Raw genomic sequence first — 57671 nt, 5'->3', positions numbered from 1 at the left:
GGCAATCACCTTGGGGTCGAGCAGGTAGTTGATGAACGCCAGGGCCTGTTCGGGGTTGTTGGCGTCCTTGGGGATGGCCAGCAGGTCGAACCACAGGTTGCTGCCTTCCTTGGGAATGCTGTAGGCGACTTTCACGCCGTTTTTCGCCTCCACGGCGCGGTTGGCGGCCTGGAACACGTCGCCGGAGTAGCCGAAGGCCACGCAGACATCGCCATTGGCCAGGTCGGAAACGTACTTGGAGGAGTGGAAGTAGGTGATATAGGGGCGCAGTTCGAGCAGGCGGGCTTCCGCCTTGGCGTAGTCGGCCGGTTTTTCGCTGCGCGGGTCCATGCCCAGGTAGTTGAGCACGGCCGGGAACAGTTCATCGGGCGAGTCCATGAATGCCACGCCGCACTGCTTGAGCTTTTTCAGGTTCTCGGGCTCGAACAGCACCGCCCATGAATCGACATGGTCGACGCCCAGGGCCGCCTTGACCTTGTCGATGTTGTAGCCGATGCCGTTGGTACCCCACAGGTAGGGTACGGCGTACTGGTTGCCCGGGTCGTTCTGTTCAAGCTGCTTGAGCAGCTTGGGGTCCAGGTGCTGCCAGTTGGGCAGCTTGCTGCGGTCCAGCGGCAGGAAGGCACCGGCCTGGGCCTGGCGTGCGAGAAAGTGGTTGGATGGCACCACCACGTCATAGCCGGTGCGCCCGGCCAGCAGCTTGCCTTCCAGGGTTTCGTTGGAGTCGAACACGTCATAGACCACCTTGATCCCGCTGCTGGCCTGGAAGTCGGCCACGGTGGTGTCGCCGATGTAGTCGGTCCAGTTGTACACGCTGACCGAGGGGGTGGCCTGGGTGGTGGTGGCGAACAGCAGGGTGAATGCGGCGGGGATCAGGGCTTGCAGATGACGCATGGGGACACCTCGTTGGTATTGTTCTTGGCGTTCGGTGTATGGCGGCCGCTCCCACAGGTGACTCATTACCTTGTAGGAGCAGCCTTGTGCTGCGAAGAGGCCGGTAGGGCAAAAGATCTACTGTGACGGTACTGGCCCCTTCGCAGCACAAGGCTGCTCCTACAGGTCCAGTGCATGCCGTGGAAGGTGATTACACGCTCAGCATCAGGAACTCACGCTCCCACGAACTGATCACGCGCTTGTAGTTCTCGTGCTCGGCACGCTTGACCGCCACGTACCCCTGGACGAACTGCTTGCCCAGGTATTGCTGCACGGTCTCGCAGTCTTCCATGTGCTGCAGGGCGTCCTCGATGGTGATCGGCAGGCGCAGGTTGCGCCGCTCGTAGGCACGGCCCTGCACAGGGGCGCTGGGCTCGATGCGCTCGACCATGCCCAGGTAGCCGCACAGCAGGCTGGCGGCGATGGCCAGGTACGGGTTGGCATCGGCGCCCGGCAGGCGGTTTTCCACGCGCATCGCCTCGGGGCTGGAGGTGGGCACGCGCAGGCCGGCGGTGCGGTTTTCTTCACCCCACTCGACGTTCACCGGTGCCGAGGTGTCCGGCAGGAAGCGGCGGAACGAGTTGACGTTGGGCGCAAACATCGGCAGCAGCTTGGGGATGTACTTCTGCAAACCGCCGATGTGGTACAGGAACAGCTGGCTCATGCTGCCGTCTTCATTGGCGAAGATCGGCTTGCCGGTGGCGATGTCGACCACACTCTGGTGCAGGTGCATGGCACTGCCGGGCTCGTCGGTGATCGGCTTGGCCATGAAGGTGGCGGCCACGTTGTGCTTGAGCGCGGCTTCACGCATGGTGCGCTTGAACACGGTGATCTGGTCGGCCAGGTCCAGGGCGTCGCCGTGGCGGAAGTTGATCTCCATCTGCGCCGGGCCGTCTTCATGGATCAGCGTGTCCAGGTCCAGGCCCTGGATCTCGCACCAGTCGTAGACGTCTTCGAACAGCGGGTCGAACTCGTTGGCGGCATCGATCGAGAACGACTGGCGGCCACTTTCGGCACGGCCGGAACGCCCCAGCGGCACTTGCAGTGGCAGGTCCGGGTCTTCGCAGCGCTGGGTCAGGTAGAACTCCATCTCCGGTGCCACGATCGGCTGCCAGCCTTTGTCGGCATACAGCTTGAGCACTTTCTTCAGCACGTTGCGCGGCGACAGCTCGATGGGGTTGCCTTGCTTGTCGAAGGTGTCGTGGATCACGATCGCGGTCGGCTCGATCGCCCACGGGATCTGGTACACGGCGCTCGGGTCTGGGCGGCAGACCATGTCGATGTCGGCGGCATCGAGCAGGTTGTAGTAGATGTCATCGTCAACGTAGTCGCCGGTGACCGTCTGCAGCAGCACGCTCTCGGGCAGGCGCATGCCACGCTCATGGAGAAACTTGGCGGTGGGCGCGATCTTGCCGCGGGCGATGCCGGTCAGGTCGCTGATCACGCATTCGACTTCGGTGATCCGGTGTTCTTTCAGCCAGGTGGACAGCTGATCGAAGGGGGCGTTCATACAGACCTCTTGGTTGGGTTTTAGTGTGGGAGCAGGCGTGCCAGCGTAAACCGTTCTACGGTTTCGAAGGCGTCCCGCTTCCCAGGTGACGCGCTGGAGACTATCTTGGTCGCAGCCCGCATGGCTGATCTATCCACTTTCTCCGGCAATGAATGCACCAAAAGAGTGCAACTAGGACCGAGCGTGACAACCGCCAATGCCCTGCAAGTCCAGGCTTTCCACACCACCGACGTGACCGAACAAGTACGTGCCACCCCTGGCTGGCAGCAGCAGTACCGGCAGATGTCGCCCGGGCATTTCAGCGGAGAGCTGCGTTGCCTGGGGCTGGACGGGGTGGAGGTATACGAGGAGCGGCTGAACACCCGGGTGGAGCAGTTTTTCCGCGCACCCAGCGGTTCGCTGGCGTTCTGCTTCGACTGCAGCGAGAACAGCCTGTACCTGCTGAACGAACAGAGCCGCAACATCTGGATCACCCCGGAGAACTACCAGGAAGTGGCGGTCGTGTTCGACCAGGCCTTCCTGGCCCGCCATGGGCTGGACCCGCAGCGCCTGGAAGGGTTGTTCATGGTGCCGCTGGGCAGCGGCCAGAACGCGCTGTTCGGCAGCTGGCTGAGCGCGACGCTGACCCGCCTGGGCCAGGCGGATTGCCCGCTGCAGGGGCAGGCCCTGGCGGAGCAGCTGCTGGAGGACTGCCTGTTCATCCTCGACAACGCCTGCCAGCGCCTGCAGGGCGTGGCATTGGGCCGGCGTGACGAGGAACGGGCGATCATGCGCCGGGTGAGCGAGTGGGCGGCCGACTGCCCGGAGGAGACGCTTAACCTGGTGGAGCTGGCGGATGTTGCCGGGGTTTCCTTGCGTCAGTTGCAGCAAGCCTTCAAGGCGTATACCGGGATGCCGCCGGCGCACTGGTTGCGCCTGCGCCGGCTCAACGGTGCGCGGCGCGATCTGCTGCACGGCGGTGAAGTGACCGTGGCCGAGGTGGCGATGCGTTGGTCGTTCTGGCATTTGGGAAGGTTTTCAGAGAGTTACCGGCAGTTGTTCAAAGAGTTTCCCAGCGAGACCTTGAAGCGGGGCAGGGGCTGAATCTGGTGGTATAGCTGCTGCCACAGGATCACCTCAGTGCCAGGCGTTGTGAGGTCCCTGTGGGAGCGGGTTCACCCGCGAAGAGGCCGGCCCAGGCAATACACAACCCAGCATTCCACAGCGAAAATTGCTATCGTGCCGCCCTGATTCCACCCGAGGTGCCGATGTTCTACCTGCCTTTGCCCAGCGACCAGGCCGACCGCCTCGCCAGCGAGCCCACCACCGACTTCTTCACCACCGCCAGCGTCCTTGACGCCGCCGCAGTGCTGTTCGTGCAGAACCTGCCGCGCCAGCCCGCCACCGCCTCGGCGGATGCGCAGGAACGCCGCTTTGCCGAAATAGTGCGCATTGCCAACGAGGTCGAAAGCGCCGCGCCGGGGCGCTTCCAGGGCCAGGTAGCGCAGCACTTCGATCGCGAAGCCTTCGCCATGGGCCTGGGCATGCTGGGCGAAAACGGTATCGCACTGCTGTCGACCGAGGTGGAGTACCAGGCCGACGAGTTGCTGGACGCCGAGGGCCAGTGGAACTTCCAGTTCGCCGACAGCTACCGCCAGCGGGCAACCCCGCTGCACCCGGTGTACCTGCCGTCACTGGCCAGCGACCTGATGCTCAGCGACCAACAGAACCGCCTGCTGCGCGAATTCCTCAGTGGTATCGATGAGTCGGTGGCGGTACAGGGCTTTGCCGGCACCGGCAAGACCTTCCTGATTCACCAGTTCGCCCGCCTGCTCGAGCCGCAGCGCACGCTGTTGCTGGCCTTGACCGAAGGCCAGTTGCGCGCGCTGCAGGCGCGGGTCAAGGATGCCGCCGCCTACACCGCACTGACCTTCGGCCAGCTGGCCGACGAGCTGCTCAACCGCGACCTCACCAGCAATGGCTGGCGCCTGCGCGACCCGTATCGCACCAAGCTTTCGTGGCGCCCGCAGGATGCGCAGGTGGTACGTTGGCTGGCCATCCCCGACATCGGCCCGCTCGCCGCGCGCGATGTGGTTGCCTTGTGCATCCGCGCGGTACGCACGTTCTGCCACAGCGCCGACACCCAGCTGCAGTTGCACCACCTGCCCTGGGCCGGGCCGGGGACCACGCCACTGGACCAGGAAGTGTTGCTGGAAAAGGCACGGCTGTACTGGCAGGAGCTGATTCGCCCGTCGGCACGGGAAATTCAGTTGCCGGTGCGCGACTACCACCGGGTCAAACTGCTGTCGCTGACTGGTCATGTGATCGACAGCCGCTACACCCATGTCATCGTCGACGAGGCCCACGAGCTGTCGGCACCGATGCTTGCCGTGCTCGACCGCAGCCCGCAGTCGATCATTGCCCTGGGTGACGAACTGCAGAACCTCAACGGCCTCAGCGCGCACCATGGCGGCTTTATCCGCCAGCGTTACATCGACCACTCGCTGCGGGCCGGCCCGGCGATGGACAACGTGCTCAACCCGCTGATCCAGGCCCACCCGGCGGCGATCCAGGCAGCCTTCAGCGGCAGCGCCGAGCATTACACGCGGGTCAGCTTCTTCGATGCGGTGACGGTGCCGGAACAGCCCACGGCGTTGATCGTCGACGATGAATGGGGCCTGTTTGGCTGGTTCCAGCGCCTGACCCACCAGGGCGTGCCGTTCGTGCTGCTGAAAAGCGCGCGCAAGGACTTCGAGCTGTTCGTCGAAGACTGCATCGAGCTGTACCGCCATGGCACCCGGCCGCGTCACCCGATGCTGTTCCGCTATGCCAGCTGGCAGGCGCTGGAGCAGGACAAGGGTGATGACAAGGCGTTCGTCGCCGTGGCCAACATGCTGCGCAAGGGTTACACGCCAGAGCACTTTGCCAGGGCCAAGAGCCGTTACCGATGGGACAAGGCGCCCAAGCTGTTCCTGGGGCGGGTGCGGGATGTGAAGAACATGGAGTTCGCCCGGGTGATGGTGTCGCCGGAGCTGATGGTAGCGCCGCAGGTGGCGGGGAACCGCAATGAACGGGCGCGGATGCTGGCGGGGTTGTATACCGCCTGTTCGCGGGCGCGGCATGAACTGATCGTGCCGGGGGGGATGCTGGACTGGGTCAAGGACCAGGTTCGGGATTGATATTGTTGGGGCTGCTTTGCAGCCCATCGCGACACAAGGCCGCTCCTACAGGGGACCGCGATACAGGCCGGCCCCACAGGATCGCGCCGTGATCGCCTGTAGGAGCGGCCTTGTGTCGCGATGGGCCGCAAAGCGGCCCCAGTTACGCTGAATCAGTTACGGTCCAGCCACACAGTCTGGGCATTGGTGAACTCACGCACACCAAAGTGCGACAGCTCACGCCCGAAGCCGCTCTTCTTCACCCCGCCAAACGCCACGCGGGGGTCGGAAGCGCAATAGCCGTTGATGAACACGCCGCCGGTATCCAGCGCCGCGGTCATGCGCTCGGCCAGCGCGTAGTCGGCGGTGTAGATGGTCGAGGCCAGGCCGAACTCGCTGTCGTTGGCCAGCTCCACCGCATGCTCCGCATCACGTGCGCTGATGATCGCCGCTACCGGCCCGAACAGCTCCTGCTTGAACGCAGTCATCTGCGGGGTGACGTTGGCGAACACGGTCGGCGCGTAGAAGTTGGCAACGCCATCGACCTTGTGGCCGCCCAGCAGCAGGGTGGCGCCTTCGGCGATGGTCGCCTGGACCTGGCCATCCAGCTCGTCGCGCAGGTCGTAACGGGCCATCGGGCCGATGTAGGTACCTTCTTCCAGCGGGTTGCCGACCTTCAGCTCGCGAGTGGCCTCGACGAACTTGCGGGTGAATTCGTCAACGATGCTTTCCTCGACGATCAGGCGCTTGGCCGCAGCGCAGACCTGGCCGGTGTTCTGGTAACGGCCGATCACTGCTGCTTTCACGGCGGCATCCAGGTCGGCGTCGGCCAGCACGATGAACGGGTCGGAACCGCCCAGCTCCAGCACGCACTTCTTCAGCGCCGCGCCGGCTTGCGCACCAATCGCCATGCCGGCACGCACGCTGCCGGTCAGGGTCACGGCGGCGATGCGCGGGTCGTTGATGGCGCGGGTGACGCCGTCCGGGGTCACGTTCAGCACTTCGAACACGCCTTCCGGCAGGCCGGCATCCTTGAACAGCTCGCCCAGCAGGTAGGCGCTGCCCATCACGTTCGGCGCGTGCTTGAGTACGTAGGTGTTGCCGGCCAGGATTGCCGGCACGGCGCCGCGCAGTACCTGCCAGACCGGGAAGTTCCATGGCATCACGGCCAGGATCGGGCCCAGCGGGCGGTATTCGATGCGGGCTTTCTCGACCTGGGTCGGCTCGGCGGCGAGCATGGCCGGGCCATGTTCGGCGTACCAGCGGCACAGGCCGACGCACTTGCTGACTTCACCACGGGCCTGGACGACAGGCTTGCCGATTTCGCGGCTGATCATTTGCGCGAAGGCTTCGGCCTTGGTTTCGAGGGTGCTGGCCAGGGCAAGCAGGTACTCGCTGCGCTGACCCAGCGACACCTGGCGCCACTGGCGGTAGCCAACCTTGGCGCGTTGCAGCGCCGCTTCCAGTGCGGCGTCGGTGTCGAATGGGTAGGCGCCGATCTGCTCGCCGCTGTACGGGTCGAGGGAGATGGCGTGGGTCAGGCTGCTGATCGCGCTCATGGCGGGACACTCTCGTTGTTGTTGAACCGTGACGCCAGACTAGTGGGCTATGGCTTTAATGAAAACTGAATAATAATGAGCGAAACATTCACGTTTGGAGAAAGGCTGTGGACCTGGTGCAACTGGAGATCTTCAAGGCCGTGGCAGAGCAGGGCAGCATCAGTGCCGCCGCGCAGCATATCCATCGGGTGCCGTCGAACCTGACCACGCGTATCAAGCAACTGGAGGAGGACCTGGGCGTGGAGCTGTTCATCCGCGAGAAGAGCCGCCTGCGCCTGTCCCCCGCAGGCTGGAACTTCCTCGAATACACCCGGCGCATCCTCGACCTGGTGCACGAGGCGCGGCTGACCGTGGCCGGTGAAGACCCGCAAGGCACCTTCGCCCTGGGGTCGCTGGAAAGCACGGCCGCGGTGCGCATCCCGGCCTTGCTGGCGGCCTACAACCAGCGCTACCCCAAGGTCGACCTGGACCTGTCCACCGGGCCTTCCGGGACCATGCTCGAAGGCGTGTTGTCTGGCCGCCTGGTGGCGGCGTTCGTCGACGGGCCGGTGCTGCACCCGACGCTGGAAGGCATGCCGGTGTTCGAGGAAGAAATGATGGTCATCGCGCCGCTCAACCACGCCCCGGTAACCCGCGCCCAGGACGTCAACGGCGAAAGCATCTACGCCTTCCGCGCCAACTGTTCGTACCGCCACCACTTCGAGAACTGGTTCGTGCAGGACCAGGCGGTGCCGGGCAAGATCCACGAAATGGAGTCGTACCACGGCATGCTGGCCTGCGTCAGCGCCGGCGCCGGCCTGGCCATGATGCCGCGCAGCATGCTCGACAACATGCCCGGTTGCAGCACCGTCAGTGCCTGGCCGATGTCGGAGGATTTCCGTTACCTGAAAACCTGGCTGGTGTGGCGACGGGGCACGGTATCGCGCAGTTTGAGCATGTTCGTGAAACTGCTTGAGGAAGGGCGCGCAACCTGATGTTCCAGCACAATATTCACACCATTGATGCGAATTTCATCCAGACGACCATGCATCAGCACGAACGCCGTTACGCCCGAAGGATCAGATAATAGGTAAGCCATCCTCGAAAGGAGGGTCGTACCATGCGTAACCATCACTATGCCCTCGGCGCGGCACTGCTGATCACCCTGGCGCTGCCATGGACCCTGGCGGCCGCCGCAGACCTCAATGCCCCCATCGACATGCAGGCCGTGCAACTGCAACAGCAGGAGCAGAACGGCGTCCGCTACCTGCAAGGCGGCATCGGCCAGGACGAAGCCAACGCCCTGCGCAAGACCCCGGGCTATGACCTGCATGTGGAACTCTCCACCGGCCCGGAAGGCAAGTTCCAGAGCGGTGCCACCGTCGACATCCAGAATGCACAGGGCCAGCCCGTGCTCAGCCTTACGGATGCCGGGCCGCTGCTGTATGTGCAGTTGCCTCCCGGCAAATACAAAGTGACTGGCAACGCCCAGGGTGAGACGGTGCAGCAATTGGTGACCGTGAATGGCAAGACCCCCGCGACCGTGAACCTGAACTGGCGTTGATGGAAAAGCGGGCAGGAGTACGGATGTGCTCCTGCCTGAAAGGAGCGCATCGCCATGAGCCTGGACCTTCAGCTGGAGATGTTGGACGAGCGGGGCTATGTGTTGCTCCCCGGTGTGCTCGAACCCTTGCGTATCGCCTTGTTGCGCTGCGCCATCGATGACCTGCAGCCCATCCACTGGGATTACCAGGGGCTGCTGGAACACTACAAGTGCGTGTTCAACCGCAACCCGTTGTGGTTGCCCTTTCTCGACCTGCCGCCGCTGATCGCCCTGGCCGAAGCGGCACTGGGCGCCGACTGCCATGTGATCGGCCAGACCGCCTGGCGCAGCCACCCGGGCTACCCCGGCGTGGCCCTGCACCTGGACCATCTGCCCATGCAGTTGCCCGACTGGCTCAGCGAGCGCGGCGATTTCACCCAGCCCCCGCAGATCCTGACTGCGCAGCTGTACCTCAGCGATATCGACCATCACATCGGGCCGACCTGGATTGTGCCCGGCAGCCACCGCGCGGCGCGGCCACCACAGGCTGGCGAGCAACACTGGCAGGGCCGTGAGGCCCAGCCGGTGCTGTGCAAGGCAGGGGACGCGCTGGTGTTTCGCAGCGATGTCTGGCACAGCGGCGGGGCCAACTGCACCCAGTCACGCGAGCGCGACATGCTGCAAGTGCACTATGGCCGGCGCATGGTCGCGCAGAAGTTTTCGCCGTACCTGAACTGGCGTTTCAACCCGCAGGTGCTGGAGGAAGCCACCCCCAGGCAAAGGCGCCTGCTGGGCGAACACGAAGAGGCGGAATACGACTGACCGCTGCTGTTCGGCATGGCAGATGCTGGCGCAGGGTATTAGCCAATGGTGGCAATTCACTTTCAACTTTGTGTTTATCTGGTCGATAATCAGAAAAGTATTACTTCGTGTGACCGGTCTGGATGCATCCGGTCGCCAGATAAGATCGAGGGGCCCAAGCCCCCGCTTGCCGTATAGACCATCAGGAGAAGTCATTGATGAAAACCCGTCTAGCAGCTTCGCTGGCTGCTGCAGTGCTGGCCTTTGCCGGGGCGAATCTGGCCCAGGCAGCGCAGGTGAGCGGTGCCGTTGGCGCCACTGGCCAAGGTGACATGACCTACCGTATCGGCCTGTCGTTCGACTGGGACAAGAAATGGCTGGAAAGCAGCACCGGTCATCTGACCGGGTACTGGGATGCGGCCTACACCTATTGGGAAGGCGGTGAGGCCAGTGGCGCGCACTCGCTTTCGTTCAGCCCGGTGTTCACCTACGAGTTCAGCGGTTTCACCTATACCCCGTACATTGAGGCCGGCATTGGCCTGGCGGCGTTTTCCAAGACCGACGTGGGCGACCAGCGTCTGGGCTCGTCGGTCAACTTCGAAGACCGCATCGGCTTCGGCCTGAAACTGCCGGGGGAGCAGAAGGTGGGGATCCGCGCGATGCATTACTCCAACGCGGGGCTCAAGCAGCCTAACGACGGCATCGAGTCGTACTCGCTGTTCTACAGCAAAGGGTTCTGAGGCCGGGGGCCGCTTTGCGGCCCATCGCGACACAAGGCCGCTCCTACAGGAGATCGCGGTTTCCTTGTAGGAGCGGCCTTGTGTCGCGATGGGCTGCAAAGCAGCCCCAGGAACGGTCAGAAGGTATACGAAACCCCAGCTTGCACCGTCCGCGGCGCTCCTGGGTAGGCGTAGAAGTTGAATGCTCCCTCGTCGTATTCCTTGTTGAACAGGTTCTTCAGGTCCAGGTTGAGGCGAATGTTTTCGTTGACCTTGTAAAAGGCCAGCAGGTCGACAACGGTGTACTGGTCCATGTTGTAAGTCACTGCCTCGGTTTGGCCATTGCGGTCATCGACGTACTTCACCCCAACCCCCAGACCAAGGCCTTTAGCCAATCCGTCCTGAAATTCGTAGGTGTTGAGCAGGCTGAAGCTGTTCCTTGGAATGTTCGCCAGCCGGGTGCCAGAGGGCAGGCGGTTGTCCTTGGTCACTTCAGCGTCAACGTAGGCATAACCACCGATCACACGCCACTCCGGTGTCAGGTTTCCGGCAACGTTGATATCCAGGCCACGGCTACGTACTTCGCCAGCGGCAAGGTTGTAGTTGGGGTCCGCCGGGTCGCGTGTCAGCACATTTTCCTTGACGATGTGGTAGATCGCCGCGTCAACGCTCAGTTGACGGTCCGGCGCTTCCCATTTCACACCCAGCTCATACGACTTGCCTTTCTCCGGGTCGAAGCCCGAACCTTGCAGGCTGGCGCCGCTGTTGGGCTTAAATGAACGGGCGGTATTGGCATAGACGGCAACCGTATCGGTCAGGTCGTAGATCAGGCCGAAGCGTGGGGTGACGCCGTTTTCGCCCTTGCTGAAGTCGCGGTTTGCGGGCCGCTTGTCGTCGTAGTCATGCTCGAAACGCTCGAAGCGAACACCTGCAAGTGCCTTCAAGCGCTCAGTCAGAGCCACCTGGTCCTGGATGAAATACGCCCAGGTCTCGAGCTTCTCGCTGTCCCAGGTGGTTGGTACCGCTGCCAGCTCCGGCCTCGGCTGGCCTAGTACCGGGTTGTAGATATCGATCGTGTAGGGCGCGGTGGAACGTCGAATGATCGAACTGTAGTGATAGTTCTCGTACTCGACGCCGGTCAGCAGGGTGTGGCTGAACGCGCCTGTATCGAAATGCCCGGTGAGGTTCAGCTGCCAGTCGCGGTCGGTCCACTCCAGCTTGCGGTAATTGAAGTTGCGCTGCAGGGTGCGGCCATCTGCGGGGGCACTGGTGGCCTCTACAGCATTGCCTTTGAGTGAACCGTCAAGGTATTGGAAGCCTCCACCCAGCGTCCAGTTGTCGTTGAGCAGGTGCTCGAAACGCAACTGGGCCATGTTGTTGTCGTTGTGCAGTAGGTTGTCGCTGCCTTTTTCCCAGATGTAGGTATCGCGCGAGGCGCTGCCAGTCTGGGTGGCGTAGCGGGTCAGGCCACGGTCCAGCGGGTGGTTGTTGCGCATGAAATCGCCCTCGAAGACGATCTTCGTGCTGTCGTTGACCTGCCAGCTGACCACAGGCGCCACGTCATAGCGCTCGCTTTCCACATCGTCACGGAAGCTTTCGCCGCCTTCGCCCAGCAGGTTCAGGCGGTAGGCCAGCGAGCCGTCCTGGTTCAGCGACCCGGTGGCGTCCAGGGTCGCACGGTGCATGCCCTGGTCATCGAACTGGCTGCCCAGGGTAACTTTCGACTCTGGCAGCGGCTGCTTGCTGACCACGTTGAAGGTGCCGCCGGGGTCGCCACGGCCGTACAGGCTGCTGGCCGGGCCACGGATCACTTCCAGGCGCTCGACGGTGTTGGCGTCGGGGGCGTTGGGGTAGCCGCGGTTGATCGGGAAACCGTTGCGGTAGAACTCCCCGGTGGTGAAGCCACGCACGGTGAAGGTGGTCAGGCCCTGGCCGCCGAAGTTGTTGGCGCGGCCGACACCGCCGGCGTAGTCCAGGCCATCCTGCAGGCGCGTGGCGCCGGTATCTTCCAGTACATCCTTGGGCACCACGCTGACCGATTGCGGGGTTTCGTGCAGGGCGGTGTCGGTGCGGGTGGCGCTGGCCGAGCGGGTAGCCTTGTAGCCCTCGACCGGGCCATCGGCACGTTCGCTGTCGGCGCTGCTGGTGATGTTCAGGGCCTGGAGTTCGATCTGGGCGGGTTCGCCGAGCGGTTCAGGCTCGGCAAAGGCCAGCGGGGAGACAGCATGAAGCACACAAAGCGAAACGAACGTGCGACGCATCGACGGTACGATCCTGGAGTAGGGCGCTGAGGGTAGGGTGGGCAAGCGCCGAGAAACTACTACGAATCATTATCAAATGCATTCTTTTTGTGTGGCACTGGTGTACCAGATACCAAGGGTGGAATCTGTGTTGGCTTCTTCGCGGGTAAACCCGCTCCCACAGGGGGTTCACCAAGCCTGAGGTCAGTGGAATTCCTGTGGGAGCGGGTTCACCCGCGAAGAGGCCGGTGCAGGTATACCAGCACTCACCGAACCGCCTTGATCGCCAGCACATTGCACAGCGGATGCTCCAGCACATGCGCCGTGGTCCCGCCCAGGAACGTCTGCATGGCGTCATGCCGGTGGCTGCCCATCACGATCACATCCGCCCGGCTGTGCCCGACGAACTGGGCAATCACCTTGATCGCGGCCCCTTCCAGGAAGTGCCTGCGCTCCAGCGGGATCTGGTGGTGGTCGCCCAGCCGGTTGAACGCCGCCCGCTGCGCGGTGCGCACGCTGACATCGAAGCCAGGCATGGTCACCGTGCCGGCGCCGAAGTCGGCAATGTGGGTCTTGGCCGCGTCGCACACATGCAGCAGGTGCAGTTCGGCATTGCACTGCAGGGCCAGGGCATGGGCGCAATGGATCACCTGCTCATCCAGGTGCTCGCCGGCGCCATGGCTGTTCAGGTCCACCGCGGCGGCAATCTGCCGGGGCAGCGGCAGGCGGATATCGCTGACCAGGTGCACGGCGACCGGGCTGTCCTTGAGCAACTGCCAGTCCAGTGGCGTTACCAGCAGGCGCTTGAGCACCGGTTCGTGCTGCACGTCCTTGATCAACAGGTCGCAACCCAGCCGTTCCACCCGCTCCAGCACGCTGCCCAGCGGGTCGCGGGTCAGCAGCAGTTCGGTAGACACATCCAGGCCGGCGTTGGCCAGTTGTTCGGCTTCGTCCGCCAGCCATTGGCGGTTGTCGCTGAGCAGCCGTTCACGCTCGCGGCTATCGCTCATCAAACCGAAGGTGTCGACATCGTCGACGAACACGTTGATATCCAGCAACACACCGCTGGATTCCGCCAGCGCCGCAGCGCGTTGCAGCGCCGGCGTGTGGCGCATCTGCGGGCCGAGCATGACGAACAGACGCTTGAACTGGCTCATCTCACACCTCCACGTGTGGCAGCCCCCCGGTGTCTGGTCTTATTCAGTCTAGACCGCGCAGGGCCGCATGAGCAGCCGACGGAGGCTGGCGCGGCACGGTGTGTCGGGTATGATGCGGGCCCCATCATTTTCACGAGGCCCGCCCCATGTCCCTGAGTGCTGAACAGATCGGTGAATTCCGCGCCTTCGCCGAGCAGCTGGCCGATGCTGCTGCCGTGGCGATCAAGCCATACTTTCGCGCCAGCCTGGACGTCGAGGACAAGGGTGGGCGCCTGTACGACCCGGTGACCGTGGCCGACAAGGCAGCCGAGGACGCCATGCGCGAGCTGATCCAGGCCCGCTATCCCGACCACGGCATCCTCGGTGAAGAGGCCGGCGTGGCAGTCGGCAGCAGCCCGCTGACCTGGGTGCTCGACCCGATCGACGGTACGCGCGCCTTCATCACCGGCCTGCCGCTGTGGGGCACGCTGATTGCCCTGAACGACGGCACGCGCCCGGTTGTAGGGGTGATGAACCAGCCGTTCACCGGCGAACGCTTTGTCGGCACACCGGAAGGCGCCTGGCGCAGCGGTACGCCGTTGCAGACCCGCGCCTGTGCCGACCTGGCCTCGGCCACGCTGATGTGCACCACGCCGGACATGTTCGATACCGCCGCGCGCAAGGCTGCATTCGAAGCCGTTGCCGGCAAGGCGCGCCTGATGCGCTACGGTGGCGATTGCTATGCCTACTGCATGCTGGCTTCCGGGTTTGTCGATGTGATCGTCGAGGCGAGCCTGCAGCCGTATGACGTGCAGGCGCTGATGCCGATCATCGAAGGGGCGGGCGGGGTGATCACGGCGTGGGATGGCAGCAGCGCGCAGAATGGCGGGTGCGTGGTGGCCTGTGGTGACCCGGCGCTGCATGCACAGGTGGTGGAGATGTTGCGTCACGCCATGTGATTCATGTGTTGCTTGTGCCGGCCTCTTCGCGGGTAAACCCGCTCCCACAGGTACTGCGCAGTTTTCAAGATATGTGGTGATCTTGTGGGAGCGGGTTTACCCGCGAAGAGGCCGGCACAGGTATGCAAAACCCCCGATCACCGCACTTTTTCCAATTTCCGGGCTCTATGCTTGGCCAGGCCACACTGATCCCCGGTGCGGCCGCCGAATATCGACCCGGTGCCGATGGTTGCAAGCAAGCCAAAATTCTTCCTCCGCCTGCTATTGGCAGGCACCCTCACGTGCCTGTGCGCCTGCACCCAGCAGCAGGGTCGCGACATGGTCAACCAGCTCGGCAACGGCAAGCCCAGCGAACTGTTCCAGACCAGCGTCGACCGCCTGGCCACGCTGTCCATGCGCGACAACCTGCAGAGCTTGTACCTGCTGATGAACAAGCTTTATCTGCGCAACCCCAACCAGTGGAAGCTGTCCGGCTACGTGGACGCGGCCACTGCCGAGCGGCAGATCCGTATCGCCATCGAACAACGCCAGCCCTTGCCGCAACTGGGCAACCGTCGCGACCTGGCAGCCTTGAGCTTTGCCCTGAGCCCCGAGTTTCGCGGTGACCGGGTGGGCGCCTTCATCTACGCCATCGGCAGCATGCTGATCACCGCGCACGGCGGGCGTACCGAGTTCTACATGACCGATACCATCGACCCGCTGTTCGTCAACAACGCGGCGCGCAATATCGAGAAGGCCACCTGGATGCTGAGCCAGCGGCAGGATGCCAATGGCGTGCTGCTGTTGTTCTCCAACGAAATCTCGGAAGAGGGCAGCAACCTGAGTTTTGCCGTTGAGTTCGGCAAGATCGTGGCACGGCTGGATTTGCTGGCGGAGTTGCTGGATGAGCGGTACAGGCGGATTGGCTTGAATTATGCGCAAAGCCTGTTGTTGATGAACTTCCTGCCGGTGCAGTGAAGTGGGCGGTTCCGGGGTGCCTGTACCGGCCTCTTCGCGGGCATGCCCGCTCCCACAGGGATATCACCAACCTGAAGGGCGATGAAGTACCTGTGGGAGCGGGCGTGCCCGCGAAGGGGCCAGCACAGGCAACCGACATTCAGCGGGTACGCAACGACTCCAGCAACGGCTGAAACTCCGCCAGCAACCAGTCCCGCAAGCGGCAGCAACTGGAGTCATGGTCCTTGTCTTCGTTGAACGCCAGGAAGTGGAAGGTATCCTTGAGCACCAGTTCCTCTTCCACCGGCCTTGCCAGCAGCCCTTGGGCCACCAGCGGCTCTACCAGGTGGTGCCAGCCCAGCGCCACGCCCTGGCCACCCAGGGCCAGCTGCACCAGCAGGTTGTAATCGTTGGCATTGAAGAAGTGCGGGCCGGTGTTGGCGCGGCTTTTCAGGTCGATGTCATGGAACGCCAACCAGACGTTCCAGTCCACGTGCTCGGCCACCTGCGAGCGGCCATAAGGGCTGAGGTTCAACAACGTGCCATCGCGTAGCCCCTGCAGGGTACGCACCTCCGGGTGCTGCGCCAGGTACAGCGGTGTGCACACCGGGTAGATCACGTCGTGGTTGAGCTGGTGCGAGCTGTAGCCCGCCTGCACCTTGCCCAGTTTGGTGATGTAGATGTCCGGGCGAACCCCGGGCTCCATGGCCAGGAAGTTCTGCGTGGTCACCAGGTTGATGTCGATGTCCGGGTTCTCATCGAAGAACCTCGGCATCCGCGGCCCCATCCACAAGGCGGCGAAGGCCGGCGAACAGCACAGGGTGACCACCTGCTTGCTGTTGGTGTTGCTGCGAATGCGCTCGGCAGCCTGGGAAATGTTGACGAACGACAACTGCACCGCATCGAAGAAGATCGAACCGGCCACCGTCAGCTCCACCGCACGGCCCACGCGGGTGAACAACTCGGCGCCCAGGTAGGTTTCCAGTTCGCGGATTTGCCGGCTGACCGCTGCCTGGGTCACGCACAGCGCCTCGGCGGCGCGTGTGAAGTTCTGGTACTTGGCGGCGGCGACGAAGACTTTGACCGCACGCAGCGAGGGCATCTTGATCAGCGTCTGATCGGGTTCGGAGTGTCTGACCATGTCGGTGGGGTGCAGTCCTTTGTAGGAGCAGCCTTGTGCTGCGAAAGGGCCCCTGCAGGCACCCATGGCTCAAGTGTATGAGCCGGTCTCTTCGCTGCACAAGGCTGCGCCTGCATTCAAGCGCACTGCGCCAGGCTGTGGCTCGGGGCTCAGGCCCTGATTGATAACTTCAGGTAATGGTTTGCGTGAAACAAATGTCGTTGGACCCGCTCTGGCTCAAGGCCTAACGTTGAACCCACGGCGCGACATTCGAGACATCGATAGTCGGACAACTTTGAAGCAGGACATTCTGCGTGCCGGTTTTGACTCACGTTCGAATTTGAACGGACTGCCAAGCGTACTCGCACTGATCTCTACCCGCCTTATTGAAAGTGCGATGTTGAAAGATTGGTTAATAAGCATAATAAAGAGGGTCGTATGAGCCATGCCGATGAGATTCTTTCGGTAAAAAACATCTTCAAAGTGTTCGGTCCCAACCCGAACATGGCCATGGAGATGCTCCGCAAGGGGGCCGACAAGAACGAAATCTTCAGCAAGACCGGCCACGTCGTCGGCGTGTTCGATGCAAGCTTTTCCGTCAAGCGTGGCGAAATCTTCGTCATCATGGGCCTGTCCGGTTCGGGCAAGTCGACCATGGTGCGGCTGTTCAACCGCCTGATCGAGCCCACCTCCGGCAGCATTCACCTCAACGGCAAGGAAATCACCGGGCTCTCCGACAAAGCCCTGCTGGATGTGCGCCGCAAGGAAATGGGCATGGTGTTCCAGTCCTTTGCGCTGATGCCGCACATGAGCGTGCTGGAAAACACCGCGTTCGGCCTGGAGATTGCCGGCGTAGCGGAGGCCGAACGCCACAGCCGCGCCCGTGAAGCATTGAGCCAGGTTGGCCTGGCCGGCCATGAAAACAGCTACCCGCACCAGTTGTCTGGCGGCATGCAGCAGCGTGTAGGCCTGGCCCGGGCCCTGGCCAACGACCCGGCGATCCTGCTGATGGACGAGGCGTTCTCCGCGCTCGACCCGCTGATCCGCAGCGAAATGCAGGGCGAGCTGATCCGCCTGCAGGCCGAGCAGCAGCGCACCATCATCTTCATTTCCCACGACATCGAGGAAGCCATCCGCATCGGCCATCGCATCGCGATCATGGAAGGTGGCCGCGTGGTGCAGATCGGCACCCCGCAGGAGCTGATCAACCAGCCGGCCAACGACTACGTGCGCACCTTCTTCAAGAGCTTCGACAGCTCGCGGGTGCTCAAGGCCGGTGATGTGGCCAAGTTCGACCCGGCGGTGGTGTGCAAGGTCAACGGCAAGGCACCGAGCTTCCAGGCCGGCGTGCCGTTCGGCTACCTGGTCGATGACCGCGGGCAGTTGCTGGGCGTGGTCGACACCGACGCCAACGGCGCTACCGCCAGTGAGCGTTACAGCCTGCACGAGCAGTGCCCGGTATACACCGACACGCCACTGCACGAAGTGCTCGGAGTGGCGGCCGACCTGCCGTACCCGGTACCGGTGCTCGACCGCCAGGGCGCCTTCAAGGGCACGCTGTCGAAGAACGAGCTGTTGCAGACCCTGAGCCGCCACTAATACCCAGAGGTACACCCTCATGTCCGAATTCAGCATTCTCGACCCGTTCCAGGCGGCCACCATCCCCTTGGGCGACTGGGTCACCGCCACCCTGAACTTCCTGGTGCACAACTTCCGCGAGGTGTTCCGCGCCATCCGCTGGCCGATCGACCAGGTGCTCAATGGCATCGAGTTCACCCTGCAGAGCATCCCACCCACCATCGGCATCATCCTCTCCTCGCTGCTGGGCTGGCAGCTGGCCGGCAAGCGCATGGCCGTGCTGTGCTTCGTCACCCTGACCTTGCTAGGGCTGATCGGCGTATGGGCCGAATCCATGACCACCCTGGCGCTGGTGCTGACCTCGGTGTTCTTCTGCGCGGTCATCGGCATACCGCTGGGCATCCTGTGTGCCCGCAGCGACCGCCTGGAGCGCATCATCCGCCCGCTGCTCGACGCCATGCAGACCCTGCCGGCCTTCGTCTACCTGGTACCGGTGGTGATGCTGTTCGGTATCGGCAACGTGCCCGGCGTGCTGGTAACCATCGTGTTCGCCCTGCCGCCACTGGTGCGCCTGACCAACCTGGGCATTCGCCAGGTGCCGGAAGACAAGATCGAGGCCGCCCGTGCCTTCGGTTGCACCCCACGGCAGATGCTGACCCGCGTGCAGCTGCCGCTGGCCACCTCGACCATCATGGCCGGCCTCAACCAGACCCTGATGCTGTCGCTGTCGATGGTGGTGATCGCCTCGATGATTTCCGTCGGCGGCCTGGGCCAGATGGTCCTGCGCGGTATCGGCCGCCTCGACATGGGCCTGGCCACGGTCGGTGGCGTAGGGCTGGTGCTGCTGGCGATCTTCCTTGACCGCCTGACCCAGGCCATGGGCGCCCGCACCAGCGCCGACCCGAGCCTGCGCTGGTACCACACCGGCCCGGTAGGCGTGGTCATGCGCCTGTGTGGCGTGGCGCAACCGCAAGGGCGGCGCAAGACCGCCTGAGCACTGCAAGGCTTTTGAGACGTTCGATCTGCCGCACTTGAAGATAAAAATCAGAAGAAGGTAAGCGACGATGCACGAATCCAAGTTCTCCCGCAGCATCCTCAAATGCGCCACTGCGCTGACCCTGGTGGCAGCCGCGCTGGGCGCGCACGCCTCGGCCGAAAAACCGGGGGAGGGCGTGAAGGTTACGCCGATCTTCCCCTCCATCGCCGAAGAGCGCTTCCGTGGCGAAGTGGCCATGGAAGGCCTGCGCGAGCTGGGCTACAAGGTCCAGGAGCCTAAGGAGACCGAGTACGGCGTGATGATGGTGGCCCTGGCCAACGGCGATGCCGACTTCACCGTGCACCTGTGGGACAAACTGCACAACCAGTTTTACCAGCAGGCCGGTGGTGACGATGTGATGGTCAAGACCGGCGACATTCTGCCGGGCGTGGCCCAAGGCTACCTGATCGACAAGAAAACCGCTGACCAGTACAACATCAAGTACATCACCGACCTCAAAAAGCCAGAGATCGCCAAGCTGTTCGACACCGACGGTGACGGCAAGGCCGACATGACCGGTTGCAACCCGGGCTGGGGTTGCGAGCTGGTGATTGCCCACCACATGAAAGCCTACGACCTGGACAAGAGCATCACCGTCAACCAGGGCTCGTACTTCGCGCTGATGGCCGACACCATCACCCGTTACAAGGAAGGCAAGCCGATCTTCTACTTCACCTGGGTGCCACAGTGGATCGCCAGCGTGCTGGTCGAGGGCAAGGACGTGGTCTGGCTGGAAGTGCCGAAGACCGACCTGCCGGATGGCAAGAATGATGTCGACACGATGTACCACGGCAAAAACCTCGGCTTTGCCATCGACAAGGTGGTGGCCGTGCTGAACAAGGACTTTGCCGAAGAGAACCCGGCAGCGCTGAAGTTCCTGTCGCTGGTGCAGATCAGCACCGACGACGAGAGCAACCAGAACCTGAAGATGCAGCAGGGCGAGAAGAAGCCTGCCGACATCACCCGCCATGCCAAGGAATGGGTAGCGGCGCACCGCCAGCAGTTCGACCAGTGGCTGCAGGCATCGCGTGACGCTGCGGCCCAGGCTGGCAAGTAATCTGATCCATTAGCATTGGCTCCTTCGCGGGTGAACCCGCTCCCACAGGTACTGCACAGGCTCTGAATACTGTGCGATACCTGTAGGAGCGGGTTCACCCGCGAAGGGGGCAACGCGATTTCCGCTGTTGAGTTAATAGCCATGAGCCACTTCGAAAGCATCCTCAAGAACACCAACCTGGCCCACCTGGACCCGGCCATCCGCACTTCGCTGTCGATGCCATGCCAGCGTGTCGCCTTCGTCCTGCGCGAGCACTTCTCGATGATGGCCTTCACCGCCGCCATGGACAGTCTGGTCACCGCCAACCTGATGAGTGCCACGCCGTTGTTCCAGGTTCAGGTAGTGGGTGAGGGTCCCCAGGTGATGAGTGACCTTGGCATCGCCCTGCCGGTCAATACCCAGCTGGCCGACCTGGAGGTGCAAGGCCTGGACTGCCTGCTGGTGTGCGGCGGCTTCCGTGTGCGCCTGGAAACCGCACCGCTGCTGCGCGCCAGGCTGCGTCAGGCCGACCAGCACGGCTGCCAGCTGGGCGGTTTGTGGAACGGTGCCTACTTCCTGGCCGAAGCCGGTTTGCTCAACGACCATGATTGCGCCTTCCACCCCGATGGCCGGGCGATGATGAGCGAGCTGTTCCCCAAGGTGCGCATCAGCCGCCAGGCCCATGTGCTGGATCGCCGGCGCATGAGCTGCGCGGGTGCTAGTAGCGCGCTGGACATGATGCTGGCGCTGCTTGAACAGTGCGGTGGCGTAGCGTTGCGCCGCGCCGTGGAGCAGATGCTGGCATGCGACCGGGCGCGGGTACTGAGTGATGCACCTGCCAGCTCGCCGGAAATCGACCCCAGCCTGCCCAACGGCGTGCGCCTGGCCCTGGAGCTGATGCACGCCAATATCGAAGACCCGATCGGCATCGACGAGATCGCCGAGCATGCCGGCTTGTCCAGGCGGCATCTGGAGCGCCTGTTCCGCCGGCATGTGCAGGCCACGCCGCCGCGTTACTATCTGGAGCTGCGGTTGACCCATGCACGGCAGTTGCTGCAGCACACCAGCAAGTCATTGACCGAAGTGGCGGTGGCCAGCGGGTTTGTCAGCTTCCCGCATTTCTACCGGCGCTTCCGTGAGCTGTTCGCCATTGCCCCGCGGCAGTACCGGGCAAGGAGCCAAGGGTGGGCAGGGCGGCAGGATGTGGCTGTGCACTGAACTTTCGGTTGCCTGTGCCGGCCTCTTCGCGGTTATTGCACAGGTGTTGCGGCAGTGGTGATCTCTGTGGGAGCGGGTTCACCCGCGAAGAGGCCGGCACAGAAAAACACCGTTCGATAACCGAACATCTTCCGTCAGTATCGTTGAGAGGCTGTACGCAATTAATACTGCTGTCTATGAACGCTTACGAGCTTCGGTCATTTTTCGGAGGTCGCTGTTGCTCTGGATGATGTGTGAGCTTTGGCTGAATGGATTGTAGAGTTCAGCTTGCATGTTAGTGGTGTCACCAAAGACCCTCTGGTCGTTCAAGCCAGACAGAGCATTTGAAGGCGCGGGGGCATAATGGATCACCGAAACTTCATGTCTGACGGCGAGTTGTTTTAGCATGTTTTGTGCGAGTTCGGTTTTATTGATTGCCTGTCGATCCACCAGGAAATTCACAAGCGTTAAAGGTAGTTGTTTTTTTGTCGTGCTGACTAATTCATTGACATCTTTAATGAACTCGGTAAGCTTGGGGCGCGCTTTGCGGTCTAGCATCATGACATTCAGCGTGACAGGGTTGCCTTCTCCAGCGTCAGTGACATACCAGTTGTATGATTTGTATTGGCCAACGGCTTTGGTTCCACCTGACTGATACAGCTTTTTTAATGCCGTACGACCTGTTGGGTCGGTATTGTTTATGGGGTCGCCAAGTACGTATGCGTAACTGTTCAAGCCGCCTGACTGGAATGGGCTGAGTTTGTCAGGGCTGACGAAGCGGCAAAAATCAGGGCAGTAAGCTCGGTAGCCGTTACCCAGAAAATAGAAGCCGGTAAGTTGGTCTTGATGTTCGCCATTGAAACCAATTCTCGAACTTGAGGTTGTTGATCTAAAACCATAGCACATATAGGAGTTCTGATGTGACACGGGATATCCTCAGCATGACAGATGCAATAAGCATGATTATAAAGTGCTTTCCTGATGTCGCTACTGTCAGAAATGTCAGGTAGCCTGACTTACCAGGGCGGCAGGATGTGGCTGTGCATTTACCTTTCGGTTGCCTGTGCTGGCCTCTTCGCGGGTAAACCCGCTCCCACAGGTATTGCACAGGTCTTGCGGCAGTGGTGATCTCTGTGGGAGCGGGTTCACCCGCGAAGAGGCCAGCACAGGAAAACACCGTTCGATAACCGAACATCTCTCCCGTCATGAACGTCCGCTATCCGCCCACCCATTCCCAAGGTCGCATTGCCCAACCCCCGCCTTTTTGCTTAAGTGTGCCCATCCACCGGTTGTCGCCTGCCCCCGCGACCCGCAACCGGCTCGATAGAATGACCGTGACGACCGCAACCACAGCCCCACCGGGCCGTAGGAAGCGGCGACCAGAACAATAACGATCCGAGTGCCTTGCCTATGGAAAGCCGCCTGCTGAGCGAGCGCAGTAGCGTGTTTCATCACGCCGACCCTTATGCTGTGTCCGATTATGTCAACCAGCACGTAGGCCAGCATTGCATCGGTCTGTCCCGCACCACTCATCCGCAAGCCAGCCTCAGCCACCGCAAGTTCGCCGAACTCGACCTGTGCCGCATCAGCTACGGCGGCAGCGTGCGCGTTACCTCGCCGGCACTGGAGACCATCTACCACCTGCAGGTGCTGCTCAACGGCAACTGCCTGTGGCGCGGGCACAAGCGCGAGCATCACCTGGTGCCGGGCGAGCTGCTGCTGATCAATCCCGACGACCCGGTTGACCTGACCTACTCGGAAGACTGCGAAAAATTCATCCTCAAGGTGCCGACCCGGCTACTGGACTCGATCTGCGACGAACAGCGCTGGCACCGCCCCGATGGCGGGGTGCGGTTCTTGCGCAACCATTACCGGCTGAACGAACTGGACGGGTTCGTCAACCTGTTGGCCATGGTCTGCCAGGAGGCAGAGGTGAGCGATTCGCTGCCCAGGGTGCAGGGCCACTACAGCCAGATCGTCGCCAGCAAGCTGCTGACCTTGATGAGCACCAATATCCGCCGCGAAAGCCTGGGTTCGCCGGGTGCAAGCCTTGAACGGATCATCGACCACATCGACCGCAACCTGAAGCTTGAACTGACAGCTGAAGCACTGGCGGAGCAGGCGTGCATGAGCCTGCGCTCGTTGTATGCATTGTTCGACCGGCATCTGCAGACCACGCCCAAGCAGTATGTGCGCCAGCGCAAGCTGGAGCAGGTACATGCCTGCCTGGGTGATGCCAGTTGCGCGGTACGCAGCGTGACCGAACTGGCCATGGATTATGGCTTCATGCACCTAGGGCGGTTTTCCGAGGTGTATCGGCAGCAGTTTGGCGAGTTGCCCTCGGAAACCTTGCGTAATCGGCGCTGAGCCGCACCGGCCTCTTCGCGGGTAAACCCGCTCCCACAGTGCCCCGCAGAAACACCAGCCTGCACAAAACGGATAGCACCGCGCACAAACCGGATATTCCCGCCCAATACCAATCCCTAACCTGACCAGGTCTAAACAATAACAAGGGAGACCCTGGCCATGTCCCTGGGATTCGACTACCTCAATGCCTTGCTCGAGGACGACCGTGAAAAGGGCATCTACCGCTGCAAGCGCGAGATGTTCACCGACCCACGCCTGTTCGACCTGGAGATGAAACACATCTTCGAGGGCAACTGGATCTACCTGGCCCACGAAAGCCAGATCCCCGAGAAAAACGACTTCCTCACCCTGACCATGGGGCGCCAGCCGATTTTCATCGCGCGCAACAAGGACGGTGAGCTCAATGCCTTCCTCAACGCCTGCAGCCACCGCGGCGCCATGCTGTGCCGGCACAAGCGTGGCAACCGTTCCAGCTACACCTGCCCGTTCCACGGTTGGACCTTCAACAACAGCGGCAAGCTGCTCAAGGTCAAGGATCCAAGCAACGCCGGCTACCCCGACAGCTTCAACTGCGACGGCTCCCACGACCTGACCAAGGTGGCGCGCTTCGAGTCGTACCGGGGCTTCCTGTTCGGCAGCCTGAATGCCGACGTCAAGCCGCTGGTCGAGCACCTGGGCGAATCGGCCAAGATCATCGACATGATCGTCGACCAGTCGCCGGAAGGCCTGGAAGTGCTGCGCGGTGCCAGCTCGTACATCTACGAAGGCAACTGGAAGCTCACTGCCGAGAACGGCGCCGACGGCTACCACGTCAGTTCCGTGCACTGGAACTACGCCGCCACCCAGAACCAGCGCAAGCAGCGCGAGGCGGGTGAAGAGATCAAGACCATGAGCGCCGGCGCCTGGGCCAAGCAGGGCGGTGGCTTCTACTCCTTCGACCACGGCCACCTGCTGTTGTGGACCCGCTGGGCCAACCCCGAGGACCGCCCGGCCTACGAGCGCCGTGACCAGCTGGCCGCCGACTTCGGCCAGGCCCGTGCCGACTGGATGATCGAGAACTCGCGCAACCTGTGCCTGTACCCGAACGTGTACCTGATGGACCAGTTCAGCTCGCAGATCCGCATCGCCCGGCCGATTTCGGTGAACAAGACCGAAATCACCATCTACTGCATCGCACCGAAAGGCGAGAGCGCCGATGCCCGCGCCAAGCGCATTCGCCAGTACGAAGACTTCTTCAACGTCAGCGGCATGGCCACCCCGGATGACCTGGAGGAGTTCCGCTCGTGCCAGACCGGCTACGGCGGCGGCACCGGCTGGAACGACATGTCCCGCGGCGCTGCGCACTGGGTGGAAGGCGCCGACGAGGCGGCCAGGGAGATCGAACTCAAGCCGCTGCTGTCGGGCGTACGCACCGAGGACGAAGGCCTGTTCGTGCTGCAGCACAAGTATTGGCAGGACACCATGATCCAGGCCCTGAAGGACGAACAGCAACTGATCCCCGTGGAGGCCGTGCAATGAGCCTTTATGAAACCGTGCGCGACTTCCTCTACCGCGAAGCGCGCTACCTGGACGATGCCCAGTGGGACCAGTGGCTGGAGCTGTACGCCAGCGATGCCAGCTTCTGGATGCCGAGCTGGGACGATGACGACACCCTTACCGAAGACCCACAAAGCGAAATCTCGCTGATCTGGTACGGCAACCGTGGCGGCCTGGAAGACCGGGTGTTCCGCATCAAGACCGAGCGCTCCAGTGCGACCGTGCCCGACACCCGCACCTCGCACAACATCAGCAACATCGAGATCGTCGAGCAGGGCGAGGGCAGCTGCCAGGTGCGCTTCAACTGGCACACCCTGAGCTTCCGCTACAAGACCACCGACAGTTACTTCGGCACCAGCTTCTACACCCTCGACCTGCGCGGCGAGCAGCCGCTGATCAAGGCCAAGAAAGTGGTGCTGAAGAACGACTACGTGCGCCAGGTCATCGACATCTACCACATCTGATCCAGGGTTTTGCGAGCGCTGCCCGGTGCGTCCTCCGACGTGCCGTGGCCCGGCTCGCCCGCGAGGTGCAACATGAGCTACCAGATCGCACTGAATTTCGAAGACGGGGTGACCCGCTTCATCGAGGCCACCGGCCATGAAACCGTGGCCGATGCCGCCTATCGCCAGGGCATCAACATCCCGCTGGACTGCCGCGACGGCGCCTGCGGTACCTGCAAGTGCAAGGCCGAGTCCGGGCGCTACGACCTGGGCGACAACTTCATCGAAGACGCCCTGAGCGAAGACGAAGTCGCCGAAGGCTACGTACTGACCTGCCAGATGCGCGCCGAAAGCGACTGCGTCATCCGCATCCCGGCCTCGTCGCAGCTGTGCAAGACCGAGCAGGCCAGTTTCGAGGCTGCCATCAGCGATGTCCGCCAGCTGTCGGCCAGCACCATTGCCCTGTCGATCAAGGGCGAGGCCCTCAGCCGCCTGGCCTTCCTGCCGGGGCAGTATGTCAACCTCAAGGTGCCGGGCAGCGAGCAGAGCCGTGCCTATTCGTTCAGCTCGCTGCAGAAGGACGGCGAGGTCAGCTTCCTGATCCGCAACGTGCCGGGCGGGCTGATGAGCAGCTTCCTGACCAACCTGGCCAAGGCCGGCGACAGCATGACCCTGGCCGGGCCGCTGGGCAGCTTCTACCTGCGGCCGATCCAGCGCCCGCTGTTGCTGCTGGCCGGTGGCACCGGCCTGGCGCCGTTCACCGCGATGCTGGAGAAGATCGCCGAGCAAGGCAGCGAGCACCCGCTGCACCTGATCTACGGCGTGACCAACGACTTCGACCTGGTCGAGCTCGACCGCCTGCAGGCGCTGGCGGCGCGCATCCCCAACTTCACCTTCAGCGCCTGCGTGGCCAACCCGGACAGCCAGTACCCGCAGAAGGGCTACGTGACCCAGCACATCGAACCGCGCCACCTGAACGATGGTGATGTGGATGTGTACCTGTGCGGCCCGCCACCGATGGTCGAGGCGGTCAGCCAGTACGTGCGCGAGCAGGGCATTACCCCGGCGAACTTCTACTACGAGAAGTTCGCGGCGGCGGCCTGAGGTTTTGCCAGGGCCGCCTGTCTCGTGCCGATGAGGGCGGCCTCCATTCAATTGACTGTCAGATTGCTGGGGCCGCGGTGCGGCCCTTTCGCGACACAAGGCCGCTCCTACAGGGGACCGCGGTGCTTGTAGGAGCGGCCTTGCGTCGCGATGGAGGGCGCAGCCCTCCCGGCAATGCTGGACTGAGTAGGAGATCGAGATGAACAACCGATTCCAAGGCAAGGTCGCCCTGGTCACTGGTGCCGCCCAGGGCATCGGCCGTGGCGTGTGCTGGCGGCTCAAGGCCGAAGGCGCGCAAGTGGTCGCGGTAGACCGCTCCGAACTGGTTCACGAACTGGCCGGCGAGGGCATGCTCACCCTCACTGCCGACCTGGAACAACACGCCGACTGCGCCCGGGTCATGGCCAGCGCGGTTGAAGCATTCGGCCGCCTCGACATCCTGGTCAACAACGTCGGCGGCACCATCTGGGCCAAGCCCTTCGAACACTACGAAGTGGACCAGATCGAAGCCGAAGTACGCCGTTCGTTGTTCCCCACCCTGTGGTGCTGCCATGCCGTACTGCCGTACATGCTCGAACGCGGCAGCGGCGCCATCGTCAACGTCTCGTCCATTGCCACCCGTGGCGTCAACCGCGTGCCCTATGGCGCGGCCAAGGGCGGCGTCAACGCGCTGACTGCGTGCCTGGCCTTCGAAACTGCCGGCCGGGGCATCCGGGTCAACGCCACCGCTCCCGGCGGCACCGAAGCGCCACCCCGGCGCGTGCCGCGCAACAGTGCCGAGCAGACCGAACAGGAAAGGCACTGGTACCAGCAGATCGTCGACCAGACCCTCGACAGCAGCCTGATGCACCGCTACGGCAGCATCGACGAGCAGGTCGGCGCGATCCTGTTCCTCGCTTCCGACGAAGCCTCGTACATCACCGGCGTGACCTTGCCGGTAGGGGGCGGCGACCTCGGCTGAGCGACACCCACAAGGCAAAGAGCTTTCTTTCACAACAAAAACAAGAGCGACAGATGCCATGCGAACCCTTGACGTACACCCGATCATCGATAACGCGCGCTTTACCCCGTTCCACTGGATGGTCATGGCCTGGTGCGGCCTGCTGCTGATCTTCGACGGCTATGACCTGTTCATCTACGGCGTGGTACTGCCGGTCATCATGAAAGAGTGGGGCCTGACCCCGTTGCAGGCCGGTGCACTGGGTAGCTATGCGCTGTTCGGCATGATGTTCGGCGCCCTGGCGTTCGGCAGCCTGGCCGATCGTATCGGGCGCAAGAAGGGCATCGCCATCTGTTTCGCCTTGTTCTCCGGGGCGACCATCCTCAACGGGTTTGCCAGCAGCCCGAGCGAGTTCGGCATCTACCGCTTCATTGCCGGCCTGGGCTGTGGCGGCCTGATGCCCAACGCCGTGGCACTGATGAACGAGTACGCGCCCAAGCGCCTGCGCAGCACGCTGGTGGCGATCATGTTCAGTGGCTACTCGCTGGGCGGCATGCTCTCGGCGGGTGTCGGCATCTTCATGCTGCCGCGTTTCGGCTGGGAATCGATGTTCTTCGCCGCAGCGGTGCCACTGCTGCTGTTGCCGGTGATCCTCTACCACCTCCCGGAATCGATCGGTTTCCTGGTGCGCCAGGGCCGTACCGGCGAGGCCCGCAAGCTGCTCAAGCGGCTGGACCCGGATTGCGACCTGCAACCTGACGATGTACTGGTCGCCCCTGTGGGAGCGGGCTTGTCCCGCGAAAGGGCCGGCAAGTTCACCGCTGTAGTCGAACTGTTCCGCAACGGCCTGGCCATTCGCACCCTGGCGCTGTGGCTGGCGTTCTTCTGCTGCCTGCTGATGGTCTACGCGCTCAGTTCCTGGTTGCCGAAGCTGATGGCCAACGCCGGCTACAGCCTGGGCTCGAGCCTGTCGTTCCTGCTGGCGCTGAACTTCGGGGGCATGGCCGGGGCGATCCTCGGCGGCTGGCTGGGCGACCGCTACAACCTGGTCAAGGTCAAGGTGGCGTTCTTCATTGCCGCCGCGCTGTCGATCAGCCTGCTGGGCGTCAACAGCCCGATGCCAGTGCTGTACCTGCTGATCTTCATTGCCGGCGCCACCACCATCGGCACGCAGATCCTGCTGTATGCCGGCGCCGCCCAGCTGTACGGGCTATCGGTGCGTTCCACCGGGCTGGGCTGGGCCTCGGGCATCGGCCGTAACGGCGCCATCGTCGGCCCGCTGCTGGGTGGTGCGCTGATGGGCATCAACCTGCCCCTGCAACTCAATTTCATCGCCTTCGCCATCCCCGGCGCAATTGCCGCGCTGGCCATGGCCGTGCACCTGGCCAGCGGCCGTCGGCATGCCCAGGCCATTGCGGCGCAGGCGTAACTCCAGAACAACAACATGAGGTAACCCACCATGACCGTGAAAATTTCCCACACTGCCGAGGTACAGCAGTTCTTCGAAGAGGCCGCAGGCTTTGGCAACGATGCCGGCAGCCCACGCCTGAAGCGCATCGTGCAGCGCCTGCTGCAAGACACCGCGCGGCTGATCGAAGACCTGGAAATCAGCGAGGACGAGTTCTGGCATGCCGTCGACTACCTCAACCGCCTGGGCGGCCGCGGTGAGGCGGGGCTGCTGGTGGCGGGGCTGGGCATCGAGCACTTCCTCGACTTGTTGCAGGATGCCAAGGACCAGCAGGCAGGCCTGGTCGGCGGCACCCCACGCACCATCGAAGGCCCGCTGTACGTGGCCGGTGCGCCCATCGCCGAAGGTGAAGTGCGCATGGACGACGGCAGCGAGGAGGGCGTTGCCACGCTGATGTACCTGGAGGGCCAGGTGCTCGACCCGCAAGGCCGGCCGCTGCCGGGGGCCACGGTCGACCTGTGGCATGCCAATACCCGTGGCACTTATTCGTTCTTCGACCAGAGCCAGTCCGAGTACAACCTGCGTCGGCGCATCGTCACCGATGCCCAAGGGCGCTACCGCGCGCGCTCCATCGTGCCGTCAGGCTATGGCTGCGACCCGCAGGGGCCGACCCAGGAGTGCCTGGACCTGCTGGGCCGCCATGGCCAGCGCCCGGCGCATGTGCACTTCTTCATCTCGGCGCCTGGGCACCGGCACCTGACCACGCAGATCAACCTGGCCGGGGACAAGTACCTGTGGGATGACTTTGCCTATGCCACGCGCGATGGGCTGGTGGGCGAGGTGGTGTTCGTCGAGGGCGAGGCGGGGCGGCATGCCGAGTTGAAATTCGACTTCCAGTTGCAGCAGGCCCGGGGCGGTGCCGATGAGCAGCGCAGTGGGCGGCCGCGGGCGTTGCAGGAGGCCTGATCCACCCAGTTGGCTTCTTCGCGGGTGAACCCGCTCCCACAGGTACGGCGCAAATGCTGGAACCTGTGTAGTCCCTGTGGGAGCGGGTTTACCCGCGAAGAAGGCAACACAAGAACAAGAGCCGGTCACCTAGCCCGGCCAGATGCCTTGCGAGAGGTGCCATGAAAACCCTGATCAAGGACAGTTCACTGTCCGCCATCGTCGCCGGCTGCATCGCCACGATGATCTCCTACGCAGGCCCCTTGGTGATCATCTTCCACGCCGCAGAAGCCGCCGGCCTGTCCCATCGGCAACTGTCCTCCTGGGTCTGGGCAGTGTCCATGGGCAGCGCCGTGCTTGGCGCGCTGCTCAGCCTGCGCTATCGGGTGCCGGTGGTGATCGCCTGGTCGATCCCCGGCTCGGCGCTGCTGGTCACCGCCTTGCCGCAACTGGGCCTGGAACAGGCCGTAGGCGCCTACCTGGTGGCCAACCTGGTTTTGCTGCTGATCGGCATCAGCGGGGCCTTCGACCGCATCATCGCGCGCCTGCCAGGCTCCATCGCCGCCGGCATGCAGGCCGGCATCCTGTTCAGCTTCGGCATCGAGGTGTTCCGCGCCTTGCCGGTGCAACCGCTGCTGGTACTGGCAATGTTCGTCACCTACGTGCTGATGCGCCGGCTGCAGCCGCGCTACGCCGTGGCGGCGGTGCTGTGCGTGGGCACGGTGGTGACTGTGGCCAGCGGGGCGTTTCGCAGCGAGGCGCTGGTGCTGGAGCTGGCGTCGCCGCAGTGGGTCACCCCGCAGTTCAGCCTGGCAGCGGTATTCAGCCTGGCACTGCCACTGGTGCTGGTGGCCCTGACCGGGCAGTTCATGCCGGGCATGGCGGTGCTGCGCAACGCCGGCTACCCCACGCCGGCCAGCCCGATCATCAGTGCCAGCGCCCTGGCCGGTGCCGCGCTGGCGCCGTTCGGTTGCCACGGGCTGAACCTGGCGGCGGTCACCGCCAGCCTGTGCACTGGCCATGAAGCCCATGAAAACCCACGGCGACGCTATGTCGCGGCGGTGGCTGGCAGTGCGCTGTACCTGCTGCTGGGGATCGCCGGGGCCACGCTGATGTCGCTGTTCGCAGCATTCCCCGCCGCCCTGATCGCCGCCCTGGCCGGGCTGGCCCTGTATGGCGCCATCAGCGAAGCCCTGGCCCGCAGCCTGGCGGAACCAACAGAACGCGATGCCGGGCTGTTCACTTTTCTGGTCACCGCTTCGGGGGTGGCCTTCCTGGGCCTGTCGGCAGCGTTCTGGGGCCTGCTGTTCGGCCTGCTGAGCCATGGTTTGCTCAGGCTGCGCCAGCCACGCGCCAGGGAGGTGCTGCGCCGTACCCCATGAACCGCCGTGCTTCCAACGCTTTACCCATAAAAACAAGATCAAGAGAGCTTCGGAATGAACCACACCCCTTGCGTCGCCCTGGGCCTGACTTTGCTCAGCCAACCGTTGCTGGCCGCCGAAGGCGGCTTCTTCGAAGATTCGAAGGCCACCCTGAGTGCCCGTAACTACTACTTCAGCCGCGACTTCTCCGACATCGTCGGGGCCAACCGGCAATCCAAGGCCGAGGAGTGGGCCCAGGGCTTCATCCTCGACTTCAAGTCGGGCTACACACCGGGCACGGTCGGCTTTGGCATTGATGCCCTGGGCCTGCTGGGCATCAAGCTCGACAGCAGCCCCGACCGCACCAACACCGGCTTGCTGCCGGTGCACGGCGATGGCCGCGCCGCCGACGAATACAGCCGCCTGGCGCCCACCTTCAAGGCCCGGTTGTCCAGGACCGAATTGCGCGTCGGCGAACTGCAACCCAACCTGCCGGTGCTGACCTTCAGCGACATCCGCCTGTTGCCTCCCACCTACCAGGGCGCAAGCCTGAGTTCGGCGGAAATCGACGGCCTGACCGTGCAGGCCGGGCACCTGAAAAGCACCCACCTGCGCAACGAAGGCGGCGACGGCAAGATGAACGCCATGCTCGGCCATGTGCCGATGCGCCAGGCAGAAAGCGATGCCTTCAACTACCTGGGCGGGGACTATGCGTTCAATGCCAACCAGAGCAGCGTCAGCCTGTGGTACGGGCAGCTGGAGGACATCTATGAACAGGGCTTTGTCGGCCTCAAGCACAGCAAGCCCGTAGGCAACTGGGTGCTCAGCGCCAACCTGGGGTATTTCACTGCGCGCGAGGATGGCGATGCGTTGCTCGGCAACATCGACAACCAGGCGTTTTTCTCGATGTTCACGGCCCGGCATGGCGGGCACAGCTTCCATGCCGGCTACCAGGGCATTTATGGCGACAGCCCGTTCCCACGGGTATTCGCCAACATCTCGCCGCTGGGTAACGAAGTGCCGACCTATGAGTTCGCCTACACCGACGAACGCTCGTACCAGGTGCGCTACGACTACAACTTCGCGGCCATGGGCGTGCCGGGGCTGACGGCGACCGTGCGCTATATCACCGGTAACAATGTCGACACTGGGCTGGGTTATGAAGGGCGCGACCGCGAGCGCGACCTGGACATCGGTTACGCCGTGCAGGGCGGGGTGCTGAAGGGGCTGGGGATCCGGGTGCGCAATGCCATGGCCCGGTCCAACTACCGCAGCGACATCGACGAGAACCGCTTGACGCTGGTGTACACCTGGCAGTTGTTCTGACGCATCCAGGGTGCCTGCGGGACCTTTGTAGGAGCGGGCGCGCCCGCTCCCACACGGTACGCGGACCGCTTGCGCACTGAGTTATCTATGCGACAGCGCAGCCCAAAGGGCTGGGCCATCTCCCACAATGAAAGCCCATAACCAAGGGAATTGCGCATCAGGGCAGGATGAAGGTAGCTTCTGGAAACCACCTTTTCAGGAATGCCACCCTTGGACTCCATCACCCAGGCCGTACTCGGCGCAGCCCTGCAAGGTACCGTACTCGGCCGCATCCAGGGCCGCCGCTCGCTGCTGTATGGCGCGGCGCTGGGCACGCTTCCTGACCTGGACGTGATCATCCGCTACGCCGACCCGGTGTCGCAGATGACCTACCACCGCGGCTTTTCTCATTCCCTGTTCGTGCTCACCGGGCTGGCCTTGCTGCTGGCCTGGCTGGTCAACAAGTGCTGGCCAGGCAAAGGCTATACCTTGCCCAGGCTGTTCCTGGCGTTCTGGCTGGTGCTGGTCACCCACCCGTTGCTCGACGCCTTCACGGTCTACGGCACGCAGTTGTTCTGGCCCTTGCAGGCCACCCCGGAAAGCTGGGCCGCGGTGTTCATCATCGACCCGGTCTACACCGTGCCGCTGCTGGCCGCGGTGACCTACGCAATCATCAAAGGGCTGACCAACAAGGCTACGCAGCTACTCACCTTGGCCCTGGTATTCAGCGCAGCCTACCTGGGTTTCGGCCTGGCCGGACGCATGGCGGCCGAGCAGCGTTTCCAGGCTGCCCTCGATCGCCAGGGTATCGCCGTCAACGAGGTACGTGCCGTGCCGATAGCTTTCAACAGCCTGGTCTGGCGGGTGCTGGCCAAGACCCCGGATGGCGATTACTACGAAGGCATCAGCAGCGGGTTCGACCAGCAAGCGCCAGAAATGCAGCGTTTGCCGCGTAATCTGCAACTGGCGCAAGCGCTGGCCGGGCACCCGTTGCACCAGCGTTTGCGCTGGTTCACCGATGACTGGCTGCGCTACGACCAGGTCGGCGATGCGCTGGTGGTCAGCGACCTGCGCATGGGCATCCCGGGGAACTACACGTTCCGCTTCAACATGGCCCACCGAGACAGCCAGGGGCACTGGATTGCCGATGTGCCGTCGATGTGGAAGGGCGCTGGACCAGGGGCGGCGTTCAACGGCGACGACCTGGTGCTGATCTGGCGACGGATCGTCGAGCAGCAGCCACCTTTGCCGCTGGCTGCCTGGACCGACCGTTACCTGGGGCCTGGCGCAGTCGAGCCCGGGCGCTGAGGCATGCGATCAGCCGGGCTGGACCTGGTCAAGTGGACGGCGATGCTGACCATGGTCGCCGACCACCTGCGTTTCCTGTGGCCTGCTGCTGATGGCCTGTTCGTACTGGGCCGGTTGGCGTTTCCGCTGTTCTGCCTGGCCATTGCAGTGAATGTGGGGCGTGCCAGGGGCGGGGCGCTGTATACCCGCGGCAACCTGCGTTATATGGGGTTGATGCTGGTGTTCGCGGTGCTGTCGGAGCCTGTATACCGTTGGCTGGACAGTGGTTCGCCAACGTTCAGCGTGATGCCGACCCTGGTGTTGGGCTTGCTGGTTGCCTGGGGCGTGCATCATCCATCGAGGTCGGCGCGCGTGCTAGGCGTTGCCGGTCTGTTTGCAGGGTGGTTGTTCAGCGAACAGCTGATGTACGGGCTGCCGGGGGTGATGCTGCCGGGCGCCTGGTTGATGGCCCGCCGCAAGGGAGGGGCGGCCTGGGTGTTGCCTTGCCTGTTGGCCATGGGTGGGAACCTGACCAACAGTTGGTTGCGGGAACATCTGTTGGCGCCCATTACCGTGCTGACGCTGATTGCTGCAGCCTTGGCCATTCCGGTCGGGTTGCTGTTGCTGCGTCATGATGATTGGCGGGTGCCAGCCGTCGGGCGTTGGGGCTACCTGTTCTATCCGGTGCATTTATTGGCGATCAAGGTTTTCGCTTGATCGCTCTCGACGGTCCTGCTTGCATTTCACAAATCCATACCCATCTAAACCGGCCGCACCAGACTCAGGAACCCCCATGGAACCCAACCGCTTCGGCGACATCGCCGCCTTCGTCAGCGCCGCGAAGGCCGGCAGTTTTACCGCCGCCGCCGCCACCTTGGGCCTGACGCGTTCGGCGGTGGGCAAGAGCATCGCTCGCCTGGAGGCGCGCATGGCCGTGCGCCTGCTCAACCGCACCACGCGCAAGCTGAGCCTGACCGACGAGGGCCTGGTGGCCTACGAGCGCTGGCGGCAGATTCTGGATGACCTGGACGAGGTGGAAAGCACCATGGCCCAGCGCCGTGGCAAGCCCACCGGCACCCTGCGCCTGACAGCACCCCTGTCGTTCGGCCAGCGCCATGTGCTGCCGATTCTCGACCGCTACCTGAAGCAGTGGCCCGAGCTGCGCGCGGATATCCGCTTCACCGACCGTTTCGTCGACCTGGTCGAGGAGGGTATCGACGTTGCGGTGCGTATCGGTGCACCGAAGGAAGACTCGCAACTGTTGACGCGCACGGTGGCCTGGCAGCAGTTCGTCACCTGCGCCTCGCCCGCATACCTGAATGCACGCGGCGTACCGCAGGTGCCCGGCGACCTCTACGGCCACGACAAGATCGCCTTCCTGGCTGGTGAAAAGGCCATGCCGTGGCGCTTCCATACCGAAGCGGGGCTGCACTTGTGCGAAGACCCCGGGCGGCTGAACATCGACAGCTCCGAGGCGATGCTCGACGGCGCGCGGGCGGGTTTCGGGCTGATTCACCTGCCCACCTACATTACCGGCGACGACCTGCGCGCCGGCACCCTGGTGGAGGTGCTGCAAGCCTATCGGCCGCCAGCGGACCCGATTCGCATCGTCTACCCAAGCAAGCGCCACCTGTCGCCACGGGTACGCGGCTTCATCGACCTGCTGGTAGCCAGCTGGGAACCGGGCGTGCCCTGGGAATACTGATTGGGGAATGGCAGGCCCCTATGCCGGGCCTGAAGCCGGGTTTATCACTGGCTGCGCAGCAGGGAAACTGGCAGTCACTGATAATCCCTGTGGAGACCCCATGACTGCACTGTCCGTACTGGACCTGGTCATGATCGGCGAAGGCAAGACCTTCGCCGATGCGATCGAAGAGTCCCGCCAACTGGCGCGCCATGTCGAGCAACAGCACTACAGCCGCTACTGGATCGCCGAACACCACGACATGCCAGGCATCGGCTCGGCCGCCACGTCACTGGTCATCAACGAAATCGCCAACGCCACCCGGCATATCCGCGTCGGCGCCGGTGGCATCATGCTGCCCAACCACGCGCCGCTGGTGGTGGCCGAACAGTTCGGCACGCTCGACACCCTGCACCCTGGCCGCATCGACCTGGGCCTCGGGCGTGCGCCGGGCAGCTCCGGGCCGACCGTGCGCGCCTTGCGTGGTGCTGCGCCAGAGCGCGACTTCAGCCAGGACATCGCCGAGCTGCGCGACTACCTGGCCGACAACGGCCAGCGCCGCGTGCGCGGTGTGCCGGGCAAGCATGACATCCCGGTGTGGATCCTCGGCTCCAGCCTGTTCGGCGCCGACCTGGCAGCGAAACTGGGCCTGCCCTATGCCTTTGCCTCACACTTTGCCCCGCGCTACCTGCTGCAGGCCATTGCCCACTACCGGGCCAACTTCCAGCCTTCGGCACAACTGGCCAAGCCATATGTGATGGTGGGCATGAACCTGTTCGCCGCCGACAGCGACGCCGAGGCGGATTACCTGGCCAGCTCCCATCGCAAGTGGATGCTGGACCTGCATGTCGGGCGCTTCGGCCTGTTGCCCAAGCCGCAGGAGGGGTATGTCGAAGGCCTGCCGGACCATGAGCGCGCGGTACTTGAGCAGGTGATGGCCTGCACTGTGGCCGGCGGGCCGGAGCGGGTAAGGGAAGGGTTGCGCACGCTGATCGAGCAGACCGGTGCGGATGAACTGATGATCGACTGCCGCATCCACGACCCGCTGGCGCGGCAGCGTTCGCATGCCTATGCCGCGCAGGCCCTGGCTGAACTGAGGTCTTGAAAGTTGTGGGGGGCCGTGTAGGAGCGGCCTTGTGTCGCGAAAGGGCCGCAAAGCGGCCCCCGGTTTTGTTGCCAATGTGCGGATCACTGGGGCTGCTTCGCAGCCCGTTCGCGACACAAGGCCGCTCCTACAGGTACCGAGCCAGTCGTGAATCAGGCTTCAGCATCAAGCCTGCTTGAGGAACGGATAATCCGTATACCCCTCAGCCCCATTGGCATAGTCGAACTGCGCCCGGTGCGCATTCAACGGCGCCTGCACCCGCAGCCGCTCTACCAGGTCCGGGTTGGCAATGAAGCTGCGCCCGAACGCTACGGCATCGATCAAGCCACGCCCGATCAGGTCTTCGCCTTTCTCGGCGGTGTAGGCACCGGCAGCAATGATCACCCCCGGGTAGGCTGCACGAATCGCCTGGCGGAATTCGTCACGCAGCGGCTTGCCGCCAGCCCAGTCCGGTTCGGACAGGTGCAGATAGGCAAGGTTGCGCTTGGCCAGTTCGCGTATCAGGTACAGGCCTGCGGCTTCCTGGTCCTCGCCATTGTCCACGCCATTGAAACCACCCAGCGGGAACACACGGATGCCCACGCGCTCGGGGCTCCAGTTGGCAATCGCCGCGTCCACTGCTTCAAGCACGATACGCGCACGGTTCTCGTCGCTGCCGCCGTAGCGGTCTTCGCGGTGGTTGGCGCTGGGGGTGAGGAACTGGTGCAGCAGGTAGCCGTGGGCGGCGTGCAGCTCGATGAAGTCGAACCCGGCTTCACGGGCGTTGGCCGCCGCCTGGCCGAAGTCGGCAACGATGCCGGCGATTTCCGCCTCGCTCAGCGCCCGCGGCGCAGAGGTTTCCACACGCATCAGGTTGCCGTGCTCGTCACGCAGGGTGGTGCGGGCAGCGGCCGGCAGCGCCGAAGGTGCCACCGGAGCTTCGCCACCGGGTTGCAAGGAAGTGTGCGATACCCGCCCGGTGTGCCACACCTGCACGGCGCTATGGCCGCCATCGGCGTGGATGCCTTCGTTGACACGCTTCCAGGCGGCGATCTGCTCGGCGCTGTGGATGCCTGGCGAGCCGGAATAGCCTTTGGCCTGGAAGGAAATCTGCGTGGCTTCGGTGATGATCAGCCCGGCGCTGGCGCGTTGGCGGTAGTACTCGGCCATCAGCGAGGTAGGTACGTCACCCGGCTCGAGGCTGCGCAGGCGGGTGAGGGGGGCCATGAATACCCGGTTGGGCAGGGTGAGCGGGCCGACTTTCAGGGGTTGCAAGAGTTTCATTGCTGCTCCAGAGGTGGAAAACCAATGGTGCGCACGATACCGAGGTGATTGGGGAAAGGGGGGACCGGGAGCCCGGCATTGGGCTCCCCAATGATTTGTTCCAGCAGCTTGGATGTCGCCTGTTCCGGCCTCTTCGCGGGTAAACCCGCTCCCACAGGGGTTGCACAGGCCCTGAAGGCATAGGTGATCCTGTGGGAGCGGGTTTACCCGCGAAGAGGCCAGGACAGGAGCCCGATCAGCTACGGGCCAACCGCCCACTCACATAATGCGCCACATCATTGAACCCCGGTGTCGACGCATGCCCCGGCGTGACCAGCGAATCAATGAACGCTTCATCCTCCGCGGTAATCTTCACCGCCAGCGCGCCGCCATAGGTATCCCACTGTTCTTCCGTCCGCGGCCCGACAATCGCCGAACTGACCAGCCGATTGTTCAGCACCCAGGCAATCGCGAACTCGACGATACCCACGCCCTTGGCCTCCACATAGGCCTGGATCTGCCGGGCGATGGCCAGCGACTCCTGGCGCCATTCCACCTCCATGATGCGCTTGTCCTGGCGCCCGGCCCGGCTACCGGCATCCGGCACCGCCCCCGGCGCATACTTGCCGCTGAGCACGCCCCGCGCGAGCGGGCTGAACGGCACCACGCCCAGGCCATGGGCGCCGGCTGCGGTGAGTTGCTCCGGCTCGGCCTGGCGGTTGACGATGTTGTACAGCGGCTGGCTCACCACTGGCCTGGGCACGCCCAGGCGTTCGGCAATGTGGCAGGCCTCGGCGATGCGCCAGCCGCGGAAGTTGGACACGCCCCAGTAGCGGATCTTGCCCTGGCGCAGCAAGTCGCCGATGGCCTGTACGGTTTCTTCCAGCGGCACCTTGTGGTCTTCACGGTGCAGGTAGTAGATGTCCAGGTAGTCCATGTCCATGCGCGTCAGCGTGGCCTCCAGGGCATTGAAGATGTGCTTGCGCGACAGCCCGCTGCGGTTGGGCAGGCCATCGGCCGGGCCGAAGCCCACCTTGCTGGCCACGATCCAGTCCTGGCGATGGCGAGCCACCGCTTCGCCGACGATTTCCTCCGCGCGCCCGGCGTTGTACACGTCTGCGGTGTCGATGAAGTTGATGCCCTGGTCCCAGGCCTTGTCGATGATGCGCAGGGCGTCCTCGGTGCTGGTCTGCTCGCCGAACATCATGCTGCCCAGGGTAAGGGCGGAAACCTGCAGGCCACTGTGGCCGAGGGGGCGGTAGATCATGCGCTTGGGTCCTTGTGCAGTCGGCTGATCTTCCCGTTTTACACACAACCGGGGCGCAATGAAAGGCAGCCTCAACCGATCAGCGCCAAGGCCTCCTGCAGGCTCAACGGGCGCTTCAGGCGTTGCGACAACGTCGCCATGGCATCGGAATAGCCCTTGGCGATGACCGCCTCGACCCGCTCATCCACGCATTGCAAAGCGATGAAGTCGCCTTTTTCCGGTTCGCCGACGAACTCGATGCGGTTCCAGTCCCGCGCGTGGCCCAGTACTTCGTAGGTGCGGCCGTGCTGGTAGGTCCAGAAGAACGGCACGTCGGCATAGCGGCGCTGCTCGCAGAGCATGTTGGCGGCGGCGATCACTCCATGTTGCTGGGCCAGCCGCCAGTGTTCGATACGCACCGGGCGCCCGCTGAGCGGAAAGGTGGCGATATCCCCTGCGGCCCACAGGCCATCTGCAGCGCGCATTTCAGCGTCGACTTGCACCGACTTGTCCTCGGTCAGCAGCACCCCCTGGATGAAAGCGGTCGCCGGTCTGACCCCGGTGCCCAGCAGCACCAATGGCGTCTGTAGCCGTTCACCGTTGGCCAGCAGCACGGCCTCGACCTTGCCCTGGCCCTCGATCCGCTCGACCTCGGTGGGGCCGTGGAAGGTGACCCCCTTGCGTTCGTGCAACTCGCGGATGCTACGGCCGATGCGCTCGCCCAGTTGCCGGGCCAGGGGGACCTCATGGCGGGTGACCAGGTGCACCTGCACACCGTACTTGCGCAAGGCCGAGGCGGCCTCAAGGCCGATGAAACCGTCGCCGACTATCACTGCCGGCTGGCCGGGCTCGGCAGCGTCCAGCAGGTGCGCGGCATCCTCCCGTGAGCGCAGGGTAAATACCCCGGGCAGGTCGACGCCCGGGATATCGGGCCGCAGCGCCTTGCCGCCGGTGGCCAGCAGGCAGGCGTCATAGTCGATCTGCTGGCCGTCGGCCAGGGTGATCTGGCGTTTCTGGGTGTTCAGGGTGCGCACCTTGCCATGCTTGCGCTCCAGCTGGCCCTTGCGCAGGGCGTCGGCATCGAGCAGGGCCGGCACCTCATCGGGCGGCATCTGCCCGGCGATCACGAATTTGCTCAGGGAAGTACGATCGTAGGCTGGCTGACGCTCCTGATCGACCCAGACCAGGCGGCCGGCAAAGCCATGGGCCAGCAGGGTGGCGACTGCGGCGCTGCCCGCGGCACCGGCGCCGACCACCACGAAACAGCGGGCGTCGCTGTGGCGGGGCGGCTCGGTTCTGGGCAGGGGTTGGTCGTCGACCCAGACCTCGTCGTCCTTGACCCAGGTTTTGTAGCGGCGCAGGTCGGCCAGGGCCGGCGGCTCGCAGACCGCGCCCTCGTCCACGGCGAACGCGGCCTTGTGCCAGGGGCACACCAGCAGGCCGCCGCACACCACGCCTTCATTAAGTGGCGCGCCTTCGTGGGGGCAGTTGCCCTGATAGGCGTGCACCTGGTCGCCCTGGCGGATGAGGATGATCTCCTCGTTGCCGGCCTGGACGCGCAGGGGGCGGTGTTCGTCGAGTTGGGCCAGGCGGGCCACGGCGTGCTGGGTCATGGGGGTTCTCCAAAGGGACCTTTGGAACCATTTGACGCCTGGGTCGGGGAGGGGATGCGTTGAGCTGACGATCGGTGGAGGGGGGGGATTGTGTGTGGTCTGGGCGGGCCTCTTCGCGGGCTTGCCCGCTCCCACAGGGATACCACAGTGTTCGAGCTTGTGGTGATCCTGTGGGAGCGGGCGAGCCCGCGAATGGGTTCAACTGGCCCTTGCAGTACTCAGCGCACCAGCCCGGGTAACCCGCAAGGCCACCAGGCTACCCAGCACGATCAACGCCGCCAGCGAATACAGCGCGGCATCGGTCGAGCCGGTCTGGTCCTTGATGAAACCGACCAGGTACGGGCTGAGGAAACCGGCCATCTGGCCCACCGAGTTGATGATCGCCAGGCCCGCGACAGCCGCGCCGGCGCTGAGCAGCGCGGTGGGCATCGGCCAGAACATCGGCAGGCCGGTGAGCGCGCCCATGGTGGCGATCGACAGGCCGAGGATGGCGATGGCCGGGTTGCCGGCGAAGTTCACCGCGATCAGCAGGCCGATGGCGCCCATCAGCATCGGCACCACAAGATGCCAGCGGCGCTCGTTGCGCAGGTCGGCCGAACGCCCGCACAGGATCATGAACACGCCGGCCAGCAGGTACGGGATGGCGCTGAGCCAGCCGATCAGCAGCGGGTTGTCGAAGCCCATGTTCTTGATGATCGACGGCAGCCAGAAGTTGATCGCGTACACACCGCTCTGGATGCAGAAGTAGACAAAGCCGAAGGTCCAGATCAGCGGGTTGGTCAGCACGGCGAGCACGCCGTCGCCGGTGGTGCTCGACTTGCTGGCGGCATCGGCCTCGAGGTCGGCGGCGATCAGCTGGCGTTCGGCCGGGCTCAGCCAGGCAGCTTTCTGGTAGCCGTCACTGAGCAGGAACACCGCCAGTACACCCAGGGCAACGGTCGGCAGGCCCTGGATCAGGAACATCCATTGCCAGCCGGCCAGGCCGTGCTGGCCGGCGGCGAAGTGTTGGAGGATCCAGCCGGAGAACGGCCCGCCGAGCAGGCCCGAAACCGGGATCGCCGACATGAACAGGGCCATGATGCGACCGCGGCGGGCCGCCGGGAACCAGCGCGAAAGGTACAGCACCACGCCCGGGAAGAAGCCGGCTTCGGCGGCGCCGGTCAGCAGGCGCAGGGCGTAGAACTCGGTGGGCGTGGTGACGAACAGCAGGCAGGTGGAGAGGCTGCCCCAGGCGATCATCATCAGCGCGATCCAGCGCCGCGGGCCGAAGCGGTTGAGTGCCAGGTTGCTCGGCAGGCCGCAGAGCACATAGCCGATGAAGAAGATGCCGGCGCCAAGGCCGTACACCGTTTCGCTGAACTTCAGGGCGTCGAGCATCTGCAGCTTGGCAAAGCCGACGTTGACGCGGTCCAGGTAGTTGAACAGGTAGCAGATGAAAATGAACGGAATCAGCCGCAGGGTGATGCGCCGGTACAGCGCGTTGCGGTTGGTGTCCGTGCCTTGGTCAGGGGCGGGGCTGTATGCCATGATCGGGTTCTCTGTTGTTATGGTTGTCGCCGCGTCGCCTGTTCCGGCGCTCGCCCTGACGAGTCTCGGGGACTGCGGCGTGCCTGTCTTTGTGCTTTTGCACAGCACTTGCACCGGGCTGCTGTGCCCGAGCCCAAAACCCTGACACCCAAAGGACCGTTCAATGTTCGAACTCGACCATGACCTGGCGCAGGATATCGTTGACCGCGCGATGGCCATTCTGCCATGCAACGTCAATGTCATGGACAGCCAGGGGTTGATCCTTGGCAGTGGCGAGCCGGAGCGTATCAACACCCGCCACGAGGGCGCGCAACTGGTGCTGGCCAACGGCCGCATCGTCGAACTGGATACCGACGCGGCCAAATGCCTGAAGGGCGTGCAGCCCGGGGTGAACCTGCCGCTGATGCTGGATGGCCGATTGATGGGCGTACTCGGCCTGACCGGTGACCCGCAGCAAGTGCGTACCTATGGTGAACTGGTGCGCATGACCGCCGAAATGCTGCTGGCCCAGCGCCATTTGCAGGCCGACCAGCAATGGCGACGGCAGCGCTGTGACGATTTGCTGGCCCTGCTGCTGGGCGGCAGCGGCGACTCTCCGCGGTTGCTCGACGAGGCCCGGCAACTGGGCCTGAAACCCCAGTTGCCGCGGGTACCGTGCCTGTTCGAACTGGCCTCGGGGCCAGCCGCCGAAACCCTGGCGGCATGGTTGATGAGCCGCTACCCGGACAGTTGGTGCGTAAGCCCGGCCCGCCAGTCGTTGTTGTGGTGTCGCCCGGCAGGCGTGGTGCTGGACGAACCTCGCCTGCTGGAACGCCTGCAGCGCCATGGCTGGGAAGTGGAGCGGCTGGCCCTGGGCAGTGCCGCGCAAAGCCTGGAACAACTGCGCCGGGGTTATCGCCGGGTGCGCGACCTGTTGGCCTATGGGCGCGAGGTACTGCCGGGCGAGCGCCTGCTCAGCCTGCAGCGCTACCGGTTGCCGGCATTGCTGTGGCGGCATCGCAACGATGATGCGCTGGATGAATTGCTGGAGCCGTTGCAGCGTATTCGCAGCAAGGACAGCAGTGGGCAGTTGCTTACCACCCTGCGCGCCTGGTGTGCCCATGACGGCCAGAGCCAGGCCTGTGCCGATGCCCTGGGCATCCACCGCAACAGCCTGCGCTACCGCCTGGAGCGGATTGCCGAGCTGGGCGAGGTCGACCCGCTGCGCATGGAAGGGATGCTTAGCCTCTACCTGGGGTTGCAGCTGCTGCCTGCCGATTGACATGAGACATGTAGGAGCAGCCTTGTGCTGCGAAGAGGCCCGTACTGACAATGCACATCTGTTGCCTGTACCGGCCTCTTCGCAGCACAAGGCTGCTCCTACAAAGGTGGAGGCAGCCGCGAAGGCATCTGCCCAAACAACCCGCCCGGCGTTTTGTGCATTTGACCGAGGCCTCCTTGGCAGCCACCTGTCAGCATGCCGCTCATCAGGACAGGAGAAAACCCATGAAGATCGTCATTGCCCCCGACTCGTTCAAGGACAGCCTCGACGCTGCCGGTGTCGCCCGCGCCATTGCGGCGGGCCTGGGCGAGGCCTGGCCGGAGGCCGAGCTGGTCGAGTGCCCGATGGCCGACGGTGGCGAAGGCACCATGGATGCGATTCTCGCTGCCAGCCACGGCGAACTGCGTCGTCAGACCGTTCGCGGGCCGTTGGGGCAAAGCGTGGAGGCGGGCTGGGGCTGGCTGCCGCAAAGCCGCACGGCGATCATCGAAATGGCCCAGGCCAGTGGCCTGCAGTTGGTGCCGCCAGGCCAGCGCGATGCCTGCCGCAGCAGCACCTGGGGCACCGGCGAGCTGATTGCCGCCGCCCTGGCCGCCGGCGCGCAACGGGTAGTGCTGGCCATCGGCGGCAGCGCCACCAACGACGCGGGCAGCGGCATGTTGCGGGCGCTGGGCCTGCGCCTGCTGGACGCCGATGGGCAAGCGCTGGAAGAGGGCGGCCTGGCCTTGGCCAAGCTGGCCCGCATCGATGCCAGCGACCTCGACCCGCGCCTGACCGAGGTGCAGTTCGAAGTCGCAGCAGACGTCGACAACCCGCTGTGTGGCGCCAATGGCGCCTCGGCGATCTTCGGCCCGCAGAAGGGCGCCAACCCACAGCAGGTGCAGGCGCTGGACCAGGCCCTGGGGCATTTTGCCGACCATTGTGCGCAGCTGCTGGGTGAGGATGTGCGGGACTACCCTGGCTGTGGCGCTGCCGGCGGCATGGGGTTTGCGGCCCGGGCATTCATGGGCGCGCAGTTCCGCCCCGGGGTGGAAGTGGTGGCCGAACTGGCCGGCCTGGATGCTTTGGTGCAGGGCGCAGCCCTGGTGGTGACCGGCGAAGGTCGCTTCGACGCCCAGACCTTGCGTGGCAAGACGCCGATGGGCGTGGCCCGGGTTGCCAAGCGCCACGGGGTGCCGGTGGTGGTGCTGGCCGGGACCTTGGGTGAAGGTTACCAGCAGCTGTATGCCCATGGTGTCGATGCTGCCTTTGCCCTGGCCAGCGGGCCGATGAACCTGGAGCAGGCATGTGCCAATGCCGCTGAGCTGCTGCGGGCGCGGGCTTGTGATATCGGGCGGCTGTGGCGCTGCGCAACGCGAACTTGATCGAGATCCAGATACCGGCGGTGAACCCTGTGGGAGCGGGCGTGCCCGCGAAACAGGCACTGCGGTTTCATGGCACCGGCTTCGCCGGTGTTCGCGGGCATGCCCGCTCCCACAGGTTTTATGCGATGTTCAGAAGCGCGGTTACTGGGAGCGGGCAAGTTGGGACGCCGTCCCGCCCAGGTTCTCGAACATGGCAATGAAGTTGGCCAGCGCCGGTGAAGCATTCCGGGCGTTCCATTTCATGTACAAGCCCAGGCCCGGGGTGGGCTGGTCGTCGATTGGCAGGATTGCTCGGAACTGCACGCGCTCGCGCGGTATGGAGCCGATGAACGAGGCCGGCACCAGGGCCACGCCAAAACCACAGGCCACCAAGCCGAGCAGGGTGTGAACCTGTGCCGCTTCCTGCACCACCCTGGGGTAGAAACCCGCCGCCTCGCACAGCGCCGTCAACTGCGCGTGGTAGCCGCTGCCCAGGGCTTGCGGGGTGAAGACGAAATCCTCATCAGCGAAATCGCGCAGGTCTACCGCCCCCTCCCGTGCTTTGGCATGGCGGGCGGGCAGGGCCATCACGATTTGCTCGTCGAGCAGCAACCGTGACTCTAGGGTGCCAGCCGGCAACGGCAACCTGCGCATGAAGCCGATATCCGCCTCACCGGCCAGCAGGGCCTTGGCCTGCACGGCCGATGGCATCTCGCGGATGGTCAGCTGCACGTTCGGGTACGCCTCGCGAAAGCGGCGCAAGGTGGTGAGCAGCGACTCGTAATAAGCGATGGAAATGGCGGTGATGTCCAGCTTGCCGCAGATGCCGGCGGACACATTGCGCGCATACTCGATGCCCTGTTCCAGCTCGGCCAGCGTGCGGTAGGCGGTGTCGAGGAAGGCCGTGCCCGCTGCAGTCAGCCGCACCCCGCGCTTGTTGCGCAGGAACAGGCTGAAACCGAGCTTGTCCTCGAGGCGACCAATCGCCTGGCTCAGCGGTGGTTGCGCCATGTGCAGGCGCGCGGCGGCCTTGTGGAAGTGCAGCTCTTCGGCCACGGCAACGAACTGCCGAAGCAAACGTGTCTCGATCATCCTGCGGTCCTTCGGCCCGGTGAACCGGCGGTGATATCCATGAGATATCAAAGTTACATGCTTTTAATATTAAGTCATTGATTTTTTTGTTGTTATCGTAGAAAGGAGAATCGAAGATAGCCAGCAAATGCCCGTCACAGAGCCTTTCCACGACAACGTTGGGGTCTTCACCGATGCCGCACAGGGCCTGGGACTGGCCTGTTCCATGACGCTGGCGGAGGTGGACGAACTGCGTAACCGCCTCAAGGCATGCAGCCATGTGCCAGTCAACGTCGCCAACACCCGCGCCGACCTGGGCGAGAGCCTGGTCTGGGATGAATGCAGCGGCGCGTTGTACTTCGTCGATATCTCAGGCGGGCGGATCAACCGCCTGACACCCGATGGCGAAGCCGAATGCCTGTACGAATCCGCGGCACGCATCGGCGCGTTGGCGTTGACCGACCAGGGCAACCTGATTTTCACCGAAGACGCCAGCGTGGCCATCTTCGACGTGCCGCTGCGCAAGGTACGCCGGCATTCGGTCTCGGTTCACCCACGGTCGACCTACCGTTTCAACGACGGCGCCTGCGACCCGCAGGGCCGCTTCGTAACCGGGCTGATGGACGATGCCCTGAGTGGCAACACCGGGGCGCTGTTCCGCTTTGACGGGCAGTTGAGCGACCAGGTGATCCACGACGACATGGCGTTACCCACCGGCCTTGCCTGGTCGCAGGATGGCCACACGGTGTACTTCGTCGATTCGGCGGCGCGCTCTATCTACCGCGCCAGCTACCTGGCCGAAGGCCGGCTTGGTGCGGTCACCCTGTTTGCCGAAACCCCTGCCGAACTGGGGCGCCCGGACGGCCTTGCGCTGGACCGCGAAGGCGGCCTGTGGGTGTGCCAGTACCATGGCAGTTGCCTGCTGCGCTATGACAGCAACGGCCACCTGACCGACCAGGTGCTGATGCCAGTGCCGTGCCCCACCAGTTGCTGCTTTGGCGGGGCGGGCATGAACACCTTGTTCATCAGTACCGCGCGCTTCGGCATGAGTGCCGAAGACCTGCACCATTACCCCGACGCTGGCGACCTGTATGCCATCAGCCCGGAAATTGGCGGCATCGCCCGGCACACCTTCAAGGAATGAGCTTTTGCGCCTGGCTGGCCGGTAGCACGGCCAGTTCACCAAAGCGCTGCGCCGCGTCGATGTAGCGCAACGCCGACTTGGCGTCTTTCCAGCCCACATAGCTCATCAGCGCCTTCAACTCCCAACCGTTGGCCGTGGCCCAGGTGGCAAAGCCTCGGCGCAGCGAGTGGCCGGTATACAGCGCCGCCGGTACCCCGGCGCGTTCCAGCATACGCCGCAGCAGGCCGACCAGGCTGTTGCTGTTGAGCGCGGTGTCGCCGAGGTTGCCCCAGCGGTCGAGCTTGCGGAACACCGGCCCATGGGCGATGCCGGCGACTTCCAGCCATTGCAGGTAGGCCGTCACCGGGCACAAGGCCTTGAGGGCCGGGGTGCGGTGTTGTACGCCCAGGGCCTCGCGGTCGCCTTTGCTGCGTGGCAGGAACAGGGTGATGCCGACGCCGGCCTCGGCCTGGATGTGCTCCACGCGCAGGCGTGCCAGTTCATCACCCCGAAAACCGCGCCAGAAACCCAGCAACAGCAGCGCAGCGTCGCGACGCGCCCGGCGCAGGGTGGCCAGGTCATGCTGTTCCCGGGCCTGGCGGGCTTCTTCTTCGAAACATTCCACTGCGCTTTGCAGGTGCTGCAGCAACAGCGGCGCGGCCTGCCTGGGCGGGGTCGGGTGCAAGGTGCGGATGCCGCGTAGCACCTGGCGCACCAGCGGCGCCTTGGTCGGGTCGGGGAAACCTTGGGCGACGTGCCATTGGCTGAGCGCCGCCAGGCGCTGGCGCAGGGTGCTGACGGCATGCTGGTCGGCGTGATCGGCCAGGTAGCGGGCGATGCTCTCGGTCGTGGCCGGCAGAAAACCGCCCCAGTGGGTTTCGAAATGCTCGATGGCGGCCTGGTAGCTGCGCCGGGTGTTGTCACGGGTGGCGGCGCGGAGGTAGCGCTCGATGTCGGTCATGGTGCGGGTGCGAGTAGATGATGGGCACACGATAAACCGAAATGGGTTGGTAATACATGCCCGGCCCCTGTAGGAGCGGCCTTGTGTCGCGATCGGGCCGCGAAGCGGCCCCTCTGATTTCAGCGTTTACGCGAATATTGCTGGGGCCGCTTTGCGGCCCGATCGCGACACAAGGCCGCTCCTACAGGCGTGGCGCGTCAGGCATGATCGGTTCATTCCGGCGGATTCGCCAGGGCTTGCGTTACACGCAGGCCTTGTCCTCGACACCGTTGAAGAGCGGGTAGTCACGCAACTGCGCCGGCGACAGCGGCCGGCTGAAGTGGTAGCCCTGGGCGATATCGCAGCCGGCAAGCTTCAGGCACACCACTTGTTCGCGGGTTTCCACGCCTTCGGCCACCACTTCCAGGCCCAGGCGTTTGGCAAGGATGATGGTGGACGACACGATCGGGCTGTCGTCGTGGCTGTTGGACAGCGGCGCAATCAGCGAGCGGTCGATCTTCAGTTTGCTCAGCGGCAGCGAGTGCAGGTGGGCGAAGCCGGCGTAGCCGCGGCCGAAATCGTCCAAGCTGATGCCCAGGCCAGCGTCGCGCAGGGTGTGCAGGTGCGCCACCGCCGTGCCTTCGGGGTCGAGGATGGTGGTTTCGGTGATTTCCAGCTCCAGCTGCTGCGGGGCGATGGCGTACTGCTGCAGTTTGCTCAATAGCCGTGCAGCGAAGTCCGCCTGGCGTAGCTGCAGGGCGGATACATTGACCGCCAGCCGAGTCTCCCGGCCCTGGGCGTGCCAACCCGACAAGGCCTCGCAGGCCAGGCGCAGCACTTCCCAGCCCAGTTCGACAATGAAGCCGCTGCGTTCGGCAAGGTCAATGAACCGGTCCGGGTACAGCAGGCCGAACTCGGGGTGGTCCCAGCGCACCAGCGCTTCGTAGCCCAGCACCTGCTGGGTGTCGAGGCGGATCTGTGGCTGGTAGTGCAGCACGAACTGGCGCTCGGCCAGGGCGCTGCCGAAGGCCTGTTCGAGGGTGAAGGCGTGGATGTCGGCCAGGTTCAGCGACGGGTCGAAGAAACGGTACTGGGCGCGCCCGGCCTGCTTGGCCGAGTACATCGCGGCATCAGCACTGCGGATCAGGCTGTCGATGTCCTGGCCATCGCGCGGGCAGATGCTCACGCCCACGCTGGGGCTGGTGTTGACCTCCTGGCCGTCCAGCGCGTAGGTGGCCGACAGCTTCTGCACCAGTACGCGGACCCAGGCATTGATCTGTTCCTCGCTGCGCTCGCCGGCCAGCAGCACCACGAACTCGTCGCCACCAAAGCGCGAAGCCTCGTCGCCTGGCTCCAGCAGACGCTGGATACGCCCGGCCACGGCCTGCAGCAGCAGGTCGCCGACCTTGTGCCCGAGCGAGTCGTTGATCGACTTGAAGCGGTCCATGTCGATGAACAGGATCGCCATCAGCCGGCGCTTGCCGCGTTGCCGGGTCAGCGCCTGGCTGGCCACCTCGACGAACTGGCGCCGGTTGTGCAGGCCGCTGAGGTGGTCGGTGGCCGCGGCATGGCTGCTGCGCCGGTGTTCGTCCTCGAGGCGGCCGATCAACTGCTGGTTGACCTGCTGCGCCTGTTCCAGCGCGTTGAAGGCCTCCTGGCGCTTGCGCAACAGGCGCAAGGTCCACAGCAGGCTGGCGAGGATCATCAGGGTCATGCTCAGGTTCAGCCAGAACTGCCGGGAATAGGCCAGCGTCGAAGGCGCGAGGATTTCGTCCTGGCGCTGGCTGACCACCACGCTGAAACCCCGCTCGGGCAGGCGCCGGTACAGGCTTTGGTACGGGTCGCCGGCCGCGTACTGGGTCAGCATGCCTGCCTCACTGCCGCTGTCCGGCAGCCCGGGCAGCAGGGCGTCGCCGGCCACCACCACGCCGCTGCTATCGATGCGCAACCGCTCCAGGCCGTCATCCTGCAACAGGCGCACCAGCCCGCTGCTGCCCAGGTCGATGTACTGTAGCAGCACCGCCAGGTAGCCGATGTCCAGCTGCACCACCAGGATATTGTCGATTTCGCGGCCGGGCAGGTTGGTCAGCGGCAGCAGGAAGGGCAGGTGCCAGTTGGGCAGGGTGGCCGGTTGGCCGGGGGGCTGCACGCTGGGCAGGAACGGTTTAAAGCCGTAGCGGGCAACGTGCCGCTGCAGCTGGCGCAACCAGTCTTCGGGCAGCTCGGCAGCCTCGTCGGCATGGCTGGCCGACAACAGCCGGCCTTGCCGGTCATACAGGCTCATGCGCTTGAATACCGGGTCTTCGGCAAGCATCCGCGCCAGGCTGACGCTGCCCTGGCGCAGCACCTTCATGTCGTCCTGGGTGACCCGGCCCACGGCTTGGGCGCGATCCACCAGCTGGCGCAGGCTCTCGCCGACGATACTGGCCAGGTTCAGGTGCTCGGCGGCCTTGGCCGACAGCGCGTCCTGGCGGGCGGCGGCCTTCTGCGAAACGTGCAGCCCCCAGAGAAAGGCCAGGGTGGCTGCACAGAGCATCAGGATCAGCAGCCGCAGAAGGCTGGCGGATGAAAGCGAACGGCGAATCACTGCTGATAGTTCCCGACCCTGGGTGATGGTCGAAAAAATACGACAGTAAGATGACAGCCTAATGACTGATGGCTAATTGCCTTTAAGGATTGCCCTTATCGGCCAGGGGCGTCTGCAGGCGCGCGGTTTCTTCCTCCATGTAACTCATCAGCGCGCTGACTTCGGTATCGCCCAGGCGCATGTTGGGCATGGCCACGCGGTTGTACTGTTCGTACAGCAGCATGGCCAAGGGGTCTTTCTGGGCCAGCATCAGGTCGGGCTCCTTCAGCCAGCGGGTCAGCCAGCTGGCATCACGCTGGCGGGTCACGCCCAGCAGGTCGGGGCCGATGCCGGGCTGCCCTGGTTCGGCGTTGCCCAGGGTGTGGCAGGACGAGCAACGGGTACGGAACAGCTGCTCGCCACTGCTGGGGGCGCGCACCTCGGGAGCCTGGGCGTAGTCGTTGGCCATGGCGCTGGCCTGTTTCCAGTTGTGCAGGCTGTTGCCCAGGCGGTCGGCGAGGATGTACGGGCTTTCGAAGGGCGAGGCTTTCATCCAGCGGCCGGTGGCCTGGTTGCCGATGATCAGGCTCAGGTTGTGGTCCTTGGAGCGGCCGTTTTCCAGGCCATCGATGTACAGGCCCAGGCTGCGGCGCAATTGTTCGATATCGGCCGGCTCGCCGGTGAGCAGCGTCCAGCCGGGGCCGATACCAAACTTTTCGGCGTAGCGCTTGAGGGTGGCGGGGGTGTCGTTGTAGGGGTCGATGCTGATGGAGTAGAGGAAGATGTCCTTGCCGACCCGGTCACCGAGGATTTTCTGCACCTGACGCAGGCGCGCGGTTTCCACCGGGCAGGAGTCGGAGCAGCCGGTGAAGATGAAGTTGATGGCGACCACCCTGTCCTTGATCAGGTCGTCGAAGAAATGCACCTTTTCACCGTCCTGGGTGAGCAGCGAGATGTTGGGGAAATAGTTTGCGCCCCAGGGAGTTGCAGCTTCCTCGGCCACGGGTTGCTGTGGTTGCAACGGCCAGAACGGGATACTGGCGGCGAACAGCGAGAGCACCAGCAGGAAACGCCATGAGCCGGACATGATGCGGTCCTCGTCGATAACGGTAGCGGGGCTGCCATGCAGCCCATCGCCGGCAAGCCGGCTCCCACAGGGGGCGAGATGGAAGCCAGCATCCACAAGGACTGCACATGCTTGAAGCCGATGCGGTCGAGGTGGGAGCTGGCTTGCCAGCGATGGGCCGCACAGCGGCCCCCGCTTTTCGGTTACCTGATGCTGACCGGCGCCGTCACGCTCTGCCCCAGCGCCGATTTCACGGTCACGGTCGCCGGTGTGGCCGGGCCGCTGCCGGTGGTTGTGGTCGACAAGCGCCAACGGGCGCCGCTGGTAGTGGTACTCAGCGTGGCCGTACCCAGCAGCAGCGGGCCACTGGTGGTTGCCGCAGTCACGGTGATGCTGTTGCCGGTGGCCACCGTGGTGGTGCCCGAAATGTCCCAGGTAAAGCGGTTGCCGCTGCGCACCTGCACCGTGGCACTGGTGACCTGGATCTGGTCGACCGCCGCTGCCGGGCTCACCGCAATGCTGACCGTGGCCGGGGCCACCGATTCGGCGCCCTTGGCGTCACGAGCCGTGTAGTTGAAGCTGGCGGTGAACGCTGTGGTTACCGTGGCCGGTGGGACGTAGGTGACCGTGCTGCCGTCGGTACTGGTAGTGCCCTGGCCGGAGTCCGGCTGGCTGAGGCCGACTACGGTCAACGGCAGGTTGTTTTCCGGGTCGGTGTCGTTGGCCAGCACGTTCAAGGTGATCTGCTTGCCGGCCGTGGTAGCCGCGCTGTCGTTGGCCGCAACCGGCGGTTTGTTGGTCGGCTCGTCGTTATCATGGCCTTCGGTGCGGAAGGTCGGCAGCCCAACCGAAGCCACGTACTCCACGCCATCCCAACCCGGTAGTGGGGTCGGCATCACCTGGAACTGGCCTGGGTGTTCCAGGTCCCAGCGCAGCAGCATCGACGAGTCTTCATGCTGGGTGTTGTGGCAATGTTCCATGTAGGTACCGGCGAATTCGCGGAAGCGGATGGCCATTTCCACCTCTTTGGACGAGTCGGTATCCGGACCTATGCGATACACGTCCTTGCGTGCCCATTTTTCCCATTCTGGCGGGGCCTTGCCGTCGCGACTGAGGATCACCCCTTCCTCGAAGTGCACATGCACCGGGTGACTCCAGCCATTGCCACCATTGATGATCTTCCATACTTCCAGGGTACCGTCGCCGCTGAAACCGCCGTCGGTAGACTGCTGGGTCAACTGTGGCGCCGCGTTGATGCGACGTGGGTCCATGGAGTAGCCAAAGCTGCCATCTGTCTTGATGGTCCAGGGCTGGGTGTCGGTACCGTCCGAGCGGCCGAAGATGAACTCGCGATGGCGGGCATCCTTGAGCTTGGCCTGGTCGGTGGCCGAATTACGGTCTATCGGCAGCGGCAGCATTTTCAGGCCTTCGGCCTTGCCCGGCTTGGCCGGTTCATAGGCAACCGGGTCCATGCTCAGGTCCTGGCCGCTGTAGGGCTGAACCACGAACTGCATGAACTTGCCGATCGCCGGGTCGCCGTTGTCCCACTCAGGCCCGTTGCTGGTCTGCTTGATCACCGCCTTGTATTTTTCCGACAGCACATCGGCCAGGGCAATGGCACCCTCCGGGCCCTTGCCGCTCTGATGTTCCTCCAGGTTGACAAGGTACAGCTTGTCGCCGACCTTGATGCCGTGTTTGGCGAAGTTGATGATGATGTCGTAGCGTTCGGCGATACCCTGCAGCGGCAGGACGCCGTTGTTGTCCTGCAGGTTGCCGTCACCGTTGAGGTCCATGGTGCCGTCGAACGGCACGGTGTGTTCCATGATGTTGCCGTCGTTGGCGATCATGTGGAACGGTACCCGCGCGTATGAAAGGTTGGAGCCGGTAGGGCCTTTGAACTCGCCGCTGTTGCCGGCGATCTCCCGCACGACGGCAAGCTTCAGGTAGCGCGACACCGAGCCATTGAGGATACGGAAGCGGTAGCTGCGTGCGCGTACCTTGAGCGTGGGCCGGTACTGCCAGTTGACCAGGATTTGGTCGCCGAGGAAGCCGTCGGTGTTGAACGGGTTGAACCACAGCTGGCCGTTGGTATCCCAGGCCTTGTCGGCGATCACCAGGTTGACGTCGTAGTCGCGGTTACCCCACGGCATGCCCGAGCCACTGGGGAAACGCAGGTTGACGCCATCCTGCAGGGCCTCGTTGCCGCGGTCCAGGGCGCTGTAGTAGTTCATCATCACGGCGTTGCCTTTGTAGACGTTCTGCGCCGTGAAATCCATCATGTGGTCGTGGAACCAGTGGGTGCTCATGGTTTCGCGCCAGTCACCACGGATCTTGATGCTGCCGTTCTGGCAGGTTTTCAGGCCGGGATTGGCATCGTTGACGAACAAGGTTTCGCCCGCCGAGCAAGGGAACGCAGCGCGTGGGTCTTCGGCACGGGTGTTGATGGTGTCGTAGCCGGCCAGTTGCAGTGGCCAGCGGTAATCGTAGTACTGCCCCGGGAAGAAGTAGGCGTTTGCATAGCCATCGCTTTCGGCCGGGGAGTGGCCGTTGTGCTCGTGGGTGGAGAGGGTGTGCAGACCAAAGCCGTTGTTGGCCGCAGGGTCGATCGGCAGGGCGTTGTAATGGCGCATCAGGATCGGCTGGCCATAACGCACCATCAGCAGCTTGGGCGGGAAGGTGCCGTCGAAGGTCCACAGTGACTTGTGGTTCTGCAGCGGCATTTTTGGGTGGAAGCGGGTGTCGATGCCCTTGGTGGTGCCCAGCGTGTTCGGGATGTCGGAGGTCTGGTAGTACAGGCCACCCGGGGCGAACTCGCCGACCGCATAGTTGTGCAGTTGCTTGCGGTCACGCAGGCCGAGGTTGATGCGCGCACCGGCCTGGGCGGTCTTGAACCCCGCCTGCGGGTAGAACTCGTTCCAGCGCTGGTGCGACCAGCCTTTTCCTGGTGGCCGGCCTTCCGCCGGCGAACCGACCGGTTGGCGGTTGAGGAACATCTCGATTTGCGCCTTCCACGGGTTGCGGTCCAGCACGTTGGAATACTGGGTCGGGAACGGGTACAGGCCCGGCTGTTTGAGGAAGGCTTCCAGGGCCGTGCCGCTAGGGCCGCTGCGGGCCACCACATTAGGGTCCTGCGCCGGTGCTGCGCCCAAGGTGGGCACCGGGAAGGTCAGGGGCGGCGGCGGCAACGTGGGGTCGAGTTTTTCCGTGCCGAATTCCTCGAACAGCAGTAACTGCTGGGTAAACGGCAGCGCCCCGAACAAAGGGCTGGGCTTGCCGTTGGTGGGGTATTTTTCCCCGGTTTGCAGGGCCGGTGGCAACACGTTGTTTGCGCTTACCGTGTTGCGGTCACCGTACCCGCCATCGGTCAGTTCGAGTGAGCCTTGATTCGCCTCTGGCATGCTATAGAGGTCCAGCAAGGGCTGGGTCGGGTCAGCCGGCTGATCAGTGTAGGCCGACGGGTCGGTCGGCGGGGGCATGCTGTTGTCGTCCATGGGCGCCGCTGTCGCCGTGACCAGCCCAAGGCCGAGCATCAGCGTAGCGATGGTGGACAGCTGGAATGCATGCCTGGCAGGGTGGATCACGGCAGGTGTTTTCATTGCCTTGCGCCTCATTTGCGACATCATGGCTTTTTGCCCGTTTCTGGGGCTCGAGCAACGGGTGTGCCAACCCAAATACGAGGAATATGTTTCTAAACAAATCCTTGTGGCGCCTGATGCGCGCTAAATACCATGGCGTCAAAAATGGGTGAGGGGTCCCCACTAGTGGGTCACCCATTCCCCCAGATTGGTGGTGACAGCAGCGGCGCCCTGGGGTATACCTGAGCGCCACCAAGGGGAGCCTGGCAACGGGCTGAGAAACCGCTGGATGCTGCAGCGCGGTGACCCTTAGAACCTGATCCGGATCATGCCGGCGAAGGGATGGGACTTGAAACCTGCCTTTTTGCCGGCCTCACTGCGAGGCCCGTCCATGCCAACCATCGCGGTCTCGCTGTCACCCCCATCAAGGACAGCAACATGACCGAACGCTTCAGCCAGTCCCTGCGCCGCCGCAGCGAGCCGACCTGGTCGGCGGCCGTTGGCCACCGCTTCGTCACCCAATTGTGCGACGGCAGCCTGCCGGACCCGATCATGGTCGACTACCTGGTGCAGGACCACCGCTTCCTCGACAGCTTCCTGACCCTGCTGGGCGCGGCCATCGCCACCGCCGACACCTTCGAGGCGCGCCTGCGCTTCGGTCGTTTTGCCGGGATGATCTCCAGTGACGAGAACACCTACTTCCTGCGCGCCTTCGAGGCCTTGGAGGTAAGCCCCGCACAACGCAGCGAACCGGCCGACACCGTCCCAACCGCAGGCTTCAAGGCGATCATGCGCGAAGCGGCGGCCACCCGGTCCTATGTGGCCGCGCTGGCGGTGCTCAACGTCGCCGAAGGCCTGTATCTGGACTGGGCGCTGAAGGCGCCAAAGCCGATGCCGGACAACTTCGTCCACGCCGAATGGATCACCCTGCACGACAACCCGGCATTCCAGGACTTCGTTGCCTTCCTGCAAGCCGAACTCGACCGCGTCGGCCCGCAGGAAGCCGCGCTGGCGGCTGACTTCTACCAGCGCACCGTGGCGCTGGAACTGGCCTTCTTCGATGCTGTCTACCCGGAGGACAAATGAGCATGGATATCTTCGACCGCCTCACGGCTGCCGCCACGCCGCAGTGGAACAGCTATGTCGACCACGAATTCGTGCGCCAGATGGGCGAGGGTACGCTGAGCGAAGCCGCCTTCCGCACCTACCTGGTACAGGATTACCTGTTCCTCATCCAGTTCGCCCGCGCCTGGGCGCTGGCCGCCTACAAGAGCCGACGCCCGGCCGACATCCGCGCCGCGCAGGCCGGGCTGGCGGCGATTCTGGATGAAACCGAGCTGCACTTGCGCCTGTGCGCACGCTGGGGCCTGACCCAGGCGGATATCGAGGCCGCGCCAGAACACCAGGCCACGGTTGCCTATACCCGCTATGTGCTGGACTGCGGTGCCGCGGGTGACCTGCTGGAGTTGCATGTGGCGCTGGCGCCTTGCGTGATCGGCTATGCCGAGATTGGCCGGGCGTTGTCCGAGCGCATTGGCGATCTGAGCAATCACCCGTACCGCGAGTGGATCGCCGAGTATGCCGGTGAAGGCTATCAGGGGGTCGCCACCGCGGCGCGCAAGCATCTGGACGAGCTGGCAGCGCGGAGCATGACCGAGCAACGGTTTGCCGAGCTGGTGGGGATTTTCGGCCAGGCGTCCAGCCTGGAGGCGGACTTCTGGCAGATGGGCTTGGCTAGCCAGTAACGCACTGCATGGCCCTGCGCGAGCTCTTGTAGGAGCGGCCTTGTGTCGCGAAAGGGCTGCGAAGCAGCCCCAGCAATTTGTGCATCTGCGCTGAAATCCTGGGGCTGCTACGCAGCCCTTTCGCGACACAAGGCCGCTCCTACAAAGGTCCGCGCTAACCGGGCAGATGAGATTTCGGCCACTATGCTGGTAGGGCCACCCGCAAAGCCCAGGGAGAAGCATCATGAACATCATCAACGCACGCCTGCGCGGCAAGCCCGGCCTGTTCCGCATCGAGCTCAGCGGCGAACGCATCGCCGCCATCGTGCCCCAGGCCGAAGGGGTGGCGACGCGCGCTGCCGATGACCTGGATGCCGGGCAGAACCTGGTGGTGGCGCCCTTCATCGAGCCGCACATCCACCTGGACGCCACGCTCACAGCCGGCGAGCCGCGCTGGAACATGAGCGGCA

47 protein-coding genes and 1 riboswitch (2 of these 48 running past the window's edge) are annotated in these 57671 nt (G+C 64.1%); of the genes, 31 read left to right on the top strand and 16 right to left on the bottom strand.

The window, feature by feature from the left end:
• On the bottom strand, window positions 1-894 hold the 5' portion of the coding sequence (locus tag ACGLHT_RS17820; RefSeq protein ID WP_274120532.1) for a polyamine ABC transporter substrate-binding protein. The gene continues 195 nt to the left of window position 1, outside the view; only the first 894 of its 1089 coding nucleotides appear in the window; its start codon is at window positions 892-894; its stop codon lies beyond the left edge, outside the window.
• A 190-nt stretch (window positions 895-1084) separates the two neighbouring features.
• Window positions 1085-2443, bottom strand: coding sequence for a glutamine synthetase family protein (locus ACGLHT_RS17815; RefSeq protein ID WP_025339022.1), 1359 nt, complete (start codon window positions 2441-2443; stop codon window positions 1085-1087).
• Window positions 2444-2626: 183 nt separating this feature from the next.
• On the opposite strand from ACGLHT_RS17815, the gene ACGLHT_RS17810 reads away from it, so the two are divergent.
• A complete protein-coding gene (locus ACGLHT_RS17810) occupies window positions 2627-3526 on the top strand; it encodes a helix-turn-helix domain-containing protein (protein WP_025339023.1) in 900 nt (299 codons plus the stop codon).
• Between the two features lie 164 nt (window positions 3527-3690).
• A complete protein-coding gene (locus ACGLHT_RS17805) occupies window positions 3691-5601 on the top strand; it encodes an AAA family ATPase (protein WP_274078874.1) in 1911 nt (636 codons plus the stop codon).
• A 152-nt stretch (window positions 5602-5753) separates the two neighbouring features.
• Here ACGLHT_RS17805 and ACGLHT_RS17800 read toward each other — a convergent pair whose 3' ends face one another.
• Complete coding sequence (locus ACGLHT_RS17800) at window positions 5754-7139, bottom strand: aldehyde dehydrogenase family protein (protein ID WP_025339025.1); 1386 nt, start codon at window positions 7137-7139, stop codon at window positions 5754-5756.
• A gap of 107 nt (window positions 7140-7246) precedes the next feature.
• On the opposite strand from ACGLHT_RS17800, the gene ACGLHT_RS17795 reads away from it, so the two are divergent.
• From ACGLHT_RS17795 to ACGLHT_RS17780, 4 genes are all read left to right on the top strand, one after another.
• Window positions 7247-8113 carry a LysR substrate-binding domain-containing protein gene (locus tag ACGLHT_RS17795; RefSeq protein WP_013972688.1) on the top strand — a complete coding sequence of 289 codons (867 nt, stop codon included), beginning with the start codon at window positions 7247-7249 and terminating at the stop codon, window positions 8111-8113.
• 125 nt (window positions 8114-8238) lie between these two features.
• Window positions 8239-8682 (top strand): hypothetical protein, encoded by a 444-nt coding sequence (locus tag ACGLHT_RS17790; RefSeq protein WP_025339026.1) that lies wholly within the window; start codon window positions 8239-8241, stop codon window positions 8680-8682.
• Between the two features lie 54 nt (window positions 8683-8736).
• Entirely contained in the window at window positions 8737-9483 is a 747-nt protein-coding gene (locus ACGLHT_RS17785; protein WP_025339027.1) for a phytanoyl-CoA dioxygenase family protein, read from the top strand.
• Between the two features lie 197 nt (window positions 9484-9680).
• The gene (locus ACGLHT_RS17780) at window positions 9681-10202 is read left to right on the top strand and encodes an acyloxyacyl hydrolase (protein ID WP_015270391.1); all 522 of its coding nucleotides are present in this window, start codon (window positions 9681-9683) and stop codon (window positions 10200-10202) included.
• Window positions 10203-10318: 116 nt separating this feature from the next.
• On the opposite strand, the gene ACGLHT_RS17775 is transcribed toward ACGLHT_RS17780, so the two are convergent.
• Together ACGLHT_RS17775 and ACGLHT_RS17770 are read right to left on the bottom strand one after the other, a co-directional pair.
• Window positions 10319-12442 (bottom strand): TonB-dependent siderophore receptor, encoded by a 2124-nt coding sequence (locus tag ACGLHT_RS17775; protein ID WP_274120534.1) that lies wholly within the window; start codon window positions 12440-12442, stop codon window positions 10319-10321.
• Window positions 12443-12687: 245 nt separating this feature from the next.
• A complete protein-coding gene (locus tag ACGLHT_RS17770; protein ID WP_274120535.1) occupies window positions 12688-13578 on the bottom strand; it encodes a universal stress protein in 891 nt (296 codons plus the stop codon).
• 146 nt (window positions 13579-13724) lie between these two features.
• Between ACGLHT_RS17770 and hisN the strand changes: the two genes are divergently transcribed.
• Window positions 13725-14516: a histidinol-phosphatase gene (gene hisN, locus ACGLHT_RS17765; RefSeq protein ID WP_085693207.1), complete on the top strand. Its 792-nt coding sequence runs from the start codon at window positions 13725-13727 to the stop codon at window positions 14514-14516.
• Window positions 14517-14741: 225 nt separating this feature from the next.
• A complete protein-coding gene (locus tag ACGLHT_RS17760) occupies window positions 14742-15473 on the top strand; it encodes a hypothetical protein (RefSeq protein ID WP_137163872.1) in 732 nt (243 codons plus the stop codon).
• A 139-nt stretch (window positions 15474-15612) separates the two neighbouring features.
• Here the strand turns inward: ACGLHT_RS17760 and ACGLHT_RS17755 are convergent, their stop codons facing one another.
• Window positions 15613-16593 carry a LysR family transcriptional regulator gene (locus ACGLHT_RS17755; RefSeq protein ID WP_025339032.1) on the bottom strand — a complete coding sequence of 327 codons (981 nt, stop codon included), beginning with the start codon at window positions 16591-16593 and terminating at the stop codon, window positions 15613-15615.
• A gap of 417 nt (window positions 16594-17010) precedes the next feature.
• On the opposite strand from ACGLHT_RS17755, the gene ACGLHT_RS17750 reads away from it, so the two are divergent.
• The 4 genes from ACGLHT_RS17750 to ACGLHT_RS17735 all read left to right on the top strand — a co-directional run bounded on the left by ACGLHT_RS17750 (window position 17011) and on the right by ACGLHT_RS17735 (window position 21440).
• The gene (locus ACGLHT_RS17750; RefSeq protein ID WP_025339033.1) at window positions 17011-18171 is read left to right on the top strand and encodes a glycine betaine/L-proline ABC transporter ATP-binding protein; all 1161 of its coding nucleotides are present in this window, start codon (window positions 17011-17013) and stop codon (window positions 18169-18171) included.
• A gap of 19 nt (window positions 18172-18190) precedes the next feature.
• Window positions 18191-19144 carry a glycine betaine/L-proline ABC transporter permease ProW gene (gene proW / locus ACGLHT_RS17745; RefSeq protein WP_025339034.1) on the top strand — a complete coding sequence of 318 codons (954 nt, stop codon included), beginning with the start codon at window positions 18191-18193 and terminating at the stop codon, window positions 19142-19144.
• A 70-nt stretch (window positions 19145-19214) separates the two neighbouring features.
• Complete coding sequence (gene proX / locus ACGLHT_RS17740; protein ID WP_075045175.1) at window positions 19215-20243, top strand: glycine betaine/L-proline ABC transporter substrate-binding protein ProX; 1029 nt, start codon at window positions 19215-19217, stop codon at window positions 20241-20243.
• 141 nt (window positions 20244-20384) lie between these two features.
• Complete coding sequence (locus ACGLHT_RS17735) at window positions 20385-21440, top strand: GlxA family transcriptional regulator (protein ID WP_274120536.1); 1056 nt, start codon at window positions 20385-20387, stop codon at window positions 21438-21440.
• Window positions 21441-21614: 174 nt separating this feature from the next.
• Here the strand turns inward: ACGLHT_RS17735 and ACGLHT_RS17730 are convergent, their stop codons facing one another.
• A complete protein-coding gene (locus ACGLHT_RS17730; RefSeq protein WP_249352834.1) occupies window positions 21615-22346 on the bottom strand; it encodes an RHS repeat-associated core domain-containing protein in 732 nt (243 codons plus the stop codon).
• A 483-nt stretch (window positions 22347-22829) separates the two neighbouring features.
• Here ACGLHT_RS17730 and ACGLHT_RS17725 point away from each other — a divergent pair, with 483 nt between their 5' ends.
• The 13 genes from ACGLHT_RS17725 to ACGLHT_RS17665 all read left to right on the top strand — a co-directional run bounded on the left by ACGLHT_RS17725 (window position 22830) and on the right by ACGLHT_RS17665 (window position 36904).
• Window positions 22830-23786, top strand: coding sequence for an AraC family transcriptional regulator (locus ACGLHT_RS17725; protein ID WP_274120537.1), 957 nt, complete (start codon window positions 22830-22832; stop codon window positions 23784-23786).
• Between the two features lie 159 nt (window positions 23787-23945).
• Entirely contained in the window at window positions 23946-25304 is a 1359-nt protein-coding gene (benA, locus tag ACGLHT_RS17720) for a benzoate 1,2-dioxygenase large subunit (protein WP_046614216.1), read from the top strand.
• Entirely contained in the window at window positions 25301-25786 is a 486-nt protein-coding gene (gene benB, locus ACGLHT_RS17715; RefSeq protein WP_004374327.1) for a benzoate 1,2-dioxygenase small subunit, read from the top strand. The genes benA and benB overlap by 4 nt, the downstream gene beginning before the upstream one ends.
• Before the next feature lie 72 nt (window positions 25787-25858).
• On the top strand, window positions 25859-26869 hold the full coding sequence (benC, locus tag ACGLHT_RS17710; RefSeq protein WP_025339040.1) for a benzoate 1,2-dioxygenase electron transfer component BenC: 1011 nt from the start codon (window positions 25859-25861) through the stop codon (window positions 26867-26869).
• 199 nt (window positions 26870-27068) lie between these two features.
• Complete coding sequence (locus ACGLHT_RS17705) at window positions 27069-27830, top strand: 1,6-dihydroxycyclohexa-2,4-diene-1-carboxylate dehydrogenase (RefSeq protein ID WP_274120538.1); 762 nt, start codon at window positions 27069-27071, stop codon at window positions 27828-27830.
• Between the two features lie 58 nt (window positions 27831-27888).
• Window positions 27889-29238, top strand: coding sequence for an aromatic acid/H+ symport family MFS transporter (locus ACGLHT_RS17700; protein WP_085664799.1), 1350 nt, complete (start codon window positions 27889-27891; stop codon window positions 29236-29238).
• 30 nt (window positions 29239-29268) lie between these two features.
• The gene (catA, locus tag ACGLHT_RS17695) at window positions 29269-30183 is read left to right on the top strand and encodes a catechol 1,2-dioxygenase (protein ID WP_274120539.1); all 915 of its coding nucleotides are present in this window, start codon (window positions 29269-29271) and stop codon (window positions 30181-30183) included.
• A gap of 161 nt (window positions 30184-30344) precedes the next feature.
• Window positions 30345-31544: a benzoate/H(+) symporter BenE family transporter gene (locus ACGLHT_RS17690; protein ID WP_137163879.1), complete on the top strand. Its 1200-nt coding sequence runs from the start codon at window positions 30345-30347 to the stop codon at window positions 31542-31544.
• 54 nt (window positions 31545-31598) lie between these two features.
• Complete coding sequence (locus ACGLHT_RS17685; RefSeq protein WP_025339045.1) at window positions 31599-32849, top strand: OprD family porin; 1251 nt, start codon at window positions 31599-31601, stop codon at window positions 32847-32849.
• 210 nt (window positions 32850-33059) lie between these two features.
• Window positions 33060-34136 (top strand): metal-dependent hydrolase, encoded by a 1077-nt coding sequence (locus ACGLHT_RS17680; RefSeq protein WP_274120540.1) that lies wholly within the window; start codon window positions 33060-33062, stop codon window positions 34134-34136.
• Between the two features lie 3 nt (window positions 34137-34139).
• Window positions 34140-34832, top strand: coding sequence for a TraX family protein (locus tag ACGLHT_RS17675; protein WP_274120541.1), 693 nt, complete (start codon window positions 34140-34142; stop codon window positions 34830-34832).
• Window positions 34833-34908: 76 nt separating this feature from the next.
• Complete coding sequence (locus tag ACGLHT_RS17670) at window positions 34909-35820, top strand: LysR family transcriptional regulator (RefSeq protein WP_274120542.1); 912 nt, start codon at window positions 34909-34911, stop codon at window positions 35818-35820.
• Window positions 35821-35920: 100 nt separating this feature from the next.
• The gene (locus ACGLHT_RS17665) at window positions 35921-36904 is read left to right on the top strand and encodes an LLM class flavin-dependent oxidoreductase (RefSeq protein WP_274120543.1); all 984 of its coding nucleotides are present in this window, start codon (window positions 35921-35923) and stop codon (window positions 36902-36904) included.
• A gap of 165 nt (window positions 36905-37069) precedes the next feature.
• Here the strand turns inward: ACGLHT_RS17665 and ACGLHT_RS17660 are convergent, their stop codons facing one another.
• The 4 genes from ACGLHT_RS17660 to ACGLHT_RS17645 form a co-directional block, all read right to left on the bottom strand.
• Entirely contained in the window at window positions 37070-38167 is a 1098-nt protein-coding gene (locus tag ACGLHT_RS17660; RefSeq protein WP_137163884.1) for an alkene reductase, read from the bottom strand.
• A 235-nt stretch (window positions 38168-38402) separates the two neighbouring features.
• Window positions 38403-39413 (bottom strand): aldo/keto reductase, encoded by a 1011-nt coding sequence (locus ACGLHT_RS17655; RefSeq protein WP_025339051.1) that lies wholly within the window; start codon window positions 39411-39413, stop codon window positions 38403-38405.
• Between the two features lie 71 nt (window positions 39414-39484).
• Complete coding sequence (locus ACGLHT_RS17650) at window positions 39485-41005, bottom strand: FAD-dependent oxidoreductase (RefSeq protein WP_274120544.1); 1521 nt, start codon at window positions 41003-41005, stop codon at window positions 39485-39487.
• A gap of 198 nt (window positions 41006-41203) precedes the next feature.
• Window positions 41204-42532 carry an MFS transporter gene (locus ACGLHT_RS17645; protein WP_274120545.1) on the bottom strand — a complete coding sequence of 443 codons (1329 nt, stop codon included), beginning with the start codon at window positions 42530-42532 and terminating at the stop codon, window positions 41204-41206.
• Between the two features lie 163 nt (window positions 42533-42695).
• Here ACGLHT_RS17645 and ACGLHT_RS17640 point away from each other — a divergent pair, with 163 nt between their 5' ends.
• Complete coding sequence (locus ACGLHT_RS17640) at window positions 42696-43793, top strand: sugar diacid recognition domain-containing protein (protein ID WP_025339054.1); 1098 nt, start codon at window positions 42696-42698, stop codon at window positions 43791-43793.
• 224 nt (window positions 43794-44017) lie between these two features.
• The gene (locus ACGLHT_RS17635; RefSeq protein ID WP_137163886.1) at window positions 44018-45157 is read left to right on the top strand and encodes a glycerate kinase; all 1140 of its coding nucleotides are present in this window, start codon (window positions 44018-44020) and stop codon (window positions 45155-45157) included.
• Window positions 45158-45298: 141 nt separating this feature from the next.
• Here ACGLHT_RS17635 and ACGLHT_RS17630 read toward each other — a convergent pair whose 3' ends face one another.
• Window positions 45299-46228, bottom strand: coding sequence for a LysR substrate-binding domain-containing protein (locus tag ACGLHT_RS17630; RefSeq protein WP_274120546.1), 930 nt, complete (start codon window positions 46226-46228; stop codon window positions 45299-45301).
• Window positions 46229-46433: 205 nt separating this feature from the next.
• Between ACGLHT_RS17630 and ACGLHT_RS17625 the strand changes: the two genes are divergently transcribed.
• The gene (locus ACGLHT_RS17625; RefSeq protein ID WP_274120564.1) at window positions 46434-47351 is read left to right on the top strand and encodes an SMP-30/gluconolactonase/LRE family protein; all 918 of its coding nucleotides are present in this window, start codon (window positions 46434-46436) and stop codon (window positions 47349-47351) included.
• Here the strand turns inward: ACGLHT_RS17625 and ACGLHT_RS17620 are convergent.
• From ACGLHT_RS17620 to ACGLHT_RS17605, 4 genes are all read right to left on the bottom strand, one after another.
• Window positions 47341-48291, bottom strand: a complete 951-nt coding sequence (locus ACGLHT_RS17620; RefSeq protein ID WP_137163889.1) for a site-specific integrase — start codon at window positions 48289-48291, stop codon at window positions 47341-47343. The two genes, ACGLHT_RS17625 and ACGLHT_RS17620, sit on opposite strands and share 11 nt — an antisense overlap.
• Window positions 48292-48532: 241 nt before the next feature.
• Window positions 48533-50857 (bottom strand): bifunctional diguanylate cyclase/phosphodiesterase, encoded by a 2325-nt coding sequence (locus ACGLHT_RS17615; protein WP_274120547.1) that lies wholly within the window; start codon window positions 50855-50857, stop codon window positions 48533-48535.
• Between the two features lie 82 nt (window positions 50858-50939).
• A complete protein-coding gene (locus tag ACGLHT_RS17610) occupies window positions 50940-51923 on the bottom strand; it encodes an SCO family protein (protein ID WP_274078893.1) in 984 nt (327 codons plus the stop codon).
• Window positions 51924-52105: 182 nt separating this feature from the next.
• Entirely contained in the window at window positions 52106-55498 is a 3393-nt protein-coding gene (locus tag ACGLHT_RS17605) for an Ig-like domain-containing protein (protein ID WP_274120548.1), read from the bottom strand.
• A 224-nt stretch (window positions 55499-55722) separates the two neighbouring features.
• A riboswitch (TPP riboswitch) is annotated at window positions 55723-55837 on the top strand.
• 78 nt (window positions 55838-55915) lie between these two features.
• Here ACGLHT_RS17605 and ACGLHT_RS17600 point away from each other — a divergent pair.
• From ACGLHT_RS17600 to codA, 3 genes are all read left to right on the top strand, one after another.
• The gene (locus ACGLHT_RS17600; protein ID WP_274120549.1) at window positions 55916-56563 is read left to right on the top strand and encodes a TenA family protein; all 648 of its coding nucleotides are present in this window, start codon (window positions 55916-55918) and stop codon (window positions 56561-56563) included.
• Window positions 56560-57222, top strand: coding sequence for a thiaminase II (gene tenA, locus ACGLHT_RS17595; RefSeq protein WP_137163894.1), 663 nt, complete (start codon window positions 56560-56562; stop codon window positions 57220-57222). Before ACGLHT_RS17600 ends, tenA begins: the two co-directional genes overlap by 4 nt.
• Window positions 57223-57445: 223 nt before the next feature.
• Window positions 57446-57671 carry the start of a cytosine deaminase gene (codA, locus tag ACGLHT_RS17590; RefSeq protein WP_274120550.1) on the top strand. 1016 nt of this gene lie beyond the right edge of the window, so only the first 226 of its 1242 coding nucleotides appear in the window; its start codon is at window positions 57446-57448; its stop codon lies beyond the right edge, outside the window.

The organism is Pseudomonas sp. PsB (genome assembly GCF_043658375.1).
GTDB lineage: Bacteria > Pseudomonadota > Gammaproteobacteria > Pseudomonadales > Pseudomonadaceae > Aquipseudomonas > Aquipseudomonas putida_Z.
This window is presented reverse-complemented; position numbering and strand designations above follow the sequence as displayed.

What these genes read in the sequence shown, in the direction of transcription:
- ACGLHT_RS17650 (WP_274120544.1), bottom strand. Translation starts at nt 41,005, where the DNA reads ATGACCCAGCACGCCGTGGCCCGCCTGGCCCAACTCGACGAACACCGC.
- ACGLHT_RS17705 (WP_274120538.1), top strand. Translation starts at nt 27,069, where the DNA reads ATGAACAACCGATTCCAAGGCAAGGTCGCCCTGGTCACTGGTGCCGCC.
- ACGLHT_RS17755 (WP_025339032.1), bottom strand. Translation starts at nt 16,593, where the DNA reads ATGGTCAGACACTCCGAACCCGATCAGACGCTGATCAAGATGCCCTCG.
- ACGLHT_RS17630 (WP_274120546.1), bottom strand. Translation starts at nt 46,228, where the DNA reads ATGATCGAGACACGTTTGCTTCGGCAGTTCGTTGCCGTGGCCGAAGAG.
- ACGLHT_RS17635 (WP_137163886.1), top strand. Translation starts at nt 44,018, where the DNA reads ATGAAGATCGTCATTGCCCCCGACTCGTTCAAGGACAGCCTCGACGCT.
- ACGLHT_RS17770 (WP_274120535.1), bottom strand. Translation starts at nt 13,578, where the DNA reads ATGAGCCAGTTCAAGCGTCTGTTCGTCATGCTCGGCCCGCAGATGCGC.
- ACGLHT_RS17735 (WP_274120536.1), top strand. Translation starts at nt 20,385, where the DNA reads ATGAGCCACTTCGAAAGCATCCTCAAGAACACCAACCTGGCCCACCTG.
- benB (WP_004374327.1), top strand. Translation starts at nt 25,301, where the DNA reads ATGAGCCTTTATGAAACCGTGCGCGACTTCCTCTACCGCGAAGCGCGC.
- hisN (WP_085693207.1), top strand. Translation starts at nt 13,725, where the DNA reads ATGTCCCTGAGTGCTGAACAGATCGGTGAATTCCGCGCCTTCGCCGAG.
- ACGLHT_RS17800 (WP_025339025.1), bottom strand. Translation starts at nt 7,139, where the DNA reads ATGAGCGCGATCAGCAGCCTGACCCACGCCATCTCCCTCGACCCGTAC.
- ACGLHT_RS17685 (WP_025339045.1), top strand. Translation starts at nt 31,599, where the DNA reads ATGAACCACACCCCTTGCGTCGCCCTGGGCCTGACTTTGCTCAGCCAA.
- ACGLHT_RS17600 (WP_274120549.1), top strand. Translation starts at nt 55,916, where the DNA reads ATGACCGAACGCTTCAGCCAGTCCCTGCGCCGCCGCAGCGAGCCGACC.
- proX (WP_075045175.1), top strand. Translation starts at nt 19,215, where the DNA reads ATGCACGAATCCAAGTTCTCCCGCAGCATCCTCAAATGCGCCACTGCG.
- ACGLHT_RS17780 (WP_015270391.1), top strand. Translation starts at nt 9,681, where the DNA reads ATGAAAACCCGTCTAGCAGCTTCGCTGGCTGCTGCAGTGCTGGCCTTT.
- ACGLHT_RS17815 (WP_025339022.1), bottom strand. Translation starts at nt 2,443, where the DNA reads ATGAACGCCCCCTTCGATCAGCTGTCCACCTGGCTGAAAGAACACCGG.
- ACGLHT_RS17675 (WP_274120541.1), top strand. Translation starts at nt 34,140, where the DNA reads ATGCGATCAGCCGGGCTGGACCTGGTCAAGTGGACGGCGATGCTGACC.
- ACGLHT_RS17655 (WP_025339051.1), bottom strand. Translation starts at nt 39,413, where the DNA reads ATGATCTACCGCCCCCTCGGCCACAGTGGCCTGCAGGTTTCCGCCCTT.
- ACGLHT_RS17775 (WP_274120534.1), bottom strand. Translation starts at nt 12,442, where the DNA reads ATGCGTCGCACGTTCGTTTCGCTTTGTGTGCTTCATGCTGTCTCCCCG.
- ACGLHT_RS17670 (WP_274120542.1), top strand. Translation starts at nt 34,909, where the DNA reads ATGGAACCCAACCGCTTCGGCGACATCGCCGCCTTCGTCAGCGCCGCG.
- ACGLHT_RS17790 (WP_025339026.1), top strand. Translation starts at nt 8,239, where the DNA reads ATGCGTAACCATCACTATGCCCTCGGCGCGGCACTGCTGATCACCCTG.
- ACGLHT_RS17605 (WP_274120548.1), bottom strand. Translation starts at nt 55,498, where the DNA reads ATGAAAACACCTGCCGTGATCCACCCTGCCAGGCATGCATTCCAGCTG.
- ACGLHT_RS17640 (WP_025339054.1), top strand. Translation starts at nt 42,696, where the DNA reads ATGTTCGAACTCGACCATGACCTGGCGCAGGATATCGTTGACCGCGCG.
- ACGLHT_RS17620 (WP_137163889.1), bottom strand. Translation starts at nt 48,291, where the DNA reads ATGACCGACATCGAGCGCTACCTCCGCGCCGCCACCCGTGACAACACC.
- ACGLHT_RS17805 (WP_274078874.1), top strand. Translation starts at nt 3,691, where the DNA reads ATGTTCTACCTGCCTTTGCCCAGCGACCAGGCCGACCGCCTCGCCAGC.
- ACGLHT_RS17725 (WP_274120537.1), top strand. Translation starts at nt 22,830, where the DNA reads ATGGAAAGCCGCCTGCTGAGCGAGCGCAGTAGCGTGTTTCATCACGCC.
- ACGLHT_RS17610 (WP_274078893.1), bottom strand. Translation starts at nt 51,923, where the DNA reads ATGTCCGGCTCATGGCGTTTCCTGCTGGTGCTCTCGCTGTTCGCCGCC.
- benA (WP_046614216.1), top strand. Translation starts at nt 23,946, where the DNA reads ATGTCCCTGGGATTCGACTACCTCAATGCCTTGCTCGAGGACGACCGT.
- ACGLHT_RS17690 (WP_137163879.1), top strand. Translation starts at nt 30,345, where the DNA reads ATGAAAACCCTGATCAAGGACAGTTCACTGTCCGCCATCGTCGCCGGC.
- ACGLHT_RS17665 (WP_274120543.1), top strand. Translation starts at nt 35,921, where the DNA reads ATGACTGCACTGTCCGTACTGGACCTGGTCATGATCGGCGAAGGCAAG.
- ACGLHT_RS17625 (WP_274120564.1), top strand. Translation starts at nt 46,434, where the DNA reads ATGACGCTGGCGGAGGTGGACGAACTGCGTAACCGCCTCAAGGCATGC.
- ACGLHT_RS17760 (WP_137163872.1), top strand. Translation starts at nt 14,742, where the DNA reads ATGGTTGCAAGCAAGCCAAAATTCTTCCTCCGCCTGCTATTGGCAGGC.
- ACGLHT_RS17700 (WP_085664799.1), top strand. Translation starts at nt 27,889, where the DNA reads ATGCGAACCCTTGACGTACACCCGATCATCGATAACGCGCGCTTTACC.
- ACGLHT_RS17750 (WP_025339033.1), top strand. Translation starts at nt 17,011, where the DNA reads ATGAGCCATGCCGATGAGATTCTTTCGGTAAAAAACATCTTCAAAGTG.
- ACGLHT_RS17660 (WP_137163884.1), bottom strand. Translation starts at nt 38,167, where the DNA reads ATGAAACTCTTGCAACCCCTGAAAGTCGGCCCGCTCACCCTGCCCAAC.
- tenA (WP_137163894.1), top strand. Translation starts at nt 56,560, where the DNA reads ATGAGCATGGATATCTTCGACCGCCTCACGGCTGCCGCCACGCCGCAG.
- ACGLHT_RS17645 (WP_274120545.1), bottom strand. Translation starts at nt 42,532, where the DNA reads ATGGCATACAGCCCCGCCCCTGACCAAGGCACGGACACCAACCGCAAC.
- benC (WP_025339040.1), top strand. Translation starts at nt 25,859, where the DNA reads ATGAGCTACCAGATCGCACTGAATTTCGAAGACGGGGTGACCCGCTTC.
- catA (WP_274120539.1), top strand. Translation starts at nt 29,269, where the DNA reads ATGACCGTGAAAATTTCCCACACTGCCGAGGTACAGCAGTTCTTCGAA.
- ACGLHT_RS17785 (WP_025339027.1), top strand. Translation starts at nt 8,737, where the DNA reads ATGAGCCTGGACCTTCAGCTGGAGATGTTGGACGAGCGGGGCTATGTG.
- proW (WP_025339034.1), top strand. Translation starts at nt 18,191, where the DNA reads ATGTCCGAATTCAGCATTCTCGACCCGTTCCAGGCGGCCACCATCCCC.